Raw genomic sequence first — 57,233 nt, 5'->3', positions numbered from 1 at the left:
TTCCAGCGACGAGCCGACATTGTGCGGCAGGTCGATCGCAAAGCCCGAATTGCGGCCCGAGGCGCCCTCGCCCAGCCGGCCCGCTTCCAGCACCACGATCTTCGCATCCGGCCTGAGTTCCGCCAGCCGGCGCGCGGCGCCGAGCCCGGCGAAACCGGCCCCGATCACCACGACATCGGCGGTGACGTCGCGGTCGAGCGGCGGCTTCGGCCGGCGCGGCGGCAGGTCGGCGCTCCAGCCGTTCGTGCGGTCGTTCTGGGGCAGCAGGGTGATGGCGGTCATGCCCCGCCCCCTGCCCCACTCCCTGCGGCATCCGTATCCCGTGACCAGCCGGCCGGCTGCAGGCAGTACCAGACCAGCGCGTTCTCCGAGCTGTAGACCAGGTCGGTGCCGGCCGGCAGCCAGATCGTATCCATGGGCCCGGCCTCCAGCCGGCCATCCGCGGTTTCGACCACAAGCCGGCCGTCGAGCACCAGGATCAGTTCGTCATAGCGCAGCTGCCACGCGATCCGGGCGCCGGTGAAGCGCGCGAAGCCGCCGGCAAGCGCGCTGCCGTCTTCCGCCCCCGCCACTTCCACCACGCGGGCCATCTCGGGGAAGGCGAAGCGGGGCTCGAAGCTCAACCCGTCGAACCGCATCACCCTGGGCGGCGATTTCGCCTGCACCGTCATCTCTCTCTTCCCCCCGGTTGCCGTCTTTGCTGTGGTGTCACGTCTTCGTTGTGGTGCCACGTCTTCGCTGTGGAGACTCTGGCCAGAGAGCGCCCGACACCGTACACTTATGTCTTGAACAATACAGACCTGTATGGAGACGTCAATGACGAACCGCCGGCTGATCGAGCAGGTGAGCATGCCCGAAGACGATGCGCGCGCGCCGCGCCTGACCCGGGCGGACTGGCTCGAAAAGGCGCTGCAGGTGCTGGTGGAAAGCGGGGTCGATGCGGTGCGCATCACCCGGCTCGCCGACGGGCTGGGGGTGACCCGCGGCAGCTTTTACTGGCATTTCCAGGATCGGGCGGCGCTGCTGGATGCGATGCTGGAGGTCTGGAACCGGAAGAACACCGATGCGATCCAGCGCGCGGCCATGGCGGGGCCGACGCTGGAAGCCTGCATTCTGGCGCTGTTCGAGATCTGGCTGGATCCGGGGCAGTTCGACCCCCGGCTCGATTTCGCGGTGCGCGACTGGGCGCGCGGCATGCCGGCCATCCAGGACACCATCCGCGCCGCCGACCAGACCCGCCTCGCGGCCCTGGTCGACATGTACACCCGCCACGGCTTCGACGCCGGCCAGGCCGAGATCCGGGCGCGGAATTTCTATTTCATCCAGATGGGCTATTACGCCCTCGACGTGCGCGAGCCGATGTCGGTCCGCCTGTCGCTGCTGCCGATCTACTATCAGACCTATACCGACCGGCCGCTGACCCCCGAAGCCGAAGCGGCCTTCCGCGCCCGGGTGATCGCCCGGCCCGAGCTGTGGGGGGACGAGGTGCCGCCGGCGGGGTGAGGGCCCCGAAACAGAACACCGCCCGCACCCGGAACCCCGGCTGCGGGCGGTATCGTCTCAACCCCCGTCTCGTCTCACCCCCCGTGCAGGCGGCTCAGCCGGTGCGGCGGGCGGGTGTCGGGGCGGCGGGGCGGGCACGCTGGACCAGGAAGATGGCCGCGCCGGCGGCGAAGCCGATCGCGTCCGAGACCCAGCCGCCCGAGATCATGGCCAGGGCGGCCGCCATGGCGATGATGCGCAGCGGCCAGGCAAGCCGGCCGAACAGCCAGCCCTGCACGCCCGAGGCCAGCAGATAGATGCCGATGGTGGCGGTGACGAAGACATGCGCCACCTCGAACCAGCTGCCCTGCATCAGCATCGGCGCGTTGTAGAAGAAGATGAACGGCACGATGAAGGCGGCAAGGCCGATCTTGAAGCTTTCGACCGAGGTCTTCATCGGGTCGGACTGCGCGATCGCCGCGCCGGCATAAGAGGCGAGCGCCACCGGCGGGGTGATCGCCGACATGACCGCATAGTAGAAGATGAAGAAATGCGCGGTCAGCGGCTCGATCCCCATGCGGATCAGCCCGGGCGCGATCACCGCCGCCGCCACCGCATAGGCCGCCGTGGTCGGCATGCCCATGCCCAGGATGATCGAGATCAGCATGGCGAAGACCAGCGCCACGAACTGGCTTTCCCCCGCCAGCCCCAGCAGCATCGACGAGAAGCGGGTGCCGATGCCGGTGAGCGCGATCACGCCGACGATCACGCCGGCCGCGGCACAGACCGCCACCAGCTGCAGCGACATCCGCGCCGTCAGTTCCAGCGCATACAGCACCTCGCGCACCAGCATGCGATGGGGGGTGAACCAGCTGACCACGGCCGCCGCCGCCATGGCGACGGTGCCGGCGCGGATCACCGAATAGCCCAGGAACAGCGCCACCACCAGGATGACGATCGGCAGGAACAGGAAGGCCCGGCGGGCCAGGGCGGAAAAGCGCGGCAGCTGGTCGCGCGGCAGGCCCTGCATGCCGTTGCGCAGCGCCTCTTTGTCGACCATGAAATAGACCGACAGGAAATAGAGCAGCGCCGGGATCGCGGCGGCGATCACGATCTCGGTATAGGGGATGCCGGTGATCTCGGCCATGATGAAGGCGCCGGCGCCCATGATCGGCGGCATGATCTGGCCGCCGGAACTGGCCGCCGCCTCGACCGACGCCGCGGTCTGCGGGCGGTAGCCCACCTTCTTCATCAACGGAATGGTCAGCGACCCGGTCGAGACCACATTGCCCGCCGAGGTGCCGTTGATCATGCCCATCAGCCCCGAGGCGAAGACCGCCACCTTGGCCGGCCCGCCGCGCATGGCACCGGCGGCGGCGAAGGCGAAGTTCACGAAATACTCGCCCACCCGGCTCGCCTGCAGGAAGGCCGCAAAGGCGATGAACAGGATGATATAGGTCGACGAGATCGCGGTGGTCGGGCCCAGAATGCCGTTATCGGTGTAGATGAAGGCGAAGAACCGCCCGGGGGCATAGCCGCGATGGTTCAGCACCCCCGGCAGCCAGGGGCCGATGAAACCATAGGCCAGGAACAGGCCCACGATCACCACCAGCGCCAGCCCGGCCAGGCGGCGGGTCAGTTCCAGGATCAGCACGATGCCGGCCACCGCCGCCCACATGTCGTTGACATGGGGGAAGACCTGGGCGCGGATGCGCAGGAAATCCGCATGGCCGATGATGTAGCCGCCGACCACCACCGCCGCCAGCGCCAGCAGGGTATCGGCCGCCCCAAGCCGCCCCCGCCCGCGCGCCGGCGCCATCCAGGATGCGAGCAGCGCGAGCCCGGTGCCGGCGATCAGCGGATAGCCGAAGCTGTAGAGATGTTTCGTGGCCGGCGCCCCGGTCACCACCCGGTCATCGGCCAGGAACATGACCGCCAGCTGGCCGGCCGCCACCAGAATGCCCGCGGCGGCCGCCGCCAGCAGCAGCCGCTCGGTCAGCGCCGTGCGCGGCCCCGGCCCCTCGCGCGCGTCGAGCAACGGCCTGGAGGCGAACAGCAGAAAGCCCAGCATCAGCCCGCCCGACACATGCAGCAGGCGATAGACCCAGGTCTCGATCGGCTGCACGTTCATCGAATAGATGTGCATGCCGGTATACAGAATGCAGGCAGCGGCGATGATCAGGCCCATCCGGCCGGTGAACACGCGCTGATTGCCGGCAATCACCTCGGCATCGACCCCATCGGCGATGCTGTCGGCGCCGCCGGGCGCCATCGGTGCGGATGACGACATCGGGCTTCCCCCTTGTTTTCCCAAAGAATTGCATCGGCCTTAAGGTGCCCCGGAGGCCCGGATGCCACCGCATCCGGGCCGCTTCGGGCGCCGGCCTGCTTCGGGATCAGCCCTTCAGCTCGTCGCGGATGACGAGACCCTTTTCCTCGTAATAGCGCACCGCCCCCGGGTGGAAGGGCAGGAAGCCGTTCTTGTCGACATTCTCCAGCACCGTATCGGCGGCAGAGGCGTGGATCTGGCGCATCCGGTCGTTGTTCTCCATCACCAGCTTCACGATCTCGTAGGCCAGGCTGTCGGGCATGTCGGCATGGGCGACGGCGAAGTTCCACATCGCCACGGTGTTCTGCGGATCGTCGTGGCCCGGATAGGTGCCGGCGGGGATGGTCAGCGCGCTCACCTCGGGATGGGCCTCAAGGAGGCGGGCCAGTTCGGCATCGGTGAAGCCGAACATCTTCACATCCGCCTCGGCCGCCAGCTGGCTGAAGGCCGAAATCGGCACGCCGGCCGCGAAGACGAAGCCGTCGATCAGCCCGTCCTTCAACTGCCCCGCCGCATCGGATGCGCCGGCATAGGACACATCGGCCTTCACCCCCAGCGTTTCCAGGAAGCGCGGCCAATAGGTGCCGGGCGTGCCGCCGGCGGGGCCGACCGCAACCCGCTTGCCCCCCAGTTCGGTCACGCTGCCGATGCCCGATCCCGTCATGGCGATGCCCTGGAAGGGGGTCATGTACATCGGGAACAGGGCACGAAGGTCGCTGTGCTCAAGCCCCGGCGCCAGCTCGCTCTTGCCCGTCCAGGCCTCGCGCGCCGGGCCCATGGTCATCAACCCGATGGCATGTTCGCCGGTCTGGACCAGGGTCGCGTTCTGGACCGGGCCGCCGGTCACCTCGCCCGAGGCATTGACCTTCAGCGCCTCGCCGATGAAGGCGGCAAGCCCGTTGCCATAGACGAAATAGGTGCCGCCCTGGCTGGCGGTGCCGATGGTGATCTCCGACGGCCAGTCCTTGCGATCCTCGGCCGCGGCCGGCGCCACAAGGGCGGTGCCGGCAATCAGGGCGGCCGCGGCCATGGCGGCAAATCCGGTGAAACGCATGTGCTTTCCTCCCGTATCGTGTTTGTGCGTTCGGGAAGAACTGTTGCGGGAACGGCCGGCGGCGGACAACCGCCCTGCCCTCTTCAGCTGCATGAAATCTCAGGATTTTTCCGGCGATGGGTAGAAATCTACCCAGATCCGCCGGGCGGTGTGTAGCCGGGGTTACATGCCCTCGTCGCTGCCCACGAAACGGGTCTTGTCGATGCCGTGGCGGACCAGCTTGTCGTAGAGTGTCTTGCGCGACAGGCCCAGCGTCTCGTAGACCGGCTTCAGCACGCCGCGATGGCGGATCAGCGCATCGATCAGGATCCGGCGTTCATGCTCGGCCATCAGATCGGCGAGCGTCGGTGCCGCCCCGCCCTCTCCGCCCGCCGGCGCCGCCGCCGGATCGGCCAGGCCCAGCGCCACCCGCTCGGCGGCATTGCGCAGCTCGCGGACATTGCCCGGCCAGTCGCGCCGCGCCATTTCGGCCAGAAGATCCGGGGAAGCCGGCCGGTCGGGCAGGCGGTGGCGGGCATGGGCCTCGGCCAGCAGCCGGTCGAACAAGGCGGGCACGTCTTCGGGCCGTTCGGCCAGCGCCGGCACCCGCAGGCTGACGACATTCAGCCGGTAGAGCAGATCCGGCCGGAAGCGCCCGGCCTCCACCTCATGGTCCAGCGGCGTGCGGCTGGTGGCCATGAAGCGCACATCCAGCGGGATCGGGCTGTTGCTGCCCATCGGCGTCATCATCCGCTCTTCGATCACCCTCAGCAAACGGGCCTGAAGATCGATCGGCATCGCCCCGATATCGTCGAGCAGGATGGTGCCGCCGCGGGCATGTTCGAACCGGCCCATGCGCGCGCGGATCGCCCCCGGAAAGGCGCCGGGATCATGGCCGAACAGCTCGCTTTCGATCATCGTGGCCGGCAGGGCCGAACAGGCGATCGCAACGAAGGGCCGGTCGCGGCGCGGCGACAGGTCGTGCAGGGTGCGCGCCACCAGATCCTTGCCGGCGCCGGTCGGCCCCTCGATCAGCACATCGGCATCGGTGGGGCCGATGGTGCGGATCCGCCGGCGCAGATCGATCATCGCCGCCGACCGGCCGACCAGCCGGGTTTCCAGATCATCGGCCTGCCCGGCCACCGCCCGCAGCCGGCGGTTGTCCAGCACCAGCTGCCGGAAATCCAGCGCCCGGGCGGCAAGGCTGGCCAGATGCGCGCCGGAAAACGGCTTCTCGATGAAGTCGTGCGCGCCCTCGCGCATCGCGCGCACCGCCAGCGGCACATCGCCATGGCCGGTGATCAGGATGACCGGAATGTCGGGGTCGATCTCGCGGATCCGGGTCATCAGGCTCATCCCGTCCAGATCCGGCATGCGGATATCGGTGACGACCACGCCGTCGAACCCGCCCGAGATATGCTCCAGCGCCTCCAGCCCGCCGCCGAAGCCCTGGGCGGCAAGCCCGGCCAGCTTCATCGACTGCAGCACCGAGCCCAGCAGATCGGCATCGTCGTCCACCACCAGCACGCGGCCTGCGGTCATGTTCCCTCCCCTTCCCGATCGGCCTCGTGCAGGCGGACCACGAATTCGGCCCCGCCGCCCGGCCGATCGCACAGCTCCAGCGCGCCGCCGAAATCGCTGACGATGTTGTACGAGATGGACAGGCCCAGCCCCAGCCCCTTGCCGACCTCTTTGGTCGAAAAGAACGGATCGAAGATCCGCTCGCGCAGCTGCGCCGGCACGCCCGGGCCGCGATCGCCCAGCCGCAGCTCCACCAGCCCGCCGGCCACGCGCCGGGCCTGAAGATGCAGCCGGCGATCGGCGGCATCGGCGGTCGCGTCCAGCGCATTGGTCAGCAGGTTGACCAGCACCTGTTGCAGCCGCACCGCGCCTGCCGTCACCGTCAGATCCGGGTCGTCCAGCTCCACGATCAACCCGGCGCCGGCCTGGCGCAGCCGCCAGCCCAGCAGTTCCTGCACCGCGGCGATGGTCGGCGCCAGCGCCACCGGGCGCAGCGCCTGATCGGGCTTGCGGGCGAAATCGCGCAGATGCCGGCTGATCCGGGTGGTGCGGTCGATCATCTCCTGAATGCGGCTGAGGTTGGCCTCCACCTCGGCCAGGTCGCCGCGGGCCAGGAACAGGCCGGCATTTTCGGCATAATTGCGCGCGGCCGACAGCGGCTGGTTGAATTCATGGCTCAGCGCCGCCGACATCTGGCCCAGCGCCGCCAGCTTGCCGGCCTGGATCAGCTCGGTCTGGGTCTCGCGCAGCCGGGCCTCGGCGGCGATGCGTTCCTCCACCTCGTCTTCCAGGGCGCGGTTGGCGCGGGCGAGTTCGGCGGTGCGCGCCGTCACCCGCCGTTCCAGCTCGGCCTGGGTCGCCTGCTGCACCGCCAGCCGTTCGGCCAGCTGGCGGCGGCGCTGCCAGACCAGCATGCCGCCGGTGCCGGCGGTGCCCATCGCCAGCAGGGCCGCAATCGCAAACACCAGCGCATCCAGCCGGGCGGCGGCGGTGGCGCTCAACACCATCACCGTCCAGTCGGCCTCGGGCATCTGCGTCTGAACCGCGAGATATTCCCTCTCTCCACCACCTTCAGTCGCAACCCAGATCAGATCCGCCCCGGCGTCGCCCCGCCCGTCCAGATGCCCCCCGTCCAGACGACGCAGGTTCAGATGACGCCGGGCAACGACCGGGATCTCGCCCACCTCCTGGCCGGCATAGCGGCGGGTGGCGCGCGACCGGGCCATCTCGGCGGCGCTGCGCCGGCCGAGGCCCCGATAGAGCCAGTCCGGCCGGTTGGACATGAACACGATGCCCTCGGGGTCGGTGACGATGATCCGCGGATCATTGCCGGCCCAGGCGCGTTCGATATCGTCCAGATCGACCTTGATGACCAGCACGCCCAGCGCCTGTGGCCCGGCCGTCCGGTCATAGAGCACCACCGGCGCGCCGACATAATAGCCGCGCTTGTTGGACGTGGTGCCCAGCGCGAAGAACCGGCCCTCGCCTTGGGTCAACGCATCGCGGAAATAGGGGCGGAAGGCGAAATTGCCGCCGACGAAGGATTGCGGCTGGTCGTAATTGCTGGCGGCGATGGTCTCGCCATCCCGGGTCATCAGATAGAGATCCGATGCCCCCAGCCGGGTGGCAGTGTCCTTCAGATAGCGGTTGGCCTGGTCGGCCAGGCCCGGATCCCCGGGCCTCAGCAGCAGCGCCCGGATCGTCCGCTCATCGGCCAGCAGCCCCGGCAGCCGGTCGAAGCGCAGCAACTGCCCGCGCAGGGTCGCCTCGGTCAGCCGCAACGTGTTCAGGCTCCGCTCGCGCAGATCGTGCAGATTGCTGCGGGTGACATGGCCATGCACCAGCGCCGTCACCACCGCCGCCACCGCAACCCCCGCCAGGCCCAGGGCCTGGAGGCCCAGGTTGCGGATGCGCCGCCGGCCCTCCCCCTGCCTGCCGCCCCTCTCTCCCGTCGTCAGGAACCGGCCCTCGCTGTCTGGTGTCTGTGCCCGATCCGTTGTGCCGGGGTGGCGGCGGTGGGTCAAGGGGATCGGCGGGTGCGGGACTGGCCAACATATCGCAGCCCGCCATCGGCTTCGTAAAGCCAGACGCCCCAATATGTCGGCGGCGGCTCTGTACGACGGTCGTCGCCTGAATACGTCCGTCTGATTTCGACACAGATCAGCAGGGTCATCCCGCTGGTCTGCACCAGCTGGTCCAGCGCCTCGGTCCCGGCCGTCAGGCGCCAGCCCGAGCTGCCGGACCAGCCGGCGGAAGACCACTGCGCAAGCCACATCATCGGTTGCCCACCGGCATCCACGAAGGCCGCGGCATGGGGGTCGTGAACCAGCGGCAGCGCCGGATGGCAGGGCGCCGCGGCGATGCCGGACATGTCGCCGCAGGCCTCGTCATGCTCATCGGCGCCGGCATCGGAGCCGCCGTACCGGATCCATCCGCGGACGCGCTGCCCCAACACCTCATCCGAATGGTGATCGACACCAGGCACGATGAAGTCCACATAGCTGGTCGTCTGAAGCATCGCCTGCGCCAGACGCTCGGCCTTGCCGGCAGCCACCAGAGCGGAACGGATACCCACATGCTGGCGAAGGTCCATCCAGTGCAGGGTGATTTTGCCCGCAACCACACGCCCCCCATCGGCCGCGCAGAGTTCCCGGGTCAACACGGTGTCATGGACTGAGTGCGGCCACATGTCGTTCCCAGAGACACGATCCGCAGCCACGGCGCCGTCCGGCAACATACCCCAGAAATGCGGCTCCATGGGCGGCGGGGTGCGCAGATCGCTGAGCCAGAATGGCCCGATCGTCGGCAGATGGCCGTCGCGCCAGTCGTCGAAGGTCCCATACATGCCTGTGTCTGCAACGAGCGGCCGGGTCCCGATCAACTCGCCGAGGGCACACATCATGCCGTGCCATTCCAGATATCTGGAGAGCGGCGCTAGAAGCGGTCGCACGCCCTGGCTGTGTGACGAGGCGCCCAAAGACGCGCTGTTGCGACGCTTCGTCCGCGCCTCCCGTCCGTGATGACCGGCTTCACCATATCCCCACCGGCCGTCAATCCAGGCCTCCACCCGGTCCAGAAACGCGTCCATCTCCAGACCGAAGAAGGCCGCGGGACCTCTGTACCAATGGGGTATGGTGTCGGTGGTGTCGAAGCTGAACGCGCGCGTCTTCCCGTTGTGAGGCCGGTCGCCCGCAGCACCCCCCTGCCCCGGCCTGCGCGGCAGCGCACTCCGATTGAGACCGTCGAGCCAGCGCCGATCCGCATCGCCCAGATCGATATGGCCGCACGCGCCCAAGCCGAGCAGCAACCGCCGCCCCGCCTCGCGCACCATCAGATGGCGGGTGCCACGCAGATGCGCCAGGATCTCCGGCGCATGGGGGGCGATCACCGCGGGCGCCGTTTGCGCCCCGCGCCAGAGGGTCCATAACAGCTGTTCGCGGGCGGCATGGACATAGAAATCCCGGCTTGAGAAGACCGGTTCCGTCTCCACGGCCAGCTGCGCAATCAAGGGCGCCACCACCGGGTCGCCGTCCTCGATCAGGATCAGCGCGGCATGGGCCGCACGCCAGCGCACCCGGCCGTCCATGTCGCCCATGGCGGCAAAGATCAGGCGGGCAAGGCAGAGGGTCGGATCTTCCGGCACGTCTTGGTCAGAGAGGACGACCCGGGGTTCGCGCCCCGCACGCCCGGCGACGCGCGTGATCAGATCGCCGGCCAGGCCGTTGCGGGTTTCGGGGCGGACCCGGGCGGCCAGAACGCCGATCAGCGTGAACAGGCCGTCGGCAGAGAGATGGTCGGCATTGCGGGCGATCGCGTCCAGAAGCCCCTCGGCCTGCGCCTCCGGCGGCAGGTCCGTCGCCTGCAGCAGGTTTTCGATCCCGTGCGGGTTCTGACCGGGCCATGCGAGAAGAGCGGGCAGCGCGTCCGGCAGATGGGGGATCAGGTTCTCGCGCGCCCAGTTAGCGACCGCTGCATAGTCCCGCCACCCCTTGATGATCCGGGGCAGGGCGATCCACAGATCTCCGCGCGGCGCGGCACTGGCCACGGCGGCCTCCAGAAAACCCACCCGGAGATGACGCCCGCCGACCCGCGCGGCAAGCCGGACATAGTCGATCACCGGTTCTGCGAGGGTCGCCCTCACCGCCTCGGCTGTCGTCAGCGGCGGGTCGGCGGGCGGATCTGAAGGCGTGGAGGCCGCCCCACTCTCCCCCGACGAATCCCAGGACCGCATCCTGTCATACCAGTCCTGCGCCGCCAGCCAGGACGGGCTTGCGGCCGCGCCCGGCAGGCCGCCGATCTGCTCGAAGGTCGCCATGGCCTCCGCCGGGTCTCCCGAGATCAGGGCGTTGTGCAGTTCACGGGCGATGATGCTCTCGGGCACCGGCGTCGCGCCGGCCAGCCCGGCGAGATCCGGCCGGGCCTCACCCGCCAGACAGGCGAGCGCATATCGGCGGGTCAGGCCCAGGGCCTCGCCCGCCCGGCTGGTCAGCAGAGCCGGGATGGTGGTCTCATACGCCACCTCCCCCAGATCGTGCCAGCGGGCGGCAGCGGCCAGGCCGGCCCCGAGATCCGCCGCAGCGACGCCGATGATGACATCCGCCCAGGGAAAGCCGTCCCAGTCGAGCGCCACGGCCGTAGCCCCCGCGGCATCCCCCAGCCGCTGCGCAAGCCTCAGGCGGTCCGCCTGCGTCCCGCCCAGCCCCGCCCGGCAGACTGCCGAGGCGGCGGCCAGTTCCGCCGCCGCCTCGATATCCACCTTTTCGGTGCTTCTGATCGCTTCAGCGAAGAAATGCTGCGCCAACGCAGGATCAAGCGGCAGGGCGGCCCGGGCGCAGTCGGCCTGCGCGTCCGACAGGTGTTTCGCCGAACCCAACACCTCCGGCAGCGATGTTTCAAGGATCGAGAGCAGGGCCGCCGCCGCGTCATGACCTTGAGGTGTGAGGGTCAGCGACCGGACGAGATCGATCCGGACCTCATTTTGCAAGTTCGGCCAGTCCTGTAGAAAACTCCATATCGGGCCGAACAACGCCGTGATGTTTGCGCCAGCCAGACATTGATGCATCACATGCGCACGAAGAAGCTGGCGGACTTCACCTCGATCATATGCCCGCGCGCTAAAGTCATATCCGACGTGCATAACCGACGAGAAGGTCGCCCATGCAGCATCTGCCGACGATGTAGCTGTGACCAGCGACATCGAAGCACGAGCACCATCGAGCAATCGTATGAGAGAGTCACGTAGCCGCTCTCGGCCGTCATTCCGACGCCGCTCTATGATCGGCTCATCAACACCATCCTGTCGCCGTCGTCCGGATTGCGGACGCTGCACCTTGGATGGCGGGAGCCATTTTTCGACATCTATGAGCGTGCAATCGATAACCTCGCGCATCGCGAAGACGCGAGCGTAGCGCAATCGCTTGGCGTCGAAACGCACAAAGGCCATGGAATCGTCGAAATCCGGTTTTGGGAACGCCTTGTCCAGGATCATTCGCACAGGTTCGTGGAGATCGGGATGGGCCATTGCACGTTCGCACAGAAACAGAATGGCTTCATCCAGAGTAAGGATCGAACTCTGCGGAATGTTGACCGCCGAACTGAGAGGCCAGGTGGCATGATTTTTACCTGCCAGGCTTATCAATGCCGCCCGGAGAGTTTCGTCATCGAAACCGATCCCCGACAGCAGTGCTGCGGCAATCAGCGGCGCAAGCACTGCCGGCGGCCAATGCCGTCCCTTCATTACCTCAAGCAGGACATCCGGCTGATGACCGGCATCCTGTTCCGCGAGAAGCAGGAACACCCCCTTAAGAGCCTTGTGCGGGCGCCCGCGCCTCAGGCAGCGCAAGGCCATCTCGTGGCCCGATATGCTGCGGTTGAACCGGTACTCTGCAGCGAGCATCGACTCATCGATATGAACGCTCTCGGGCCGGTCCCGATGGTCATTGAGATATGCTTCCCACCAGCGATAGTGCCGGCGCGCCGCGGCCTGATCGGTCTCCGCCAGAGCAGCAGCCAGTTCGATGTGAAGCTGCGCCCGGCGCGGCTTGTGGTCGGGATCAGCCAGCACCAGCCGCTCCGCCGTCTCCCGCTCAAACCGACACGCCAGATCCAGATTGCCCAGGATCAGCTCGTTCAGCAGCCTCTGCCGATGCAGCCCTTCGGCCTGGGCGATCAGCAGCAGGGTCGCCTGATCGATATCGTCGCGCGCACGGCAGGCCCGGATGGCGAGGGCAAGGCGCTGCGTCTTCACATAGGCCTTGGCCCCCTCCGACATGCCGGGCGGAAAGGCCGGATCTCCCCTGACCAGATCATAGAGCGCATCGAGGCGATCCGCACCGACCAGCACCTCCCCCAGCGCCCGGGCGGCCCAGGCATTCTGCCCGGCCCGGGCCTGGATCAGATCCGCGGCGGCAGAAAGCAGCGCGGGTCCGTCGGCGGCCGTTTCGGTCTCGACGACATGTTCGAAATCCTCGTCGGTGAACGACCAGCCGCCCGCATGATGGGTCAGACCGCCGGTATCGGTGGCGATGTCCTGAATATCCGGGGCCGTCAGGCCGGTGACCGCCGCCAGGATCTCGCCCGGCACCGGCCGGGGCAGACGGGCGAGCGCGCCCAGCACCCGCCACACCAGCCGCTCGTCGGCAAACCGGATCCCTGCTTCCCTGATCCGCTTCCGAAACAGCGGATCCAGCCCCGGTTCCCGCGGCAGCAGACGCTCGACCGCCTGCCCTGCCCCGTCCTGGCCCAGGCCGTCGACCGCATAGGCCAGGCGCCGCGGGTTGCCGCCGGTCAGGTCGAACAGCCGGTCGGCGACAGCCACCGGCCATGCCGGTTGCCGTAGCGCCACGAAGCTGCGGGTCTCGGCCTCGTCGAAGGGCCCGATCGGAAAGTCTTCATAGCGCCAGGCCGGCCCCACCTCGTCCAGCCGGGCGGTCCGGCAGGTCACCACGACGCGGACATTCCCGGGCCAGCCGCTTGCCTCCTGAAGGGCATCGAGAAAGCAGACATCCGTCCAGTGCTTCGCCGCCTTGCGGGCATTGTCGACCGCATCGAACACCAGCACCAGCAGGGCCGCCGGATCCCGGTCTGCCAGAACCTGGGATGCCGCCGTCAACCGGCGATGAAAAACCTTGAACGGCTCGGCGCTGATCGTCTGGCGCCGGATGACGAAGGGGGTGCGCAGCCGCACCGCCATCTCGTTGCCGATCTGGATGAAGGCCTGCTCCGGCCGGTGGCGACCGGTATCGCTCGCCAGGAACAGCCCGCCGCCATAACAATCGTAGACGAAGACCTCCGATCCTGCAGGCAGCACCCCGTTTAGCACGGTCACCAGACTGGTCTTGCCGCAGCCGCCATCGGCATGGATCCGCAAGGGTCGTTCAGCCGGTGCGGTCAGTTTCTCCCCCAGCTTACGCGCCACCGGGCGGTGGATCAGGTTTTGCGGCGGGGTGATCTGGGCCGGTGCCGGAAAAAGATCCGCCTCGGTTCCGAGACCCAACCAGCTCAGAACGGCTTCGCGGGTAATCTCCGACGCGTTGCGGCCTTCGGGCAGCATCAGTTCGATGATCTTCTGCCGGAAATAGTCGGCATCGGCTCGCGCATCGCCATCAATGGTCGTCGCAAGCCGGGCGATAACCTCCGTCTGCAAGTGCAGGCGCGAAACCTCGCCGAAGCCCGTCAGATCCCAGGCGTTGAGAAAGTGGCGCAGCTGGTCGGTATCCAGCGTCAGTTTTTGGCAAAGCTCTTGCCGGCGTGTCTCGACCGACCCTTCGCCGCGCAAGGCCTCGACCTCGCGCGCGACCTCCTCGGCAAGCGGCTGGTTGGTGACGATAGAGAAGCACCCCTTCAGATCACCGGCCGTCATCAGCCCGGCAAGCTTGCCCAGAACGCTGCTTTCGGGCTTGTGGGTTTTTTTGGGCGTCAGCAGACGCGCCCAGCTCCAGGCCTGTTCCGGATCGCTTGCCGAGTATTTGAGCTGGAGATAGCGAAAGCTGCCGTCGGTCAGCCTCAAGGTAACGTCCACCGCCTGGCCATGCTTACCAAGGCCTTGGTGAACCGCATCCGCGGGCAGACCCTCGACGGTGATGCCGGCAACCCGACTGTCGGGGGCCAGCAGCTGCAGCACTTCCCGGGCCACCCAGCGGTGGTGGAAATCATCTCCGGCGCCCGAGGCCGATGCACCAAGCAGGCTGTCCTTCACGGCACCATCACCTCGATCACCCTGGCCGGCCACATCATCCGCCTCACCCCGTGACCCGCTGTCCGACCATCTCGCCACCGGACGTGCCGGCAAGCCGTCCTGCCATTCTCATCAACCCCGGCTCCGAATCCGAGTCCGGATATGGTCTTGAAGGAAGAGTCCTGTTCCTGGTGAGTCCTATGGGCGCCAGAGTGGTCTGGCAGGCGGGTCTGGGGCGCAGGTCGTGGCGGAGATCCGCGACGGATGGGGGGATGATGATCTGGCCGAGATCGGCCTCGGCCAGTGCCCGGCCGATGGCGGTGACGGTGATGTCGCGCAGGCCCCAGCAGGGGGCCGGGCGGCCGCTTGCGGTCACCAGCGCGTCCAGTGTGCGCCGGCGCGCGGGGTCGAGCCCGGCCAGGACCACCAGGCTTTCGGCTTCGGCCCGATAGGCGGCGGGCAGCGGCGGTGCGGGGGGCGGGGTCTGCCCATCGTCGGATCGCCCATCCCCGGATCGTCTCTCCTCGGGGGCGGCTCCGGTCTCGTACCGCGCGTCGTCGTCGCGTTGGCCGGCATCGCCGGTGGTTGCCGGTGTGGTGGCCATCGCGGCGGCGGTTGCGGTGGCGGTCCCGGCCAGCTGCGACAGGGCGACGGCGATGTCATAGGCCGGGCGTTTCGGGCCGGCACCCAGCTGATCGGCGAAATCTTCCACCGCCGCGCGGCCGGCGGCTTCGACCGCGGCGGCCACCGCGGCGGCGGCCTTCACCCGTTTCCAGCCCGGGGCCGCGGCCGCCTGCTGGATGCGGCTGACCAGCCGGATCATCGGATCGACGATCGGCGCCGGGTCTGCCGCCGGTGCCGTGGGCTTCGGCGCCGCCATGGCCGCGGGGATGGCAGCCGCCCCCCGGGCATCATGCCCCCGGCTGCCCGGAACAACGCCGGCCATGGCGAGCCGATAGAAGCGCCGCGGCTGATGGCCGCCGGTGGCCCCGGTGTCGACCAGGGTCAGCAGGCCGTCTTCGGCCAGGCGTTGCAGGCGATCGCCGGCGGTTTTGGGGCTGATGCGGGCGGTTTCGGCCAGCTCGCGCAGGCTGGCGCGCACGACATGGTCGCTGCCGGCCAGCACGCTCAGACTGGCGGCCAGCGCCAGGCCGTAAACATCCGTCTCCCGGCTGCGCTGCACGCTTTGCAGCCAGCCGAGGCGGGTCGGTTCAAAGATGTCGGACACGACAAAACACTCCCGGCCGGATCTGGTGATCCGCGGTGTCACATCCGGACGACAGGCAAAGGAGAACCGTCAACGCCTTGTCGGCGCTTGAAAACAGCAGCTATTCCGCCTAGAATCAGACTTGTCACGGTGCTGATAGGGCGGCGAAAGCCAGTCTGTCAGTCGAGGTCGGTCCCGTTTGCGGTGTCGCCCAAAGCGGCTTCGTAAACGGGACTATCTCATTTCAGGGCCATGATCGGCGGATCTCCCCTTTTGTGGTCGGCATGCGTGTTTGTGGTCAGCACGCGTGATCGGCTTTCGTGATCTGCGGCCGGCGCGGAACGCACAACGGCCTGGATGAGAAAACCGGCCCAACTCCGGTCAGAAACAAGAGAAACGCACCCCAAAGCCTGGAGTCAAGCCGAGTCCGGACGCCTTCCCGCGTCTGTCAAGCCCCCAATACATGGTTTCTGCAAATAATCATCGGGGTTTCGGCCCCCAGGGGAATCGGGGTTTCGGCCCCCGGAGTCTTCGCTGCATTTGAAACGCCCTGCTGCCGGCGGGTTCGGCCTCTGATGGCAGAGGTATGAGAGCCGCGGCGCGCTGCCCCCTGCGGGAGCCGTGGATTCCTGCCGGACTCCCGCAATCCGGGCCGTGGCGGGTCGGTCTGGCCTCTCCGCGGCGCCCGGGGGCCGAAACCCCGAATCGGCCTGTGGGAGACCGGTTTTCCACGGCGCGGCTGTTGGCTGCGGGCCGGTGTTCTCAGACTCGGGGTTTCGGCCCCCGGCAAAAAAAATGCGGCAACAGAGAGGTTTCGCCCGCCCGGTGCCCGGCCGGCGGATCGGCTGCCGGCATGGGCCCGGGGGCATGGCTGTGGCCCTCGCGCGGCCATGACACGGGGTTTTGCCCCCCGAACTGGCGGAATTGCCGGGGTTTCGGCCCCCGTGAACTGCCCTGTCCTGGCCCGGACTCTCGGGGTTTCGGCCCCCGAAAGCCGGTTCCGGCGCGCGTGCTATCGGGGTTTCGGCCCCTGGCGACCCTCATTTCGGCCGTCCGCGGCTGCGTATGGGGGTCGTCTCCTCATTCTGCCCTGCGCGCGGGGGTCGTGGCGGCCGGCGCTGCCCTATCGGGGTTTCGCCCCCCGGCGCGGGGGTAGTGCCCGGAAGCTGCCTATGGTTCAAAGGGTTGTGCCGGTTGCGCTATCCGCAGGCGTGCCGTGCCGCCGGGGTGCCGTACCGTCAGGGTGTCATGCCGTGCGGGGGCCTCGTGTCATGCCGTGCCGTCATGTCGCATCGGCGCCCGGCCTCTGCCCGCGCCATCTTGTCTTGATGATCAAGGGCTTACGCCGTCATCCCTGCCGTCATGGCGCCGGCCGGCGCATCCCCTGCCCTATCGGGGTTTCGCCCCCTTCGCGGCGGCGGTTGCGCGCGGTTTGCGCGGTGCGGCGGGTTTTTTCGGGGCTTCGGCCCCGGCGCCGGTGGTCTTGCGGCCTGTGCTGCGCGGCTTGCGGGCGGGTTTTGCCGCGGCCTGAACCGCCTGGTCGAGCAGATCGGCGGTCAGCGGCCGGTCTGTCGGGGTTTCGGCCCCTGCGGGCGGCGCATCGGCCGGTGCGGCCGTGGTCTTGCGTCGGGTTCGGGGCTTGGGCCCCTCGCCCGTCGCGGCGTTGGCGGCGTGATCTGCGGATGCGGCGGCCTTGCGCCGGGATCTGGCCGGCGGTTGCAGAATTTCGACCGTGGTTTCCATCAGCGCGTCGGTGGCGGTTTCGGGCGCCGGTGCCGGTGCCTTGCGGCGCTTGCGGCCGTTCGCCTCCACCTCTGGCGCCGGCAGGGCCGGGGCCAGGTGTTCGCGCGCCACGAAGTACAGCACCTCGCCCACGCCTTCCTGCGTGCGCAGATCCAGCCAATAGCCGGGCAGGCGCTGGCGGGCGATGGTGCGGCGCAGTTCCTTGGCGAAGTCGGCATAGCGCTGGGTTGTGCCGCTGGTCTCGTGCAGGAAGCGCAGCGGCAGCACATAGCCCTGGGTGTTGGCGGTGGAATAGCGCCGGATCAGGCGATAAAGCCAGCGTTCGATGCCGCCCGAGAGCTGGAAATACGACCGGTCGATGCTCAGCACCAGCCGGTCGGTGACGATACCCTTGTACAGCCAGTCGGCGATGGTGAATTCGATGCCGAGCGAACGGCCGTTTTCGTCCAGCGGGGCCGAATAGCTTTCCAGCCAGTGGAAGCCCTTGGGGTCGCGGCGGCGGCCGCTGCGGACATTGGTGCGGATGAAGGTTGCGTTCAGCCGTTCCAGCGCCTTCAGGATGCGGCGGTATTCGTCGCCGCCGGTCGGCCGGCCGATGCCGCGCAGCAATTCGTACAGCGAGACCCGGATGGTCGGAGAGGTCGGCTCGCCCCGGTCCAGCGCCGCGCGCAGCTGGCTGGCGGCCCAGATCAGGATGTCGGCATCCCAGATCGTGGCGACGCCGATGCTCTCGGGCGCGGTGACGTTGATATGGATCTCGGTATTGCCGTCCGTCGCCCGGTAGTCGATCGAAGACCGGCGCGAGGTCGGCGTCGGCTTGGCCAGCGAGAAGAAGGGCAGCTCCATCGTGTCCTGCTGGTCGTAGGTCGGGATGGTGCCCGGCAGTGCGACGAACAGGTCGATCTGGGTATCCGTCCGTTTGGTCGGTCGCTTCATGCGTCTCCGGGCGGCCGGGGGTGGCCGCCCCCATCTGCTGGCGGTGGTGTGTCCGCGGCCAGACTACCACGTCTCGGCAGCCGGTGCCGCCGGCGAGTTGGCCCCGGCACGCCGCTTTCGCCGCCGCCCCTTCCATTTCCTGCCAGAAAAATATTGCGCAATCAGGAAAGAGCTGACGCAGGCAACAACCATCTCCCACCTGCCGCATCTCGCCGGATCTGTCGGGATCGGGCGGGATCAGGCGGGATGCGCCAGGATCCGGATGGATCGACCGGCAGGCCGGGCGCCGGAATTACGGCAGGATCAATCTGTAAAAAGCTGGCGCAATCTCGTTCAGGCTGGTGCCTGCCCGGGCCCCGTGTCACCGTCCGGCCTGTCCGGCCTGTCCGGCCTGTCCGGCCTGTCCGGCCTGTCCGGCCTGTCCGGCCTGTCCGGCCTGCCCGGCCGCCCGCCTTCCCGTCCAATGCGGCAGTGCCGGTCTCTCACGGCGCGCCCACATGGTAGAAGAAGGCCCGATCCAGCCAGATAAACATTGCGCAATCTTGATCCGGCAAACGCCGCAGCCGGCCGCCCTGCCCCTGACTGCGGTCCACCCCTGCCGTGGATGAACGCTTTAACTACTATTTCCTGCCAGAAATAGCTGGCGCAATCATGTTCCTGCAAGAAATGGCAGACACTTGCCTCATGCTTCGGCCGCGCCGGTCGTCGCCGCCCGCCCGCGGGCGAGGCATGGCAGGGCCCGGGTGTATCCGCGCCAGAACTCCGAATAAATGCAAAAGACCTGGGTCAGGTCTGGCAATCCGATCCCCCTGCCCCACCGGCAGGTTCCCCCGCCGGCCGGAGACGCGCATGCCTGTCATGGCGTTTCCTGCCAGATCCATCTTGCGCAATCAGGAACTGGCAGAGTGATTCCCACGCGCTGCTCCTGCTCTCCGACCCGACAGGCTGAACGGACCGGCAGCCGGCGGGTCCGCGGGATCAGGTGCCAACAGCCCGCCCCGTCCGCACCGACAGGAGCCGGCCGGTATAAGGTTGTCGCCCCTGTCTCCCCCCTCCCCCTACTCCCGCGGCCATGGGGCCCGGGCATCCGCAGTGGTCCGCAGAGCGCGGGCGGTGGGTGGCTGTATGAGGCTGTTTCCAGCCAGATCTTTCTGGCGCAATCAAGATTTCAGGTGGTGGCCGCGACCTCCGCGGCCCTGGCGCGACGGTCCTGCCGATCGCCGGCGCGCAGGGAACGCCGCCCGCCCCGGTGTCGTCAGGCTGGTCCCCATGCAGCCAACAGTCACAAGACGCAAGTCCCAACGCCCATCCCGCCCCCGGCCCCCGAGCCCGGAGCCCGGCGCCCGGCCTCCAGCCGCGCCCACCCGTCCGGCGAAGACGGCAGGCGTGGCGCCTGGCTGCCCGTATGTGGATGCCGCGCTCCGCCCGTCCTTCCGACACAATCGGCCACCTGTGGGGATCGTCGCGGCCTTCCGCGCAGACCTCAAGGCCCGGCTCGTCTTCGGCGCCTGCGGGCCGAGTTGGTCACGGCATGATAGCTCTGCGCGGGCAGATACCGGCCGGAGTATGGGGGATCCCCCCGCGCCCGATCGGCCCGCCGGCCCACCAGCCCACCAGTCTGGCACCGCAGGCGTGGGACTGGCTGGGTCAGGCCATTTCCTGCCAGATCCATCTTGCGCAATCTTGAAATGGCGGCAAGGCCGACACCTTATGCGCCGGCCTGGAGAACCGACCCGCCATCGGCGCCTGCGGAGCCCAGCAGGCGGCAGCGTTGCCCGCTGTAACGGCCTTGCACCCCTGGTTGGCGGCCGGGATGTGGCCGATATCCGGGGCCCTGCCGGCCGATCCACCTGAGACGTGGCGCCGGATCTGGCTGGACCATGCCATTTCCCGCCAGATCTATCTTGCGCAATCTGGAACTGGCGAGGATAGCTGAAGCCTCCAGCTCTGGTTCGGAGAACCGGCTCGGATTGGCGCCTGCGGGGTGCAGCAGTGTCGGGCATTGCCTGCTGTAACGACTTTACGGGCGCCGGGAATGGGCACAGAGATGGCCGATCCCTCGGGGCCCCTGCCGGCCGGCCCGGCTGTGATGTGGGCACCCGGGCGGGGTGGATACCGCCATTTCCCGCCAGATCTATCTTGCGCAATCTGGAATTGTCGGGGCCGCCTGAATCCTCGGCTCTGGCCCGGCGAACCGGTCCGTCATCGGTGCCTCCGAGACGCAGCCGGGCAGGGCGTTGGCTGCGGCAGTGGTGTTGGCTGGCCAGGATCTGCCAGGACATGGCCGATCGCTCGCCGCCCTGCCAGCCGATCCACCTGCGACGGTGGCACGAGATCCAGGCGATTTACTGCCAGATCTGACTTGCGCAATCTGGAACTGAAAAGAACATCCGACATCTTCTACGCCGCTCCGGCGAGCCCAGCCGTCATCGACGCCCGCGCGGCCCGGCAGGTGCGGACGTTGTCCGCGGGAATGGCCCTGTACCGCCGGGAATCGGCCGCGATATGGCCGAAACCAGAGGGCCCCGACAGCTGATCGACTTGCGACAGGGGCGCAGGGGCTGGCTGGACCCTGCGGTATCCAGCCAGATCTATCTTGCGCAATCTGGAACTGGCAAGGATGGCAGGAGGTCTCGGGCTCTGGCCCGGAGAGCCGGTCCGTCACTGGTGCCTGCGGGGCGCAGCAGGCGGGGGCATTTCCTGCCAAGACGGCTTCGCACCGTCGTGAATTGCCCGGGATATGGCCGATCCGGCGGGCCCGTCGGCCCGTCCGGCTGCGACGGGGGCGCAAACCGGTTGGATATCGCCATTTCCTGCCAGATCCATCTTGCGCAATCATGAATGATCAAGACCGGGCCGGATGCCGCCGCGGCCGGCCAATACCCGATCCGATGGGCCGCGATCTGATCGCCCCACATCTGAAGGTCCCCAACCTGGCCCGTGTCCCGCTCTGGACGGCCGCTCTCATCGGCTGTAAAAGGCCCCGCGATGCATCTGGCATGGCTGCGAAAACGCGGCATCAAGGTCGATAACCGGAGCCGGGCAGCGGGTTGATGCCCGGTACCAGTGATCGGTCCCGACCATCAACCGTCCTCGTCACCCACCTCAGTCGTCTGCGCGGAGCCGAGGCCTGGCGCCGCAGCCTGTGGGGAGGGAAGGGGAGGGTGGAGGGAAAACAACTTAGTGACGCTGTGTAATCAGGTCGATGAACAGCGATTTTTCGTTTTGAACTTCACCCCCCTTGTCTAGGATGGTGTCGCGTCCGCCCGGCCCGGAAGAGGCCGGCCGGGTGTGAGTGACCATTGCCGGAGACAATAGCACGCCATGGGCGGGATGGGTTTTGACGAGGCGGCGGCGGCCGTGATCCATGCGGGTCGTGCGGCGGCCGCGCGCGGTTGGGTGCCTGCGACCTCGGGCAATTTCTCGGTGCGGCTGGATGGGGGCCGGATGCTGGTCACCCGGTCGGGCCGCGACAAGGGCCGGTTGACGCCCGCGGATCTGGCCGAGGTCGCGATCGACGGCCCCGCGCCGGCCGGCACCTCCGCCGAGACGCCGCTGCACCAGGCGCTCTATCGCGACGATCCGGCGATCGGCGCCATCTTCCATGTCCACAGCCCGGCCTCGATGCTGATCTCGCATCTGCGCGCGGCCGATGGCGTGCTGGAGCTGGCGGGTTGGGAGCTGCAGAAGGCCTTTGCCGGCATCCTCACCCACGACGTCACCGTCACCGTGCCGGTCTTCCCCAATGATCAGGACACCACCGCCCTGGCCGGGCGGGTGTCGGCGCATCTGGCCGCCTTGCGCGGGGCAGGGCAGGTCGCGGCGCCGGGCTATCTGCTCGCCGGCCACGGCATCTATGCCTGGGGCGCGATGCCGGCCGATGCCGAACGCCATCTCGATGCCTTCGATGCCCTGTTTTCCCTGTCTCTCGACTTGCGGAGGATTGCCGGATGAGCCGTCTGGTCGTTCATGCCGAAACCGATCCCGCACAGGTGATCGCCGATACCGATGATGCGGCGGCGATCGCCCGCCTGCTGGCCGAGGTCGGCGTGCGTTTCGAAAGGTGGGACGCGCGCCATGCCCTCGGCATCGAAAGCGATGCGGCCGAGATCCTGGGCGCCTATGCGCCCGAGATTGCGCGGCTGAAGGCCGAGGGCGGCTATGTCACCGCCGACGTCATCCGGCTGACCCCCGACAACCCCGACCATCCGGTGCTGCGCCGCAAGTTTCTGGACGAGCACACCCATGCCGAAGACGAGGTGCGCTTCTTCGTCGAAGGCGAGGGCACCTTCTATCTGCATCTGGGCGGCCGGGTCTTCCGCACGCTCTGCTGCCGCGACGACCTGATTTCGGTGCCCGCCGGCACGCCGCACTGGTTCGACATGGGCCCCGCGCCGCGCTTTGCCGCGATCCGCCTGTTCACCAACCCGGAAGGCTGGGTGGCGCGCTTCACCGGCAGCCCGATCGCAGAGGGCTTCCCGCGTCATGGTGAGTGATCCGACCGCAGCCGGCCGGCCTGAAACCGGTTCGCATGGCGGACCGGTGGTGCTGACCGATATCGAGGGCACCACCACCGACATCGCCTTCGTGTCCGAGGTGCTGTTTCCCTTCGCCCGCGCGCGGCTGCGTGATTTCCTGCACGCCAACGCCCATCTGCCCGAGGTCGCGGCCGCCCTCGACGACGTCCGCGCCCGCATCCGCGCCGAGGGCGGGGTGCTGCCCGCGGCTCCGGGGGCGGCGGGGGAAATCGATGCCCTGGCCGACCGGCTGATCGCCTGGATCGATGCCGACGCCAAGATCACCCCGCTCAAAACCCTGCAGGGGCTGATCTGGGCCGACGGCTATGCCGACGGCACGCTCAGCGCCCATCTCTACCCCGAGGTCGCGGCGGCGCTTCGCCGCTGGCATGCGGCGGGGGTTACGCTCGCGGTCTATTCCTCGGGCTCGGTCGCAGCCCAGCTGCTGCTGTTCGGCCATACCGAGGCGGGCGACCTCAACCCCTTGTTCTCGCACAATTTCGACACCACCACCGGGCTGAAGGTGGAGGCGGGCTCCTATACGAAGATCGCAGCAGCGCTGGGCCGGCCCCCGCGCGACATCCTGTTCCTGTCCGACCACCCGGGCGAAATCGCCGCCGCCCGCGGCGCCGGCATGGCGGTCATCCGCCTGGACCGCAGCCGCGCCCCCGGCAGCCCGATCACGCCCGACGACACCGGCGTGCCGGTGGCGGCCGATTTCGATGCGATCGATCCCTTTACGGCCCGCACCCGTCGGCTCCCGGCATGATGCCGCAGGTGAAGGCTGGCTGATGGCTCAATCGTCCAGCCTGTCACCCGCGACCGGCGGATTGTCCCGGCCTGCACGCTTCAGGATGTCGAGGGCCTTCGGGATGTCGGCGCGGGCGGCACGTTCCTCGAAATAGCGGGCCGTCCGCAGGGCGGAGAGCTTTTCCGCAACCGCGACGTTGATGAACTGATTGAGAGCCACGCCCTCACTTTCCGCCACCTTGCGGGCCTCTTCGAGAAGCGAGGGCTGTAGCCTGAGCGCGAAGTTGCTTTTCCTCATCCGCCTGCCTCCAGTCGTCTCAGTGCCGCGCCGGGCAACAGAACCTCAATGCCGAACCGCGACGCTTCCTGTCCGAAGTCGCGGAGGTTGAAGGTGACGATCGCATTTGCCCCTCCATTGACGGCGGCTTCGAGAACCATGTCGTCATCCGGGTCCCGAAGGGTCGGCCGCCACAGACAGGCGAGCCGCACCGGCTCTACGATCGCCGCCATAGCATCGAGAAGGATGTCGACGTCATCCGCTGTCAGACCTGACGTCGCCAGATGCTCCGGCCGGGTCATCACTGCCTGATACTCGAACATCAGCGGCACGGACGCCAGCAGCGTCACCCGCCGGGTCAGACTCGCCTCCAACAGTCTCATAAGCCCATTTCGGTCGGCGCTTCCGATAGTGCAAGCGATATCAAACCGGTCGTGAAAGGCGCGGTCCGATGGCCGCAGGCGCGAGGCGCTGGAACGTCGCGCGCCCCGCTCGCGAGGCATTCGGTGATCAGAGTGGATCGCGTCAACCGGGGCGCCGGTCGCGGCAGATTTCGATGCGATCGATCCTTTTGCGATCTGCGGTATGGCGTCGGTCTGAGTCTGTCGACCGGGGGCATCGGTGGCGCTATGATCAACGCGCAGTGCCGCGTTCACGGAGGCTCACCGATGCCCATGCGCACAGTCACGGCAGATCTGCCGGCCGATCTGGTGGCCCGTCTTGATGTCCTGGCCGGACGTCAGGGAAGGTCGCGCGACGATGTGCTGGAGGAGGCCATTGAAATCCTGATCTCATCGGAAGAGCAGGCATATCAGGAGACCCTTGAGGCTCTTGCAGAGGTCGACGCCGGTGAGCTGGTGCCCCATGACGAGATGAAGGAGTGGGCACGCCGCCTGGGCACGGCGGCGGCCATTCCCCTGCCTCGCCCGCGTGGCCGCGACTGACATCATATCGGCGGCCGCATGGCGGCCATTCTCTGGACAGCACGAGCAGCAAGTGATCTTGAGAGGCTGTCGGAGATCCTTGTCATCCGGAATCCGACCGCAGCGCAAACCATCGCATTGGCGATGATTGAAGCGACGGAACGTCTCGGCCAGTTTCCGCACATCGGAGCACGCCTTGCCGGCTTCGGTCAGCGTGACGTGCGGCGTATCATTGTCAGATGGTGGGAAGTCCGCTACGAGGTCGTCGTCGGCATGGTCGTGATCCTGCGCGTTCGACATGTGCGGGAAGGCAGATAGAGCCCATACGCGTCTATTTTCTGCCAGAAAAAACCAGATCAATCAGGAAACATCTTGCGGAAGCTGGTTCCCGCTTGTTCCAGCCGCCCGGCGCGCTATGATGCGGCAACGGGATCGGCCGGGCTGGCGCCGGCCAATCTCCGGCGGCCGGTCTTTTGTGGCCGGTCTTTTGCGGCGGATCTTTTGCGGCTGGAACAGGCGGCCCCGGCGGGCCGGAGGGGAGTTTCCCATGGCGATCATCGCATTCGCGAACCCGAAGGGCGGGGCGGGCAAGACCACCTCGGCGCTGATCCTGGGCACGGAGCTTGCGGCGCGCACCAAAGTGGCGGTGATCGATGCCGATCCGAACCACCCGATCACCGACTGGGCGGCCCTGCCGGGCAAGCCCGACAACCTGACCGTGCTGGGCGATATCGGCGAGCACAACATCGTCGAGACCATCGATGCCGCGGCCGAAACCCATGCCTTCGTGCTGGTCGATCTGGAAGGCACCGCCTCGACCGTGGTCGCCTATGCGATCGGCCGGGCGGATCTTGTGCTGATCCCCTTGCAGGCCAAGCAGCTGGACGGCAAGCAGGCGGTGCGCGCGATCCAGCTGGTGAAACGCCAGGAAAAGGCCTTCCGCCGGCGCATCCCGCACAGCGTGCTGTTGACCCGCACCAGCGCCGCCATCCGCTCCCGCGGGTTGCGGGCGATCGTCGAGGATCTGGAGGCGGCGGGCGTCAACATCCTGCCGGTGGAGTTGATCGAGCGCGGCGCCTTCGACGCCTTCCTCGCCTATGGCGGCACGCTGGCCGAGCTTGACCGCAAGGAAGTGTCGGGCGTCGACAAGGCGATCGAGAATGCCCGCGCCTATGCTGCCGCGGTCATCCAGCTGCTGCGCGAAAACGAGGCCGCCGAACAGTCTGCGGCCGTTGCAGGAGGGCAGGGGGCATGAGCGAGCGCAAGCGTCAGAGCCTGTTCGGGGCCGAGGAGCCCGAGGCCGCCGCGGCCGATCCGCTGGGCGATCTGAGCGATTTCCGCCCCGGCCGCCGCCATGCCGACGATCCGCGGCTGACCCGTGAGGTGGTGCGGCCGCTGGCCGAGCAGTCCGGCTTCCGCAGCCGCGACCCGCGCGACGGTTACGAGCAGCGCAACGCCGCCGACGACTACGCCCCGCGCCCGCGCGGCCGCCCGCCCGGGCCGCCGACGGTGGCGGTCAGCCTGCGCGTCAATGCCCGCACCGCGGCCCTGCTCGACCAGATCGCCGCCGAGCGGGAATGGACCAAGACCCGCACCTTCGAACGCGCGGTCGCAGCCCTGGAACTGCTGCTGAAGGAAGGCAAGGTGGACCCCAAGAGCCTGGCTTGAGGTCGAGAGCCTGGCTTGAAGCCGGACGTCTCGCCTGGGGCCACCCGCCTGCGCCTCCCGTGCCGTCAGAGCCCGAGCATCTGCTTGGCGATGATGTTGCGCTGGATCTCGTTGCTGCCACCATAGATCGACATGCAGCGCCGCCACAGATAGGCATTGGCGGCCGGCCCCGCATGCGCCGGCCCGATCGGTTCCTCGTTGGCGCTGCCGTCCAGCACCTCGGGCTGCCAGGGCAGGGCATACCAGCCGACCGCTTCCGAACCCAGCTCGCTGATCCGCTGGGCAATCTCGGTGCCGCGGATCTTGAGCAGCGACGAGGCGGGGCCGGGTGAGCCGCCGGATGCCACGGCCGACAGCGTGCGCAGCGCCGCCAGTTCCAGCGACATCAGCTGCGCCTCGACGGCGGTCAGCCGGGCGTGGAACAGGGGATCCTCGATCAGCGGCCGGCCGCCCGCGCCGGGCTCGGCGGCGGCGATCTCTTTCACCCGCCGCAGCGCCGCCTTGGTGACGCCGATCGCGGCATTGTCGACCCGTTCATGCTCCAGCAGGAATTTGGCATAGGTCCAGCCCTTGCCCTCGACGCCGATCAGGTTCTCTTTCGGCACCTTCACGTCTTCGAAGAACACGGTGTTGAAGGAATGGGTGCCCTCCAGCATCGGGATCGGCTGCACCGTGATGCCGGGGGTGGTCATGTCGATCAGCAGGAAGGAAATGCCCTTCTGCGGCCGGTCTTCTTTCGAGGTGCGGACCAGGCAGAACATCCAGTCGGCATAATGGGCATAGGTGGTCCAGATCTTCTGGCCGTTGACCAGATAGTGATCGCCCCGATCCTCGGCCCGCGTCGCCAGCGAGGCGAGATCCGAACCCGATTGGGGTTCGGAATAGCCCTGGCACCACCAGACCGTGCTGTCGCGGATGCCGGGCAGGAAGCGGGCGCGCTGGTCGTCATTGCCGAAGGTGAAGATCACCGGCCCGGCCATGCGGGGCCCGAAGGGCTGGATCAGCGGGCAGTCCATCTCGGCCGAGATCACCTCGAACAGATAGCGCTGGGTGATGGTCCAGCCCGGCCCGCCATGGGCCTCGGGCCAGGTCATCACATGCCAGCCCCGGGCGCCCAGGATCTGCTGCCAGCGCATGTAATCGTCTTTGGAGAGATGAATGTCGCGGCGCACCTTGTCGGCGATATCCGCCGGCAGATTGTCGCGGATGAAGCGGCGCACCTCGTCGGCGAAGGCCTGATCTTCGGGCGAAAGCTTGATGTCCATGGGGGGCGTCTCCGTTCAGGCGGCCGATCGGGCGGCGGCATCGATGCGGGCGATGCGCCGGATATGCCAGTCGGCATCGCCGAAACTGGCGGCGATCGCGGTCAGGCGCTTGAAATAATGGCCGATCGCCAGTTCCGCGGTCACGCCCATGGCGCCGTGCAGCTGCACCGCCTCCTGGCCCACTTTCGTTGCCGTGCGGCCGATTTCGATCTTGGTGAGCGACAGCGCCCGTGCCCGGGCCGCCGGGTCGGGATCTTCCGCCATCAGCGCGCCATGAAGGGCGGCCGAGCGCGCCTCTTCGGTCGCGATCACCATGTCGACCATGCGGTGCTGCAGAACCTGGTTGTCGCCCAGCGGCCGGCCGAACTGTCTGCGGGTCTTGAGGTAGTCGAGCGTCTGCTCGCAGAGCGCCGTCATCGCACCCACCGCCTCGGCTGCGACCGCCGCGATGGCGAAATCGACCGTGGCCTCGATCGGGCCGGCGGCCGCACCCGCCGGGCCCAACAGGGCATCTGCGGGAAGGGCCGCCCCGGTCAGCACCAGATCGGCCGCGCCGGTGGCGTCGTTGGTGCGATAGGCGATCACCTCCACGCCCGGCGCATCGGCTGCCACCAGGAACAGCGACAGCCCGTCCGCGTCGGTGCGGTCCCCGGCGGTGCGGGCCACCACCACGAAGCCGTCAGCGGCATGGCCGCCGATCACCACCGCCTTGCGCCCGTCCAGAACCCAGCCGCCATCCGCCTGCCGGGCGGCGGTGGCGCAATCGGTCAGGTCATAGCGGGCCTGGCGCTCAGCGAAGGCGAAGGCCAGGCGCCGCCGGCCGTCGAGCGCCGGGGCGAGCCAGGCGGATTTCTGCGCCGGATCGGCCAGCGCCGCCACCAGCCGTGCCGCCAGCACGGTGGGCAGCAAGGGCTCGATCGCCAGCGCCTGACCCATCCCTTCCATCACGATGCCGAAATCGACCGCACCGCCGCCGATGCCGCCATCGGCCTCGGCAAAGGGCACCGCCAGCCAGCCCAGATCGGCGAAGCGCTGCCAGAAGGGCCCTGCCTGGGCGGCGCGGGCCTCGGCGGCTCCGGCACCCGCCTGCCAGGCCAGGGCGACCCGTTTCTGACGATCGGCGAAAGAACCAGCGTCGCGCATCACGCGCGCCACGCTGTCACGGAGCATGTCCTGCTCGGCGGTGTAGGTCAGATCCATGGGTGATTTTCCAGGATGGGGGGCAGGTAGAAGGGGAGGGCAGGGCAGGGGGGCCTCAGCCCCCGATATGAAACCGCACGCCGCCGATCACGACGTGATCATCGGCGACCGGCAGGAAGCGGGCGGCTGCCCGCCGGCGCAGGCCCTCGGCATCGGCGACCGCCAGATCCACCCCGCCCAGCCCCTCGCCGCGGCCGTCACGGTCGGGCTCGAAGCGGATCCGGGCATTGTCGAGGTCGAGCGCCCATCCGTCGCTGTGGGGTCCGTCGCTGTGGGGCCTGAGATCGCGGCGCAGAATCTCCGCCCAGCGCCGGCCCAGCCGTTCGGGATCGGCGGCCTGCAACCGGGCGCCGGTGATGCCGGTCACGGTGCCGGTCCGCAGATGCGCCCGCCAGTCGGGCCCTGCCGGGCCATAGGGGTCGTCGATCGCCGCACCGTCGGGGCCCGTATTGCCGCGGGTGGTGTTGATCTCCAGCAGCGCGCCGCCGGTGTCGCGCGGATGCAGCTGCAAGCCGCGATAGGCGCCCATTTCCAGCGGCGCCGCGATGCGCACGCCCGTCGCCGCCAGATGCGGTTCCCAGCGCGCCAGGTCGTCGGTATCGGTGATGACCATATAGCCGCCATCGCCGCCGCGCCGCGCCAGATGCCGCTCGGCCGCCGCGGCCCTGCCGGGCGCCAGCGGTGCCACGACCTCAAGGAAGTCGTGGCCCAGCGGCATCAGCGCGTTGTGCAGCCCGAACATCCCGACCTCGGGATCCCTGTGGCAGACCGCAACATCGAAGACGTCGCAAAGCTCCGCCACCACCGGATCCAGATCCTGCGCCACCAGGCAGATCTGCCGCAATCGGTGAAACATTGTTCGAAATCCTCCCTGGGGACGTTCTCATCTTGCGACCAGCGGTCGGGCGACATCCCTCGACTGACGATCATCCATGGTTTCGGGCCGCGAGCCAAGACGGGAGGTGAGGGGATCTTCGCCCGGCGGTTTGATACGGGGATCTGGTGTCACAGAATTTTACCCGGGTAATATTGACAGCGCCGCCGCCCCCGGCTAGACATCCGCCGGTGCAGAACATGCGTCACGGCGGAGCAGGATCATGGCCGACCACGACCGGAGAGGGGCAATCACGCGGATCGGCGCGGTCGATATCGCCTGGGAAAGCTTCGGCGATCCGGACCATCCGGCGATCCTGCTGATCGCCGGGCTGGGCACGCAGATGATCCGCTGGACAGGGGCCTTCTGCCGGGCGCTGGCGGCGCGCGGCTGGCGGGTGATCCGCTTCGACAACCGCGATACCGGCTGTTCTTCTCATCTCGACCACTGCCCGCCGCCGGACATGGGCGCGGTGATCGGGGCGCTCGGGGCCGGGCTGCGGCCGGATCTGCCCTATACCCTGAACGATATGGTGGGGGATGCGCTGGGGCTGCTCGATGCGCTGGGCATCGGGCGGGCGCATGTCGTCGGCCGGTCGATGGGCGGCATGATCGCGCAGATCCTGGCCAGCGACCACGGGCATCGGGTGTGCTCGCTCACCTCGATCATGTCGGGCACAGGCAATCCGGCCGTGGCCGGGCCGGCGCCGGATGTTCTGGCCCTGCTGCTCGGCCCGGCGCCGGATCCCGCCATCGATCCCGAGGGTTTCCTGGCCCATGGCCTGGCCTTCGCCCGCCGCATCGCGGGGACCGGCCGGCCCTTCGACGCCGCCGCCTGTCGGGCGCTGCTGCTGGACGAGCTTCGCCGCGGCCGCGCCCCCGGCGGCACCGCGCGTCAGCTGGCCGCGATGCTCGCCGCCGGCGACCGCCGCAGCCGGCTTGCCGGGATCACCGCGCCCGGCCTTGTCATTCACGGCACCGACGACCCGTTGATCCCGCCCGCCGCCGGTCGCGACACCGCGGCCGCGATCCCGGGGGCCACCCTGCTCGAAATCGAGGGGCTGGGCCATGACCTGCCGCCCTGGGTATATGGCCGCGTGGTGGCGGCGATCCACCAGATAGCGATGATGGGCGAGGGCTGATCAGATGGTCTGACCGCCCGAAACCTCGATGCGCTGGGCGGTGACCCAGCGGTTGTCGGGGCTAAGCAGGCTCGCCACCGCCGGGCCGATATCGTCGGGCACACCCACGCGGCCGAGCGCGGTCATCCCGGCGAAGGTCTCGTTATAGGCCGGGGTGTCGCGCACCGCGCCGCCCAGGAAGTCGGTCTCGATGGCGCCGGGGGCGATGGTGTTGGCGGTGATGCCGCGATGGCCCAGTTCCTTCGCCAGATAGACGGTCAGGATTTCCACCGCGCCCTTGGCCGCCGAATAGGCGGCGAAGCCCGGAAAGGAGACCCGCGTCAGGCCGGATGAAAAATTCACGATCCGGCCGCCATCGGCGATCAGCGGCAGCAGGGCCTGGGTCAGGAAGAAAACGCCCTTCACATGGACGTCGAAGATCCGGTCGAACTGCGCCTCGGTGGTTTCGGCGAAAGCGACCATTTCGCCATGGCCGGCATTGTTGACCAGATGATCGACCCGGTCGCGGCCCCAGCCGGCCAGGATGGCGCGGATCTGGTCGACGAAACCCGGGAAGCCGGCGATGTCGGCGGTGTCCAGTTGAACCGCCGCCGCCCGGCGCCCCAGCGCCCGGATATCCGCCAGCACGGCCTCGGCGTCGGCAAGCTGGCTGCGATAGGTGAGGATGACGTCGCCGCCGCGCCGGGCGATGCTGAGGGCGGTGTTGCGGCCAAGGCCGCGGCTGCCGCCGGTGACGATCGAGATGGTGGGCATGGCCCGGGTCGTGGTCATGTTGTGCCTCCGGATGTCGGGTCATGCCCGACAGGCAGGTATGTGGGTCTCTGTGTTCCCTTCATACCTGCTGGTTTGCGGGCGGAGAACGACCTGTTATATGTGAAAGCCATAGCTTTCAGGCATGGGATGACATGGAACTGCGTCACCTCCGATATTTCGTCGCCGTGGCCGAAGAGGGCAGCCTGACGGTGGCCGCCGAGCGGCGCCTGCACACCGCCCAGCCGTCATTGAGCCGCCAGCTGCGCGATCTGGAGCAGGAGGTCGGCGCCACCCTGTTCATCCGCAGCGCCCGCGGCGTGGCACTGACCCCCGCCGGCCAGGCCTTTCTTGAGCATGCGCGGCGCGCCCTGCAGGCGGCAGCGGATGCGGTGGCGGCCGCAAGGCGCGCGGCACGCCCGCCCAAGCCGGGTTTCGCGGTCGGCTTCCTGACCGGGCAGGAGGTCGACTGGCTGTCGCATGTGACCCATCTGCTGCGCGGGCAGCTGAAGGACATCGATTTCCGGGTGATGAGCGATTTCTCGCCCGAGATCGGAGCCGCCATCCAGCGCGGCGAGATCGATCTCGGCTTCTGCCGGGTGGAGCCGCAGCCCGACGTCACTTACAAGGTCATCGCGCACGAGCCGATCCTGGTCATCCTGCCGCGTGATCATCCGCTGGCAGCGGCGCCGGAGGTCGATATCCGCGACATCGATCCGGCCTCGTTCATCGGCTATGCCGACACGCCCCATGTGCTGCGCGACATCGTGACCCGCTATCTGCGCGACCGCGGGGTGGTGGTCAGGCCCAGGCATCTGCCGGACGGTATCGCCACCGGCATTTCGCTGGTGGCGTCCACCGGCGGCGTCACCCTGCTGCCGGCCTATGTCGAGCCCCTGCTGCCGCGATCGCTGGTCAGCCGGCCGCTTGCCGGCAACCCGCCGGTGATCGAGATCGCGGCCGGCTATCGGGCGGACAATCCCTCGCCGGTGCTGCACGCCTTCCTTGAAAACATCGACCAGCTCATCGCCGCACGCGCCGCCTCCGGCGGCCGGCCCGGCCAGCCGGGTTGACGCTTGCGCCCGCCATCGTCCGGTCAGGTGTTCTGCCGGAAGCGGGGCGCGCGCCCCATGACGTGGCCGGCGCCGGCCCGGGCAGATCCGCCGTTCAGCCGGCCGGACGATCGCAAAGGCCATCCGGGCCGATCCCGGATCTGCCCCACCACCTCGCCCGCGAACCCCAAGCTCCCGTAAAAACCCCGGGAGGTTCGCGGGAAAAATTTTCTCGGCATTTCAGGTGATTAAATTCAACAAAGTATGCATGTGCATTCCTGGGCATGATCTCTGGATGAGGTTCGCGCGGATCGGCTTTTTCCGGAGCCGGATTCAGGATATTAAGAGGGGGTAGGTCGCACCCTTGCGGGTGCGTGGATTGAAACTGCATGAATTGATCCATTGGACCGGCGCCGCCGGGTCGCACCCTTGCGGGTGCGTGGATTGAAACGTCCGCTGCTGGCTCTGCATGTCGTCCGCGGGCGTCGCACCCTTGCGGGTGCGTGGATTGAAACCGCGGCCGGGTGCAGGCTGCGGAGGGTGACCGTGTCGCACCCTTGCGGGTGCGTGGATTGAAACTTGTACATGCCGCGAACCGCGTCGACGATGACCGTCGCACCCTTGCGGGTGCGTGGATTGAAACAAGAAGAGGGCATTCATGGTGCCCTTGAGCCCGAGTCGCACCCTTGCGGGTGCGTGGATTGAAACGGATCATCTACAACGCAAACGTGCGCACGGCCCGTCGCACCCTTGCGGGTGCGTGGATTGAAACAGGGGTATCGAGGGGTGCCCGGTAGGGCCGTGCGGGTCGCACCCTTGCGGGTGCGTGGATTGAAACTCCGCGCGTATACGTCTCAGTAATCGCGGAACCGTCGCACCCTTGCGGGTGCGTGGATTGAAACGCGCGCGCCGCGGAGCACTCAAAGAAAAGATCAAGTCGCACCCTTGCGGGTGCGTGGATTGAAACCGCACCGACGTCAAACAAAAAGCCCCCGATCTTGGTCGCACCCTTGCGGGTGCGTGGATTGAAACAAGTACTCCAGTCGGAGATGTTGCCGTTGCGCCTGTCGCACCCTTGCGGGTGCGTGGATTGAAGCTGCACCCCCGGCAATGGGAGTGCCTTCGCTTCTCTCGCCCCGTCGTCTGATGCACAATCAGGCCCAACCCATTGTCTCTGAAAGAAAATGCCGTCATCCCCGCGAAGGCGGGGATCCAGGTCCGTCCCCCCACAAAGAACGCCGCACACCCGGGTCCGCCGTCGATGGCCGACATGACCGTCCACACCTCCGGCCGCCCGTCCATTCCCGTGGACGCCAACCTGGATCCCCGCCTGTTGGACGAAGCCGTGCATAATGAAAGCGGGCCCGGGGGGTGGCCACCCCCCGGGCCCGTCGATCGGGAGGCCGAGATCCCCGCAGTGCAGAACACGCGCGAAAGGATGGCCCCGATCGCCCTTCCACAAGCCCGCACAGTTGCATGGGCCAAGAGCCCGCCAACAAGCTTGGGAAAGGGAGAAATCATGCCACAGGATCGTCCGATTGTCGGCATCGACGTGTCGAAAGACCGGCTGGATGTCCACATCGTTCCAGGTGACAGGCGTTGCAGCCGACCGAACACTGTTGAAGGGCGCCGCGCGTTGATCGCGGATCTGCGCCGTCTCGCGCCGGCACAGATCGCCTTCGAGGCGACGGGCGGCTATGAACAGCCGCTTTGCGACGCGTTGCTGGCGGCCGGCCTGCCGATGCGCCGGTGCAATGCCCTGCAGGTGCGCCGTTTCGGTCAGGCCTGCGGCACGCTGGCCAAGGATGATCCGATCGACGCGGCACTCATCGCGCGCTTTGCCGGCACCGTGTCGGCGGAGATCGTGCCGCCGCGTCCGGAAGACCGGCGGCTTGCCGAACTCGAAAGCTACCGCCGCGACATCGTGCGGTGCTTGACCAGGCTCAAGGCCCAGCGCGACCGGGTCTCCGGGGCGGTGCGCGACCTGCATCAGCGCCGTCTGAAACAGGCCGAGGCCGATCTGCGGGAGATCGACGCCCGCATCCGGCAGGTGGTGCGCGCTGACGCCCGGCTTGCCCGCCGCCATGACCTCATCTCGTCCATCCCGGGCATCGGAACAACACTGACCACCACGCTGCTCGCCTGCGTGCCCGAATGGGGCGCCATCTCCAGCCGCAAGATCACGGCATTGATCGGTGTTGCGCCTTATCTTGACCGCTCCGGGCGAACGGACAATCGACGCCATATCAAGGCTGGAAGACGACATGCACGCTCGGCTCTCTACATGGCTGCACTTTGCGCCCTGCGCTACAACCCCACCTGGAAGGCCTTTTACGACGGCCTCGTCCGCAACGGAAAGCCTGGCAAGGTGGCGCTCACCGCCCTTATGCGCAAGATCGCGATCACGATTAACATCATGATTGCAAAAGAGATTCCATGGGCCCCGCCCATCCGTCCGGCGTGAGGGCTGACAGTTGCCTTTCGCGGGGATGACAATGTAGAGGCGGGGATGACGGTACAGGGGGTGTGCAGAGGTCGGCCGAGGGAGGGTCGGACAGGGGTGCCGCATGCTTTGGCGTGTGGGTGGTGCGGCGGGCGGGGGTGGCCGGTTCAGATGATCTGATCGAACAGATCACGCCAGTCGGGGTTGGCCTCCTCGATCAGGCGGATTTTCCACGCCCGTCGCCAGCGCTTCAGGTGTTTCTCGCGCCGGATGGCGTCGTCGATCCGGTCGTGATGTTCGGCATAGACCAGCCGCCGGGCATCGTACCGGCCGACGAAGCTCTCGCGCCCGGCGTCGCGATGCTCGCTCATCCGTCGGGCAAGATCGGTGGTCACGCCGATATAGAGGTCCCCCGGTAGCCGCTGGCCAGGATGTAGACGCACGGCCGGCGGGGCATCGCGCCTACGCCCCACCCACGATCAGCACATAAGGGGTCAGCGTCGAGACCCGCCCGCCATGGGGGAGAAGGGCGGTGCGCAGGGCGGCTTCCGGGTTGCGCAGGTCGTAGACGCCGGTGACGCGGCGGGTCATCAGCGCGTCGTCGCGCACGATGATCAGGCCGGGATAGCGGCGGCGGATTTCGGCGACCACATGGGCGAGGCTCTGGTTTTCGACCACCAGAAGGCCGTCGCGCCAGAGGGCGATCTGGCCGGGTTGAACCTGATCCTGGTTGAACCGGCCGGTGGCGCGGTCGATCCGCAGGCGGCCGCCCGGGTCGAGGCGGGTGTCGTGGGGGGCGCCTTCGGGCACGGGGCCGCCATAGGCGACATGGACCGCGCCGCTTTCAACGCCGATATCCAGCGCCTCGGGATCGATGCCCACCGCGAAGGCGGTGCCGATATCGACCACGCGCAGATCCTCGCCCGTCACCGCGAAGGGCCGGCGATGGTCTTCGGCGACGGTGAAAAAGGCATCGCCGCCGATCAGCTCCACCCGGCGCTCGGACGGGCCATAGGCGACGCGGATGGCGCTGTCGGCCGCGAGGATCACCAGGGTGCCGTCTTCCAGCGTGATCCGGCGCTGCTCGCCGCGGGCGGTGACGTAATCGGCCCGGAGATGCAGCTCTATGGTCGGCAGCAGGGCGACGACGACCGAGGCCGCAAGCGCCACGGCGGCGGTGACCGCGACCATCCGCCCCAGGCCGCGGCGACGGCGCAGCGGCACCACGCGGGGGGACGTATCCGCCGTGGCGGCCGGGCGGCCGGGCAGCGCGCCGGTCAGCTTCCAGACCCGCTCGGCCCGGCGCCAGGCCTGTTCATGGGCGGGATGTGCCGCACGCCAGACGATGGCAGCCGAATGCAGCCGCTCGTCATGCGGGCACGCCCTGGTCTTCAACAGCCAGTCGACGGCCGTCTCCAGGATCGGATCGACCGGTGCGTCTTGATCTTCCTCGGCGTGGCCCGTCATGGTCCTGCGGCGTCCGGAGCGTTCAGCCTGCTGGGGCGACCGGGTGATCTCCCCTCCCTCCGTTCAGACGGGCCGGCCGCGGGTTTTTTCAGCCATATAATGCGCGGACGCAAGTTCAATCGCACGCATCGAGGCGTTGTGCACAATGAACCAGCGCCTTCCTGACCATCTGATGCACCAGGGTGACCGAAACGCCCAGATGATCTGCAACCTCCTGCAGGGACTGGCCGGCCATGCGGTGCATTTCAAAGGCGATGCGGGTGCGTTCGGGCAGCTCGTCCAGCGCCTCGGCCACCACGCGCAGCTCGTCGCGGTCGATCGCTTCCTGCTCGGGCGTGGGGGTGGCGGCCGGCAGGGCCTGAAGCGCGTCGTCGTCGACATCGGTGATGCGGGCCAGCGCGCGGTGGCGATCCCAGTCCATGGCGATATTGCGCACGATGCGGTAAAGATAGGCGACGGGATGCAGGATCGGGTTGCGGCCCCTGCCCTCACCCTCTCCCGCGCCCACGAAGCGCAGCCAGGCTTCCTGAACGGCATCTTCCGCCCAGGCGCGGTTGCCGAGCAGGGGGGCGGCATAGTCCACCAGGGCCGCACGATGGGCCAGGTAGACCTCGAGCTTCCGATCGGCATTGGTGGTCGGCGGGGTTACCATGCGGCCGCTCGCTCATCGTCGGTTCCGGACGCCGGCCGCGCTGTTTCGTCGCAGCCTGTGCAATTGCAACTTACTCGCATCTTTTGCAGAGGGCAACGGCAGAAGCGATCAACCTGGGGCGGACCGGGTGGACCGTCGGTTACGGCCAGATCAGGTTGAGGCTGCGATCGGCCACGCGCAGCAGCGCCGGGGCCGGCGGCAGCGGGTCGCCATCGGCCTGGATGGCGAGGCCGGCCGGCCCCTCGACCACCAGTTCGCGGGCGGGCAGGATGCGCACATCGGCAAGACGGTCCAGCCGCCCCGCCGCCAGCGCCGCCCCCTGGCGCAACAGGGCCGCCACCCCCTGCCCGCCCAGCAGCACCACATGCATGCCGGGCCGGGTGATGTCGCCCTCCGGCACCGCGCGGAAGGCGCCGCCATAGAGCCGGCCGTTCACCGCGACCACGCCATGGGCGCGATGGGGCGCGCCGTCGATGCGCACCGAAATCTCGGGCCAGTCATAATGGCGGATCCGGTCCAGCACCGGCGGCAGATAGGCGAGCTTGCCCCAGCGCCATTTGAGCGCCGGCCGCGCCGCCAGCGCCGCCACCACCGCACCGTCGAAACCGGCGCCGACCATCAGCAGGGCATGGCCTGACGGGGTTTCGATCGGCGTCACCGGCCGCAGCCGGCCATTGAGGAAGGGGGCGGCCAGCGCCCGGGGCGCGCGCTTCAGCCCCATTTCCAGCGCCATGACATTGGCCGTGCCCACCGCCAGCACGCCCAGCGGCAGCGGGAAATCCCGCTGCATCAAACCATTGGCGGCGGCGTTGATGGTGCCGTCACCGCCGGCCGCAACCACCGCATCGGCATCTTCGGGCCCGGTGCCGCCGGCCAGCGCGGCGATCTCTTCGGGCGTGCGGGCCTCGGCGATCAGCAGGCGGCAGCCCTCGGCGCGCAGCACATCCAGCGTCCGCTGCAACAGCCGCCGCCCTGCCCCGGTGCCGGCCAGCGGATTGGCGATCACCAGCAGCCGCGGCGCATGCGGCAGGGCACCGCCGCCCTGGCCCTGGTCCAGAACGGCGAGGTCATGGGTGGATCTCATCCTGCGGCACATCTCCGGGCGCACGACACCGCCCCCACCGGGCCGGCCGCCGCCGAGTGTCGCAGAGCGGCGGGGAAGTTGCCAGTGACGGTGGTGCTACAGTGGGGAGGATGAGATGGTGGGCAATGGCTGCTTATGGGCCACGCTCGGGGTGCCGTCCACTTGATGGCCAATCGAGCGTCGTGAGGTCGCGCGCGCCGTCGAGCAGGCGCACGATCTGCACATCGGCACCATCGATCCGGTAAAAAGCGACCCAGCGCTCGATCACCAGGCCACGTGCATCTTCCGCGATCTCTTTTCGGGCGGGGCCGAGTTCCGGCCAGGTTCCGAGACGCCTGCACGCCGTCTCAATACGTTGAGAGATACGGTCAGCCACCTCCACGCCAGCCTGGCCGGCCAGATGCGACCAGATATCGAGGAGGTCAGTTTCGGCCCGGCTGGTAAAGCGGACGCGCCCGCTCACGCGCCGGCATCTCCCTGATCGGCTCTGCGGGCAGCCAGGAACCGGGCGCGAGCCTTCTGCCGCAGGACATCGAAATCGATCTCGCCGGCATCACCGCTGTCGATCCCCTCCTGCCAGGCCGCACGTAGAGCCGCCAGTTTTTCCGCCTCCTGGCGCTCAACCCTCTCCATCAGGCGGAGGGCATCACGGATCACGTCGCTGGACGACTTGTAGCGCCCGTCAGCGACTTTCGTTTCGACAAAATGCGCCAGATCATCGGTAAGGGATACGTTCATCTTCATGGGCCAGCCTCCCATTCCGGGGTCAGCGGATTATGCCAATCTCCGGCGTGTCGCACCATCCCCCGGTCGGCAACGACCATATGGGGTGAGCAGAAACTATATGGTGCAGGGGGGTGGGCGACACCAGGGATGCCGCAGATCCGGCCCGACGCTCACCGCCCCTTGAACCTCACCGACCTTGGCCCCTCACCGCCCCTTGAATTCCGGCGCGCGCTTGTCGAGGAAGGCGCTGACCGCTTCGTGCTGGTCTTCGGTGCTCTGGACCAGGGCCTGCATGCAGGAGGCCATTTCGAGGGCGGTGGGCAGCGGCACGCCCTGGCTGTCGCGGAGCAGGCGCTTGTTCAGGCGCAGGCTGTGCGGCGGGTTGGCGGCGATGCGGCGGGCGAGTTTGCGGGCCTCGTCCATCAGCTGGTCGTCGGGGACGATGCGGGAGACCAGGCCGATGCGCTCGGCCTCTTCCGCCTTCACGAAATCGCCGGTGAAGGTCATCTCGGCGGCGCGGGAATAGCCCACGACGCGCGGCAGGAACCAGGCCCCGCCATCGCCCGAAACCAGGCCCACACGCATGAAGCTTTCGGCGAAGACCGCCTTCGTGTTGGCAAGGCGGATGTCGCACATCAGGCTGAGATCGCAGCCGGCGCCGACCGCCGCACCGTTGACCGCCGCGATGGCCGGGACTTCCAGCGAATACATCGCCATCGGGATGCGCTGGATGCCGTACCAGTAGCCGCGGCGGATCTGCACCGGCTCGTTGCCGAACATGCCCTCGCGGTCGCGCATCTGCTTGACGTTGCCGCCCGAGGAGAAACCGTCGCCGGCGCCGGTCACGATCACGCAGCGCACCGACATGTCGGTGTTGATCCGCTCGACATGGCCGACCAGCGCATCGACGATCGCCGGCGAAATGGCGTTGCGGGTCTCGGGCTCGTTGAGGGTAAGGGTGACGACGCCGTCGACTTCGTCGTAGAGCACGGCTTCGGACATCTGGGCGTTTCCTTCCGGTTATTTGGGGAGGCGGTGTGGGGAGACTCAGCCGATATGAAGCGCGATCCCCTCGCGCAGCAGGGCGACGAAACGGTCGAGATTGGCGTCGAGCACGCTGGTCAGGCCGGCAAGGCCGATGACCAGCGGCTTGTCGCCGGGAAGCGTGGGCAGCAGCATGGCGATCAGCCCGCCATTGGCGGTGACCTGGTTGGCCGAGAAGGCATAGCCTTTGGTCCGGACGTCGGCAATCACCTCCATCAGCTCGGCGATGTCGACGCGCCGGCCCGGCAGAGACAGGGCGCCGGTTTCAGGCGAGGCCACGGGGGCCACATCGGCATTGTGGCGCTGGGCGAGCTTGCGGATGGTGTCGTCGTCGAGCGTGGAGAGCAGCATCCAGCCCGAGCCCGACCAGCAGAGCGGCCGGACGGTGCCGAGGCGCACCGACATGCGCATGGTGTTGGTGGCCTGGATCACCTGGATGTAGTGGACACCCAGGCCGTTGCGCGCGGCGAGCACCACGGTCTCGCCGGTCTTCTCGCTCAACCACTCCATCAGATGCATCAACTGGCCGTCCTTGAACAGGTTGGCCTGGATCCAGTTGCCGAGCAGGGCGACGCGGGTGGTGGGCATGTAGGTGCGGGTGCCCGCCTCGTAATCGAGATAGCCGAGCGTGACCAGCGAGCGCATCAGCACCGAGGTGCTGGAGATCGGCCAGTCGTGATGCTCGGCGATTTCCGACACCGACGCCGCCCGGCGGACGTCGTCGAAATACTCCAGCACGTGAATGACACGTGCCGCCGACTTGACCACGTCGCGGCTCATCAGATGGCCCCCAAGGATCTTGTTCTCTCGCACCCTAGCGGTGACGTGCCGCGTTGTCAAAACTCATATATGAAATCGCACTGCACAAACGAATTTTTACCTACACAGACACCGGCGTTTCGGGCTGTCATTGCCGGGCAGAACAAGCACGAGAGCCCATTGGCCAGACCCTTGATGCCGCGCGGTTTCCCCCGGGCGGCATGAAGGCGGAGGTATGCCTGCCAGCCGGCGGCGCCTCCCGGCCGCGCGCTTTCGCCGTGCGCATCCCCCGGAGAGAGCCGAGATGCAGGAATTCACCTTCGCGCCGACGGCCATGCCGCCGGCCGCCGAAGCCATCAGGACCGAGGTCCGCGCCTTCCTGAAGGAGGCACGCGACACCGGCCTCTACACGCCCAGACGCCATTCCTGGTCGAGCTTCGACCCGGCCTTCAGCGCCGAATGCGGCCGCCGCGGCTTCATCGGCATGACCTGGCCCGAGAGCTATGGCGGGCGGGGCCGGTCGGCCCTGGAACGCTATGTGATGACGGAAGAAATGCTGGCCGGCGGCGCGCCGGTGGGCGCCCATTGGGTGGCCGACCGCCAGAGCGGCCACCAGATCCTCCACCACGGCAGCGACCGCGCGAAACGCGAGATCCTGCCGAAGATCTGCGCCGGCACCTGCTTCTTCGGCATCGGCATGTCCGAGCCGGATTCGGGGTCGGACCTGGCCGCCGCCCGCACGCGGGCGGTGCAGGTCGATGGCGGCTGGCGGATCACCGGCCGCAAGATCTGGACCAGCAACGCCCACCGCGCCCATTACCTGATCGTGCTGGCCCGCACCGCGGCGCGCAGCGACAGCAACCGCCACGCGGGTCTCAGCCAGTTCATCGTACCTTTGGATGCAGAGGGCATCGAGGTGCGGCCGATCTACAACCTTTATGGCGGGCACGATTTCAACGAGGTGGTGTTCGACGGCGTCTTCGCCCCCGACGACATGATGATCGGCGAGGAAGGCAGCGGCTGGACCATGGTGACCGGCGAGCTGGCCTTCGAACGCTCGGGCCCCGACCGGTTTCTCAGCACCGTGCAGCTGCTGCTGGAGATCATCGACGGGTCGGGCCCGCAGCCCGACCGCATGGCCGCGGTCGAAATCGGCCGCAAGGTTGCGGAACTGGCGACGCTGCGCCGGATGTCCACCTCCATCGCCGGCATGCTGGATCGCGATCTGCGCCCGGCGACCGAGGCGGCGCTGGTCAAGGATCTGGGCACCGCCTTCGAACAGTCGATCCCCGAGGTCGCGCGGCGGCTGCTGGCGCTGGAACCCCGGATCGACCGCGAGGATGCCGACCTGGCCGCCCTGCTGGGCCATACCGTCGTGGCCGCACCGGCCTTCACCATCCGCGGCGGCACCCGCGAGATCCTGAGAGGCATGATCGCAAGGGGGCTAGGCCTCAGATGAGCGACGATATCCTGGACATGATGCTGCGCACCGTCGACCGGCTGGTCGCGGTGGAGGCGACCCGCGATATGCGCGAGGGTGCCGATGGCGGCAATTTCCCCGAACGGTTGTGGCAGGCGATGGAAACCGCCGGCATCACCGATGCCGACACCATCGACGACGACATGACCGGCCCGGCCGAGATGCAGGCCCTGGTGCGCCATGTCGCCCGCCACGCCCTGCCGGTGCCGCTGGCCGAGGTGATGGCCGCACGCCGGCTGCTGAAAGCGGCAGGGCTGGCCGAGGCCGCGGAAGGGTTGACGGGGATCGGCGTCGCCGATGCCGGGGGCGTGTCTCTGGAGGGCGGGCAGCTGACCGGCACGCTCCGCCGGGTGCCCTTTGGCCGCCATCTGTCGCAGGTGGTGTTTGCCGCCCGCGACGGGCGCGGCGCGGAACATATCGTCGTGGCGGCCCGGCCGGCGGCGGTCTCTGCCGACATCAACCTGGCGGGCGAGGCGCGCGACGACCTCAGCTTCGCAGGCGAGGCACCGGTCGCCTCGGCGGCGGTCGAGGATGCGGCGGTCGAAGATGCGGCCGGCCAGGTCCTGGCGATGGGGGCGGCCTTCCGCGCCGTCCAGATCGCCGGCGCCCTTTCGGGCGCGCTCGCCCAGGTGCTGACCTATGCGGGCGAGCGCGAGCAGTTCGGGCGCCCGATCGGCAAGTTCCAGGCGGTGCAGCACATGCTGGCGGTGCTGGCGGCCGAAACCGCGGCGGCGAGTGCCGCAGCCGAAATCGGCTTTGCCGAAGACGGCAGCAGCTCGCCCTTGCGTGCGGCGCTCGCCAAATCGCGCACCGGCCAGGCGGCGACCGAGGGTGCCGCCCTCGCCCACCAGATCATGGGCGCGATGGGCTTCACCCGCGAACACCCGCTGCACTATCAGACCCGCCGGCTGTGGAGCTGGCGCGACGAGTTCGGCAACGAGGCGATCTGGCAGGAACGGCTGGGCCGCGACATCGCAGGCCGGGGCGGGGATGCGCTTTGGCCGATGTTGACGAGTCTGTAAGTCCCTCGCCGGGCGGGCGCTCCGCGCCCTTGGCCGCCGCCGCAATGGCGGCTTGCAGCCGCGCAAGGTGCGCGGCTGCGGCTGGCCGGTGAAGCCGGTGGGTGCGATCCCGGCCGTTCGTTCTAAGCCTCCCTCCCCCAAGATGGTGATCCGTCCGATATGACCACCACAACTTCCCAAAGCGCCGATATCGCCCGCCTGCTCTCCCCGGGGCGGATTGCGGTGGTTGGTGCCTCCGACGATATCGTGCGCATTCGTGGCCGGGTGATGCACCTGCTGTTGAAGCGGGGCTATACCGGCGAGGTGTTTCCCGTGACCCCCAGCCGGGCCGAGGTTCAGGGCCTGAAGGCCTATCCGCGGGTGGGTGACGTGCCGGGCGGGGTCGATCTGGCGCTGGTCGCCGTGCCGGCCAATCTGGTTCTGGGCGTGCTGGAGGATTGCGCCGCGGCCCGGGTGGGGGCGGCGGTGATCTTCTCGTCGGGCTTCGCCGAAGAGGGCGGCGAGATGGCCGAGGTTCAGGCGCAGATGGTGGCGCTGTCGCGCCGCACGGGCCTGCGCATCATCGGCCCCAATGCCATGGGCTTCTACAACATCCTGGACCGCACCGCCGCCACCTTCAGCCCGGCCGCCGAAATCGCGCCGGTCGATGCGCCGGTGCCCGATCAGGGCGTCGCCGTGGTCGCCCAGAGCGGCGGGCTGGGCTTCGCGCTCTATAATCGCGGCGTGCGCCGCAGCCTGCCCTTCACCCATGTCGTCGCCACCGGCAACGAAGCCGATCTGGAGGCGCTGGATTTCGCCGATGCCCTGCTCGACGACCCCCGGGTCGCGCAGCTGATGATGTTCATCGAAGGGGTGAAGAACGGCGACAAACTCATTCCGGTTGCGAAGAAAGCCGCCCGGCTGGGCAAGCCGGTGATCATGGCCAAGGTGGGGCGGTCGCCGGCGGCCCAGCGTGCCGCCGCATCGCATACCGCAAGCCTCACCGGATCGGATGCCGCCTATGATGCGATCTTCGATCGCTATGGCGTGATCCGCGCCGACGACCAGGACGAGATGATCGACATCGCCGCCGCCTTTTCGGTGGGCAGCCTGCCCCGCGGCCGGCGGGTGGCGATCGTCACCTCGTCGGGCGGGTCGGGCTCGTGGATGGCCGATGCGATCGAACAGGCCGGCCTCTCCGTGCCGCTGCTGTCGGACGAGCTGCAGGCGCGGATCCGGCCGCTGATCCCCAGCTATGGCGCAACCCAGAACCCGGTCGACATCACCGCCCAGGGGCTTTCCGCCTTCGACACGGTGATCGAGGCGCTGGCGGACAGCACCGAGGCCGATGCGGTGGTGATCGTGGCACCGCTGGGCAGCGTGGGCGCGGTGGCCGCCTTCTCGCCCGAGGCGCTGAAAGCGGCGATCGCGAAAGCCGGCAAGCCGGTGGTGTTCTATTCCTACACGCCCCCCAGCCCCGAGGTGGCCGCACTGATGGCCGGGCTCGGCACCACCATCTTCACCACGCTGACCGGCTGTGCCGCCGCCCTGGCCCATCTGGTGCGCTATCGCGAGGCGGTGGAGCGGCAGGGCCAGGCCGACGCCGGCCCCGCCGCCGCCCCCGACGGCAGGGCGGCACTGGCCGGGCTGCCGGCGGGCGCCTGCGTGCTGACCGAGGTTCAGGCCAAGCGCCTGCTCGCCACCGCCGGGATTCCGGTAACGGACGAAGAGCTGGTGACCGGCGCCGATGCCGCCGTGGCCGCGGCCGCCCGGCTTGGCGGCAGGGTGGCGCTGAAGCTGATGTCGCCGCAGCTGCCGCACAAGACCGATGCCGGCGCCGTGCTGCTGAATGTCGAGGGCGAGGCAGCGATAAGGGATGGTTATGCCCGGCTGACCGGCCCGGTCGCGGCCGCCCTGCCCGGGATCGACATCCACGGCGTGCTGGTCCAGCGCATGGCCGCACCGGGGATCGAGATGATCGCCGGCGTGACCGTCGACCCCGATTTCGGGCCGCTGGTGATGGTGGGGGCCGGCGGCATCTTCGTCGAGATCCTGAAGGATGTCGCGGTCTCCCCCGCCCCGGTCGACCGGGCGGAGGCGCTGCGCATGATCGGCCGGCTGAAATCCATGGCCCTGCTGAACGGCGCCCGCGGCCGGCCCCGCGCCGATATCGAGGCGCTGGCCGATCTGGTGGTGCGGCTGTCGGATCTGGCGCTCGCCACCGCCGACCGGGTGCAGGAAATCGACGTGAACCCGATTTTCGTGCGCCCGGACGGGGTGGTGGCGGTGGATGCCCTGGCGCGCCTCGCCCCCGCCGCCGCAGAAACACCCCAACCACTTGCCGCCGCCGGGGAGTGACCCCGGCAGCCGCACACCCCACCACGCCAACGACAACGCCGGGCAGGCCTCCACAAAGAAGAGGTCCGCCGGCACTGGGAGGAAGAAAACCCATGTCATCCTGGACCCGCCGGCTTGCCGGCGCCGCCACCTTCGTCGCCGCGGCCGTCGCCCTGACCACCGGCCCTGCTGCCGCAGAGGATCCGATCACGCTGCGCGTCGCCCATTCCTACCCGACCCGCCACACCGGCGCGATCGCGATGGAATACTGGGGCAAGCTGGTCGACGAACAGTCGAACGGCCGTCTGAAGTTCGAGATCTATCCCGCTGAACAGCTTGCGAAATCATCCGATCTTCTGGATGCCGCGATCAACGGCATCTCGGACATCTCTTATGCGGCGCCGCTCTATATCTCCGACCGCCTGCCGCTGTCGACGGTCTCGGCCATTCCGCTGGTCGGCAACAAGTCGGACCCGCGCGAACAGGGTGCCGCCTATTCCGAACTCGCCCTCGGCACGCTGAACGAGGTGGAATACGTGCCCCAGGGCGTGCGGGTGATCCAGGCCTCCGTCACCCATGCCTATCAGCTGATGACCACCAAGACCAAGATCCTGACGCCCGACCAGTTGAAGGGCGTGAAGCTGCGCTCGTCGGGCGGCATTCAGGAACGCAGTGTCGAGGCGCTGGGCGCCATCGCGGTCGCCATTCCGGCGCCGGACCTGTATCCCGCACTTCAGCGCGGCACGGTCGACGGCTCGCTGTTCAACATCCCGACCGCCGGCGGCTACAAGCTGGAAGAACAGCTGCGCTATTCGACCAGCAACCTGAATTTCGGCCTGTTTCCGACGCTCTATGTGATCAACGACAACGTCTGGCAGAAGCTGCCCAAGGATCTCCAGGACCTGCTGATCAAGACCGGCAAGGAGATGGATGACTACATCCAGAAGCTTTATGTCGAGCGCGCCGAAACCTTTGCCGCCGACCTGAAAAAGCGGGGTGGCGAGGTCTATGCCATCCCGGCCTCGGGCGTGCCGGTCTGGGCCGGCAAGCTGAAGCCGGTTCAGGCCGCCTGGGTGAAGGATTATGACGGCCGCGGCCTGCCCGCAACCCGCGTCTTCCACGAATGGGAAGAGCTGATGACCAGCCGCTGAGGGCCGGCACCGGCCCTTTCGCCGCACCGGCAGGCCCCCCTTCGGGACCTGCCGGCATTGCTGCATTCCCCCTTCGCAACCGGCCCGCCCCGGGAAGGAGACGCGCCCCATGAGACTGATCGACCGCGCGGTCAGCCATCTGGAAACCCTGCTCGACGGCGCCGCGATGGCGGCGCTTATCCTGATGATGGTGCTGACGGTGGCAGATGCCGGCGGCCGCTATCTGTTCGCCTCGCCGGTGACGGCGGCTTACGAGATCACCGAATTCTATCTGATGATGGCCGTGGTGTTTTTCGGCCTGGCCGGCACCGAACGGGTCGACGGCCATGTCCGGGTCGACATCCTGCTGAACCTGATGCCGGTGCGGCTGCGGCTCGGCCTGGACGTGATCTACATGATCGCGGCCGCCCTGCTGTTCGGCGCCATCGCCTGGAAGGCCGGCGACACCGCCTGGATGAATTTCAAGGCCAATCGCTGGACGGGCGGCGCCATGCCGCTGCCGACGGCACCCAGCTGGGCGCTGGTCGCCATCGGCTCGGCGGTGCTGGCGCTGCGCCTGGCCCTGCGCGGGGCGATGCTGGTGCCGCATGTGGTGGATGGGCGTATGCCGGTGCTGCCCCATGACGCGCCGGCCGACGAGGCGATGCCCCAGGCACCGGCAGATGCCGGACCGACAATGCCTGCGGGCGACCACCTGCCCCGGACGAATTGAGGAGACGCCCCGATGGAAGTCGCCCTCCCCATGATGGCGCTGGTGGTGCTGATCTGTATCGGCATGCCCATCGCCTATGCGCTGGGTGTGACCGGCGCGGTCGGTGCCGCGATGGCGATCGGCTGGATCCCGACCCTCGGCGTGCTCCAGACCACGCCCTATCGCACCGCCGCCAATTTCCTGCTCTCGACCATCCCGCTGTTCATCCTGATGGCGGAGCTGCTGGCCCGGTCGTCGATCGTGGCCAATCTCTACCGGATGTGCTTCCTGTGGATCGGCCATGTCCGCGGCGGGCTGGCGCTGGCGGCCGTGGTCGCCTCCACCGGTTTTGCGGCGCTGGCCGGCTCCAGCACCGCGGCCGCGGCGGCGATGGCGCGGATCTCGGTGCCCGAAATGCGCAAATACGGCTATGACGACCGGCTGGCGGTCGGCACGGTCGCGGTGGCGGGCACGCTGTCGATCATGATCCCGCCCTCGATGGGGCTGATCATGTATGGCGTGCTGACCGAAACCTCGATCGGCAGCCTGTTCATGGCCGGCGTCATCCCGGGCTGCCTCACCGCCATCGCCTATGCCACCGTCATCCTGGTCTGGGTGAAGCGCCGACCCGAGATTGCGCCGGCGGCGCCCAAGGCCAGCCGGCAGGAGCGCATGGCCTCCATCCTGCCGGTCTGGCCGGCGGCGATCCTGGTCTGCCTGGTGCTGGGCGGGATCTATTCGGGCGCCATCACCGCAACCGAGGCGGCCGCCGTGGGGGCAGCCGGGGCGCTGGTCATCGGCCTCGGCTGGGGCGGTCTGGGGCGGAAGGAATTCGGCGTGGCGCTGCGCCACACGCTGCGCTCCACCGCCATGATCTTCGCGATCATCATCGGCGCGATGATCTTCGGCTATTTCCTGGCCGCCACCCGCGCCCCCCAGAACCTGATCGACTGGGTCGGCACCCTGCCGCTGCCGCCCTGGGGCATTCTGCTGGTGATCATCGGCATCTATCTGCTGCTCGGCTTCTTCATCGACCAGCTGGCGATCATCATCCTGACCCTGCCGCTGACCTTCCCGCTGGTGATGTCGCTGGGCTACGACCCGATCTGGTTCGGCATCATCGTGACCAAGACCGCCGAAATCGGGCTGGTGACGCCACCGCTGGGCATGAACGTCTTCGTGGCCTCGGGCGCCGCCAATACCAAAGTGGAGGTGGGCTTCAAAGGGGTGATGCCCTTCCTGGTGGGCGAGGTGATCGTGCTGGCGCTGCTGATCGCGCTGCCGGAGCTGAGCCTCTACCTGCCGGGCCTTGTGTCTTACTAAGGCATTCTAAACACTCAAGGAAGTGATCCATGTTCACATCCGGGCTTCTTCAGGGCCGTCGGGCGCTGATCACCGGTGGCGGGTCCGGGTTGGGGCTCGCCATTGCGCGGCGCTATGCCGAACTCGGCGCCGATCTGGTGCTGGTGGGGCGGCGGGCCGCCGTGCTGGAGGCGGCGGCAGAGGGCATCCGCGCCGATCACGGCGTGGCGGTCGACTGTTTTCCGTGCGATGTCCGCAATGCCGATGCGGTCGAGGCGATGATGGACCAGGCCTTCCGCAGCCGGCCGGTCGACATCCTGGTCAATTCGGCCGCCGGCAATTTCCTCGCCCGGTCCGAGACGCTGTCGCCGCGGGCGATCGATGCGGTGGTCGATATCGTGCTCAAGGGCGGGGCCAATGTGACGCTCGCCGCCGGCCGGCGCTGGATCGCGGCCGGGATGCCGGCCGCGGTGCTGTGCATCCTGACCCAGTCGGCCCTGACCGGTGCGCCCTATAAGCTGCCCTCGGCCATGGCCAAGGCAGGGGTGCTGGCGATGATCCGCTCGCTGGCGGTGGAATGGGGGCCGGCGGGGATCAGGCTGAACGGCATCGCCCCCGGCCCCTTCCCGACCGAGGGCGCCTTCGGCCGATTGCGGCCCGCGGGCACCGATCTGCCGCCGGCCGAGGCGGGGGTGGCGCTGGGCCGCACCGGCCGGCCGCAGGAACTGGCGGATCTGGCCGCCTTCCTGGTTTCGGACGGGGCCGGCTATATTACCGGCGAGGTGCTGGCGATCGATGGCGGCCGACGCCTGGAAGGCGCCGCCGGCCCGGAACTTCCCGCCCTGCGCAGCTGGACGCCCGACACCTGGGCGGCGCTGCGCAATCTTGGACGACAGCCCGCCGCAGCGGCCGGCGGAAAGGAGACGGCATGATGTCCCGCGCGCTTCCGAACGTCCCCCTGGGCCGGGGTGGGCCGGCCGTGCCGGTGCTGGGCCTGGGCTGCATGGCGATGACCGGCAGCTATGGCGCGCGCGACGCCGGCGAGGCCCTGCGCACCATTCACCATGCCGTCGATCGGGGCGTGACCCTGATCGACACGGCCGACATGTATGGCTGGGGCGCGAATGAGGAGCTGGTGGGCCGGGCGCTGGCCGCCCGCCCCGGCCTGCGGCAGCGGGTGCAGATCGCCACCAAATTCGGCTTCGTGAAGCCCGAGGGCGGCGGCGATATCCGCGGCATCGACGGCCGGCCGGAACGGGTGCCGCTGGCGCTGGAGGCGAGCCTCCGCCGGCTGGGCACCGATGTCGTCGACCTGTGGTATCTGCACCGGCTGGACCCGGATGTGCCGGTGGAAGAGACGGTCGGCGCCATGGCCGACGAGGTCCGGAAGGGGCGGGTGAAACAGATCGGGTTGAGCGAAGTTTCACCCGCAACCCTTAGAAAAGCCGCAGGAATTCACCCGATCGCCGCGGTGCAGAGCGAATTTTCCTTAGTCTCTCGCGAGCCCGAAAACGGCCTGCTCGCCGCCTGCGCCGAGACCGGGACCAGCTTCGTCGCCTATGGCGCGCTGGGCCGCGGCCTGCTTGCCGGATCGGTCGGCGGCGGCGGGCTTGCGGCCGATGACGGACGGAAGATCTACCCCCGCTTCGCGCCCGAAAACCTTGCCCGCAATGCCGACCTCGCGGGCCGGCTGGCGGCACTGGCCGCGGAACGCAACACCACCCCCGCCGCCCTGGCGCTGGCCTGGGTGCTGGCGGCAGGAACGGATGCCGCGCCGGTGATCGCCCTCTTCGGCGCCTCGCGGCCGTCGCGGGTGGACGACAATCTGGCGGCATTGGCCCTGCAGCTGACGGCGGAGGATCGCGCCACCATCGGCGCCGCCCTGCCGGCCGAGGCGGTGGCGGGGGATCGCTATGCGCCGGACCGGATGGCTGCCATCGATCGGTGACATGGCCGGGCGGATGACATCGGGCGGTCGGATCGCTACATATTCCCGGTTCCGCAACCGGCGAGATGAAGGAGACGCGATCGCATGACCGCCATCGACCGCCTGCCTGCCACCGACCCCCGCGCTGCGCTGAAGCTGTTGTCGGCGGCGTTGATCAAGGTTCACAAGGCGATGCTCGATACCGAGCTGGAGCGGTTCGGTGCGGCCGCGGATCCGTATCAGCGGTTGTCGCTGGTGACGGGGCATCCGGATTTCGCCTGGCTGAAGGCGATTTCGGATCTGATCGTCGCAATCGACGAGACCCGCAGCCCGCGGCGCCTGCCGCCGCCGGGGCCCGGGGATGTGGCGCGGCATGCAGGCGAGGTTGCCGCCCTGGTGCGGCCGGGGCCCGACAGCCTTGCGACCGCAGAGGCCGGCGAGGCCGCGGGCGCGCAGGCGCGCTATCATGCCCTGGTCGGCGAGGTCACCGAGGTGGCCGTGGCCCATGGCGTGCTGCGCAAGGTGCTGGACCAGCTGCACCCGCCGGCACAGGCGCATTGATCGGGCCCGACGACCGAAAGACCGGACAATGAAGACCGCCGGGTGCGATATCGCCCCCGGCGGTTTTTCATGGGGGGGCGGGCAAGGCTCAGACGAAGGGCGGGTTGCAGTCTTCCTTGCGGGTCTGCTCGGGGCTGTCGGCGCGACGGTCGGGTTCCAGGTTCCATTCGGCCTTGTGGCGGGCGATTTCGATATGGCAGCTCAGCTGCGCCGCCATGCCGGCCGGGTTGTGCCACTGGGGCGTGGCGCCGAACTTGGCCTGAACCTCGGCGAAGACGGCGCCTGCCGCCGAAACCGCGACATTGCGGGCGCAATCGGTCGGCACCAGGCTGAGGCTCAGATGCGGTGAGCCGGGATGGGTGGTCCAGCTGCCGCGTTCGATATATTGCGGGCAGGCCGCCGCCGCCGCCGGCTTGATGGCCTGGTCGGCATCGACATAGTGGAAGGTGGCGTTCTTGTTCGCCGTGGGCAGCGTCATGCGGATCACCGGCACGAACCGGCCGGTGGTGCGGTAATAGTCGGCCTGGTCGCCGCGCGCATCCAGCAGGGCCTGATCGCCGGCATTGGCCAGGTAGAAGAAGGATTCGATCGGCAGCTTGTCGCCGATGCCCTGCGCCCAGGTGGCGGCGCGCATCTCGTTCTGCTGGCCCAGAGAGACCGGGCCCAGCTGGTTCATCGCCCGGATGACCTGCTGGAAGGCGTAGGCCGTGCCCTGGGGCGGGTTGGTGTGGTCGGCGACGGTGAAGCCGCAGGCCCGGAACCCGGTGCTGGAATTATGCGGCTGATAGGTGCTCAGCCACTGCTCGGCGGTCAGAACGCCGATCGACTGGCAGGGGGCGCTGCGATTGGTGGTGTCGTCGGTCCGCCTGCCGCACCCCTGATCGGTGCGCGCATCGGTGGCGCCGTCCAGCGGGAAGGCACAGACGAAATTGAAGTCCATCGCCCAGGACGGCGCACCGAAGATCGGATAGACGGTGTAGCCGTTATGATAGTTGAAGGCGAGGTTTTCGAACCGCGCATCGGCGCGCAGATACGAGAAGGACACACCGCCCGTCCGCACCGATGTGGGGCTCGGATCCCAGGAATGATAGGCGGTGGAATAGCGCGTGCCGCGGAAGATGACGCCCGAGCACAGGAAGGCCGGGCGCGAGGGCCCGCCGCAATCGGCGGCGGTGTTGTAATAGCGGTCGGTCAGATCGGATGCGGTATGGGTACTTTGCGCACCCGCCGGCAGGGCGGCGGCGACGGCCAGCACAAGCGCCAGCCCCAACCCCTGACCCAGACGGCCGATATGTTGCCAGAAACGACTCACGGAAAACCTCCCGGTCGGCGGCACAGCTTCGCGTCGCCGCCCGGGGCGACCGGCGCCGGGCATGCAGAGAGCCGAGCGCAGCTGCTGGCAAAAGCAGATGCGGCGGGCGGGCGACGGAGGTCTGCGCGTGGTTACGTGACCAGGGGATTGTCCCGATTCGGCTGGGTGTTCTCAATCATTAATTGTTAAATATCCGCAAAATAAATAGTTAGGGTTCTAATGCTGAACCCGGTTCCACTCGATCGCCCGACGGCGCCAGTGCTCGCCGATCGCCTGGGTGAAATCGGCGCGGACCAGCTTGGCGCGGGCGATGAGGTGGGTGTCGTCCTCGCGCCGGATCACGATGCCTTCGGGCGGGCCGTCGCGATAGCGGCTGCGGGCGCCGGTCAGGATGCGCAGAAGCCCGTCGACGCCGTCGGTCACCCGGCCGGTGAACAGGGCCGGCACGGTTTCGATGCCGATCTGCTGCGCCAGGCCGTTGCGGGCCCTGGTGCTGCGGAAGCGCCCGGTCTCGCGCTCGTAGACATCGAAGGCCAGGAACAGGTCGGGCAGCGCGTCATAGCCCAGGGAATGCCGGGCGGCCAGCCATTCGCCGAACAGGATCAGCCGGTCGATGGCCAGCGCATCGAACAGCCGGTCTTCATGCAGCGCCAGCCAGTCGCCCAGCCGCTCGAACTGGCCGGTGAAGGGGGCGTGAAGATACTGGCCACGGTTCTGCGCGCGCACCAGCCCGGTCTCGGGATCGACCGACAGGCCCAGATTGGCGCCGTCGACCTTTTCTTCGATCACCACCGGGCCATCCAGCAGGTGATCGATCTCGTCGGGCGAGAGCAGCTTGTCGTCGCGCGGCGCGCCCGCACCCAGCCAGGCGACATGGGCGGTCTGGGGAAAGCGGAAGAAACCGGTCATCGGCCGAACTTGTTCTGGTGGAAACGCTGCGCCTCACCCTTGCAGATGAAGCGGACCTCCACCCCGTGATGCGCCAGATCGGGCGCCCAGTCGAGCCATTTCGAATCCGCCGCCTGCAGGATCGGCGGATGGGCGGGGTGGGCTGAGGCCACGGCGACGAATTTCCGGTCGGGCGGATCGAAATTGCCCAGCGCCGGATCGTCGGGGAATTCGGCCCAGCCGCGGGCCTCGTCGGGGGTGATGGTGACCTGTTCGCAGCGCGCCGGATTGCCGGCCTGGCGCAGCAGCCATTTCAGGAACACATCCCCCGGCCCCTTGCCGCGATTGGGGCGCAGCTTGTGGCCGTATTCTTCCAGGATCGCCCAGCCGTCATCGATCACCACCCGGCCGGATTGCAGTATCTCCTGCAGGGTGAGCGCACAGGCTGCGACGCAGTCGGGGCCGACATCGTCATGGGCGCCGTTGGCGATGAGGAGGACATTGGTGTCGATGATCCGCCGCGGGCGTTCGGCCGATCCGGTCATGCCCCGCCCTCCCCCCCGCCCTCGCCCGCCCGGCGGGCCTTGCGGCGGGCGGCCGCCGCCACCGCGCGGGCGGTGACATCGGCCATCTCGTCGCCGAACACGTCGTCGGGCCAGTTCAGGATCTCGCCGGTCTCGTCCATCTCCAGCCGCTCGATGGTGGCGGGCACCGTGCCCGGGCACCAGTGCACCGCCACGCGGTCGGCCGCCAGCCGCGCCTCGGCGATGCGACGCTGAATGCGGTTCAGCAGCGGCTCGGAATGGGTCTCGACCAGGATCTGGAGATGGCGGGCGCGGCCGGACTCGCGGGCCTCCAGCGCGTCGATCAGCAGATCGCCCAGCGCTGCCTGGGCGGCCGCATGCAGATGCAGCTCGGGCTGTTCCAGCCACAGTGTCGATCCGGCCGGCACCAGAAAGGCCGCCACCGCCGCCGGCAGCACCTGCGACAGGCCGAACCCGGCCTCGGCAAAGGGGGCCTGGCCGCCGCGCCGGCCGCGGGCGATCAGCGCCACGCCGCCCGGGGCATCGACCAGATCCACCCCCGCGACCAGGCCGAGGGTCGCCAGACGGTCGGAAATCATGTCGGCAAAGCCGCGCGCGGCGCCATCGCCGATCGAAAGCCGGCGGCCGGCGCGGTCGGCCGCGGCCATGGCCGGCACGGCCCCCTGCCCGCGCGGCCCCACATCGGCCGGCACCCGCGCCGGCACGGCATAGCTGCGCCGCGGCCGGGCACGCAGAGGGCCCAGCATCACGAAACCGCCGACCGCGGCGGCGGTGGCGGCGGCCAGAACATCGATGGCGGCCGCATCCTTGTCCACGGGGTGGCCGTCATGCACCGCCACCACCCGCAGCGGGCGGTCGGCCCTGTCGGTCACGGTCCAGTGAAGCCCGTGCAGCCGCGGCCGGCCGGCCGGATCGAGGCCCAGTTCGACCGACACTGCCAGCCGGCGCGCGCCCTGCACCAGGGCGGCCTGCATCGACGCATCCGGCTGCCAGGCCAGATCGATGCCGATCAGCCGCGTGGGATCGCGGTCGCGGATCATGTCGCGCACGGCATCGGCCGGCAGGGCGGCGACCAGGGCCGCGGGGTCGGTGAAACCGCGATCGGCGATGCGGCCGAGCGCGTCCAGCGCCTGGGCGATGCTGCTTTTGCCGGCGCCATTGGCACCGTAGAACAGGGTGAGCGGGGCCAGCGCGATATCGCCGCTATCGGCCCAGGCCCTGACATTGCGCAGACGGATGGTGGTGTACATGGGGGGCAGACCTCCGGCCGGGTCCGCGTGATGCGGAACGGGCCGACCCTATCAAGGCCGCCCGCCCATGACCAGAGGACCCGGGGTCGCAGCCCGAAGGCGGCCGCTCAGGCGCCGGCCGACAGTTTTTCCAGCGCCCCGCCCGGGAACCACGAGGTGTCGATGCGGTAATAGCGGTCCTGAAAATCCGCCATGTCGCGCAGGCCCTGCTCGTCGGCAATGCGGATCGACCGGTCGATGCGTTCGATCAGCCCGGCGCGTTCCATCAGCGACAGGGTGCGGCTGACATAGACATTGGTCAGCCCCAGCGTGTCGCCGACCAGTTCCTGACTGAGCGGCAGTTCGAAGCGGTCGCCGACATCGGGGTTGGTGATGCGCAGCCGGCTGAGGATTTCGAGCAGGAAATGCGCCACGCGCTCGTCGGCATTCATCCGGCCGATGGTGCGGATCCGGTCGAGCAGAACCACATGATCGATCATGCCGAGCGTCATGATCAGCGCCGTCAACCGCGGGCTGTCGGTGAAGATCGTGTCCAGCCGGCTTTTGGGAAAGGGGCAGAGACAGAGGTCGGTCGCGGCCTGCAGGCCGGTGACCGCGTGTTCATAGGCGATGTCGGGAATGCCGATCACATCGCCCGGATGATGGATCTGAAGCACCTGCCGGCGGCCATCGGCCATGATGGTGTAGGAAAAACACCAGCCGGTCTTGACGACATAGAACATTTCCGTGGGCGCGCCCATTTCGCGCACCACATCCCGGACCCGCCATGTCTGTTCCTGTCGCTGCAGATCGGTGAGATGTTCTATGTCCTGTCGGGACAGTTCCAGGTAATACCCCATTTTATCGATGAGGCAGTCACCGGATCGCGGCGATTTTCTGGTATAGATGTCTCTCATGCGAGGATACGCCCGTGCCACAGTTCGTAGAGACCTTTCTTATGAAAGTAGCATGCCCCCGCGCGGGTTCCGATGTTTCCGGAGCGGGCAAAAGTTGACATGATTCAATAGTTCAAGCTAGCTGAAAATTATTGGTGGAGTTTAAACCAGTTTAAAGCCGGGAACAAAGGATCCGGTCAAGCGTTGAGCCGTCCGTACCCGCCGGCCGGCGGGCATGGACAGCAAGAGGAAGGACGCTCAGATGGCCACCCCTGCCACGACCGAAACCTCGAACCTCATTTCCGCCGACCGGGTGGAAGGCACCTCGGTCTACGGCGCCGACGGCGAGAAGATCGGCTCGGTCTCTGGTGTGATGCTCAACAAGCTGAACGGTCGCGTGGCCTATGCCGTGCTCTCGTTCGGCGGCTTCCTGGGCATCGGCGAGAAATACCATCCGGTTCCCTGGGACGTGCTGAAATACGATACCTCGAAAGAGGGCTATGTGGTCAATCTGACCCGTGACCAGCTGGAAAACGCCCCCACTTACGACCGCGGCGACGAGCGGCGGCTGTATGACCGGACTTACGAGGAATCGGTCCACCGCCATTACGGCGTGCCGCCCTACTGGATCTGATCTCCGCACCCGACATCGGCACGGCCAAAGCGCAGCCCCGCCCTCGCCGTGCCGATCGGTGGAGGAAGGCCCGGATACCCTTGGGGGTGCCGGGCCTTTTTTTCGGGTAGGGCCTCCTCGCAGAGGCCGCGACCGTGTTATACCAATGAGCGCTGACCCCGACTCACGATAGGGGATTCCCAAGACCCGCGGATTGTGAGTCACTCTGGCAAACAGCCGGAGCGATCCCCATGGCAGCACCGATCCCCCTTCGCCCCGAT

49 protein-coding genes and 1 CRISPR repeat array (1 of these 50 running past the window's edge) are annotated in these 57,233 nt (G+C 68.3%); of the genes, 21 read left to right on the top strand and 28 right to left on the bottom strand.

Going from position 1 to position 57,233, the window contains the following annotated elements:
• Together WI697_RS03210 and WI697_RS03205 are read right to left on the bottom strand one after the other, a co-directional pair.
• A protein-coding gene (locus tag WI697_RS03210) for an NAD(P)/FAD-dependent oxidoreductase (RefSeq protein WP_345957331.1) crosses the window boundary here: on the bottom strand, positions 1-282 show its 5' end (the start). Its footprint begins 1,038 nt before the window's first position; the window shows 282 of its 1,320 coding nt (coding positions 1-282); it begins with the start codon at positions 280-282; the stop codon falls past the left edge of the window.
• On the bottom strand, positions 279-671 hold the full coding sequence (locus tag WI697_RS03205; RefSeq protein ID WP_345957330.1) for an ethanolamine utilization protein EutQ: 393 nt from the start codon (positions 669-671) through the stop codon (positions 279-281). Before WI697_RS03205 ends, WI697_RS03210 begins: the two co-directional genes overlap by 4 nt.
• Before the next feature lie 145 nt (positions 672-816).
• Between WI697_RS03205 and WI697_RS03200 the strand changes: the two genes are divergently transcribed.
• Positions 817-1,503, top strand: a complete 687-nt coding sequence (locus WI697_RS03200; protein ID WP_345957329.1) for a TetR/AcrR family transcriptional regulator — start codon at positions 817-819, stop codon at positions 1,501-1,503.
• A gap of 94 nt (positions 1,504-1,597) precedes the next feature.
• On the opposite strand, the gene WI697_RS03195 is transcribed toward WI697_RS03200, so the two are convergent.
• The 7 genes from WI697_RS03195 to WI697_RS03165 all read right to left on the bottom strand — a co-directional run bounded on the left by WI697_RS03195 (position 1,598) and on the right by WI697_RS03165 (position 18,427).
• Complete coding sequence (locus WI697_RS03195) at positions 1,598-3,772, bottom strand: TRAP transporter permease (protein WP_345957328.1); 2,175 nt, start codon at positions 3,770-3,772, stop codon at positions 1,598-1,600.
• A gap of 106 nt (positions 3,773-3,878) precedes the next feature.
• Positions 3,879-4,865 (bottom strand): TAXI family TRAP transporter solute-binding subunit, encoded by a 987-nt coding sequence (locus WI697_RS03190; protein WP_345957327.1) that lies wholly within the window; start codon positions 4,863-4,865, stop codon positions 3,879-3,881.
• Between the two features lie 162 nt (positions 4,866-5,027).
• Positions 5,028-6,386, bottom strand: coding sequence for a sigma-54-dependent transcriptional regulator (locus WI697_RS03185; protein ID WP_296711292.1), 1,359 nt, complete (start codon positions 6,384-6,386; stop codon positions 5,028-5,030).
• A complete protein-coding gene (locus WI697_RS03180) occupies positions 6,383-8,389 on the bottom strand; it encodes a sensor histidine kinase (protein ID WP_345957326.1) in 2,007 nt (668 codons plus the stop codon). The genes WI697_RS03185 and WI697_RS03180 overlap by 4 nt, the downstream gene beginning before the upstream one ends.
• Complete coding sequence (locus WI697_RS03175) at positions 8,386-14,562, bottom strand: hypothetical protein (protein WP_345957325.1); 6,177 nt, start codon at positions 14,560-14,562, stop codon at positions 8,386-8,388. The genes WI697_RS03180 and WI697_RS03175 overlap by 4 nt, the downstream gene beginning before the upstream one ends.
• 43 nt (positions 14,563-14,605) lie before the next feature.
• Entirely contained in the window at positions 14,606-15,769 is a 1,164-nt protein-coding gene (locus WI697_RS03170) for a hypothetical protein (RefSeq protein ID WP_345957324.1), read from the bottom strand.
• 1,368 nt (positions 15,770-17,137) lie between these two features.
• Positions 17,138-18,427, bottom strand: a complete 1,290-nt coding sequence (locus WI697_RS03165; protein ID WP_345957323.1) for a replication initiator protein A — start codon at positions 18,425-18,427, stop codon at positions 17,138-17,140.
• 3,324 nt (positions 18,428-21,751) lie between these two features.
• Between WI697_RS03165 and mtnB the strand changes: the two genes are divergently transcribed.
• From mtnB to mtnC, 3 genes are read left to right on the top strand one after another with little or no spacing between them, the layout of a single operon-like run.
• The gene (gene mtnB, locus WI697_RS03160) at positions 21,752-22,381 is read left to right on the top strand and encodes a methylthioribulose 1-phosphate dehydratase (RefSeq protein ID WP_345957322.1); all 630 of its coding nucleotides are present in this window, start codon (positions 21,752-21,754) and stop codon (positions 22,379-22,381) included.
• Positions 22,378-22,923, top strand: coding sequence for a 1,2-dihydroxy-3-keto-5-methylthiopentene dioxygenase (locus tag WI697_RS03155; protein ID WP_014747226.1), 546 nt, complete (start codon positions 22,378-22,380; stop codon positions 22,921-22,923). Before mtnB ends, WI697_RS03155 begins: the two co-directional genes overlap by 4 nt.
• Positions 22,913-23,713: an acireductone synthase gene (mtnC, locus tag WI697_RS03150; protein ID WP_345957321.1), complete on the top strand. Its 801-nt coding sequence runs from the start codon at positions 22,913-22,915 to the stop codon at positions 23,711-23,713. Before WI697_RS03155 ends, mtnC begins: the two co-directional genes overlap by 11 nt.
• Positions 23,714-23,740: 27 nt before the next feature.
• On the opposite strand, the gene WI697_RS03145 is transcribed toward mtnC, so the two are convergent.
• Complete coding sequence (locus WI697_RS03145; RefSeq protein ID WP_062762635.1) at positions 23,741-23,992, bottom strand: toxin-antitoxin system HicB family antitoxin; 252 nt, start codon at positions 23,990-23,992, stop codon at positions 23,741-23,743.
• Positions 23,989-24,627, bottom strand: a complete 639-nt coding sequence (locus tag WI697_RS03140; RefSeq protein ID WP_345957320.1) for a PIN domain-containing protein — start codon at positions 24,625-24,627, stop codon at positions 23,989-23,991. Before WI697_RS03140 ends, WI697_RS03145 begins: the two co-directional genes overlap by 4 nt.
• 12 nt (positions 24,628-24,639) lie before the next feature.
• Here WI697_RS03140 and WI697_RS03135 point away from each other — a divergent pair, with 12 nt between their 5' ends.
• From WI697_RS03135 to WI697_RS03120, 4 genes are all read left to right on the top strand, one after another.
• On the top strand, positions 24,640-24,915 hold the full coding sequence (locus WI697_RS03135) for a CopG family ribbon-helix-helix protein (RefSeq protein ID WP_345957319.1): 276 nt from the start codon (positions 24,640-24,642) through the stop codon (positions 24,913-24,915).
• A gap of 18 nt (positions 24,916-24,933) precedes the next feature.
• Positions 24,934-25,212, top strand: coding sequence for a type II toxin-antitoxin system RelE/ParE family toxin (locus WI697_RS03130; RefSeq protein ID WP_345957318.1), 279 nt, complete (start codon positions 24,934-24,936; stop codon positions 25,210-25,212).
• 229 nt (positions 25,213-25,441) lie between these two features.
• Positions 25,442-26,149, top strand: coding sequence for a ParA family protein (locus WI697_RS03125; RefSeq protein ID WP_062762632.1), 708 nt, complete (start codon positions 25,442-25,444; stop codon positions 26,147-26,149).
• The gene (locus tag WI697_RS03120) at positions 26,146-26,562 is read left to right on the top strand and encodes a hypothetical protein (protein ID WP_345957317.1); all 417 of its coding nucleotides are present in this window, start codon (positions 26,146-26,148) and stop codon (positions 26,560-26,562) included. Before WI697_RS03125 ends, WI697_RS03120 begins: the two co-directional genes overlap by 4 nt.
• 65 nt (positions 26,563-26,627) lie before the next feature.
• Here WI697_RS03120 and WI697_RS03115 read toward each other — a convergent pair whose 3' ends face one another.
• The 3 genes from WI697_RS03115 to WI697_RS03105 are packed head-to-tail and all read right to left on the bottom strand — an operon-like array spanning position 26,628 to position 29,883.
• Complete coding sequence (locus tag WI697_RS03115; protein ID WP_062763846.1) at positions 26,628-27,827, bottom strand: acyl-CoA dehydrogenase family protein; 1,200 nt, start codon at positions 27,825-27,827, stop codon at positions 26,628-26,630.
• 15 nt (positions 27,828-27,842) lie between these two features.
• Positions 27,843-29,027 (bottom strand): acyl-CoA dehydrogenase family protein, encoded by a 1,185-nt coding sequence (locus WI697_RS03110; RefSeq protein ID WP_345957316.1) that lies wholly within the window; start codon positions 29,025-29,027, stop codon positions 27,843-27,845.
• Between the two features lie 55 nt (positions 29,028-29,082).
• Positions 29,083-29,883, bottom strand: coding sequence for a VOC family protein (locus WI697_RS03105; RefSeq protein ID WP_345957315.1), 801 nt, complete (start codon positions 29,881-29,883; stop codon positions 29,083-29,085).
• A gap of 241 nt (positions 29,884-30,124) precedes the next feature.
• On the opposite strand from WI697_RS03105, the gene WI697_RS03100 reads away from it, so the two are divergent.
• Positions 30,125-31,042, top strand: coding sequence for an alpha/beta fold hydrolase (locus tag WI697_RS03100; protein ID WP_345957314.1), 918 nt, complete (start codon positions 30,125-30,127; stop codon positions 31,040-31,042).
• On the opposite strand, the gene WI697_RS03095 is transcribed toward WI697_RS03100, so the two are convergent.
• Positions 31,043-31,795 carry an SDR family NAD(P)-dependent oxidoreductase gene (locus WI697_RS03095; protein ID WP_345957645.1) on the bottom strand — a complete coding sequence of 251 codons (753 nt, stop codon included), beginning with the start codon at positions 31,793-31,795 and terminating at the stop codon, positions 31,043-31,045. It abuts the gene before it with no gap.
• Between the two features lie 152 nt (positions 31,796-31,947).
• On the opposite strand from WI697_RS03095, the gene WI697_RS03090 reads away from it, so the two are divergent.
• Positions 31,948-32,865, top strand: coding sequence for a LysR substrate-binding domain-containing protein (locus WI697_RS03090; RefSeq protein ID WP_345957313.1), 918 nt, complete (start codon positions 31,948-31,950; stop codon positions 32,863-32,865).
• A 334-nt stretch (positions 32,866-33,199) separates the two neighbouring features.
• Positions 33,200-33,941: a CRISPR direct-repeat array (repeat unit 31 nt; unit sequence GTCGCACCCTTGCGGGTGCGTGGATTGAAAC).
• A gap of 422 nt (positions 33,942-34,363) precedes the next feature.
• Entirely contained in the window at positions 34,364-35,308 is a 945-nt protein-coding gene (locus tag WI697_RS03085; RefSeq protein WP_345957312.1) for an IS110 family RNA-guided transposase, read from the top strand.
• Positions 35,309-35,454: 146 nt separating this feature from the next.
• Here WI697_RS03085 and WI697_RS03080 read toward each other — a convergent pair whose 3' ends face one another.
• From WI697_RS03080 to WI697_RS03045, 8 genes are all read right to left on the bottom strand, one after another.
• Positions 35,455-35,682 (bottom strand): GIY-YIG nuclease family protein, encoded by a 228-nt coding sequence (locus WI697_RS03080; protein WP_345957311.1) that lies wholly within the window; start codon positions 35,680-35,682, stop codon positions 35,455-35,457.
• Positions 35,683-35,749: 67 nt separating this feature from the next.
• Positions 35,750-36,754, bottom strand: a complete 1,005-nt coding sequence (locus WI697_RS03075; RefSeq protein WP_345957310.1) for a FecR family protein — start codon at positions 36,752-36,754, stop codon at positions 35,750-35,752.
• Positions 36,755-36,869: 115 nt separating this feature from the next.
• A complete protein-coding gene (locus WI697_RS03070; RefSeq protein WP_062763913.1) occupies positions 36,870-37,406 on the bottom strand; it encodes a sigma-70 family RNA polymerase sigma factor in 537 nt (178 codons plus the stop codon).
• A 139-nt stretch (positions 37,407-37,545) separates the two neighbouring features.
• The gene (locus WI697_RS03065; RefSeq protein WP_345957309.1) at positions 37,546-38,490 is read right to left on the bottom strand and encodes a diacylglycerol/lipid kinase family protein; all 945 of its coding nucleotides are present in this window, start codon (positions 38,488-38,490) and stop codon (positions 37,546-37,548) included.
• 133 nt (positions 38,491-38,623) lie between these two features.
• Positions 38,624-38,953: a type II toxin-antitoxin system RelE/ParE family toxin gene (locus WI697_RS03060; RefSeq protein WP_345957308.1), complete on the bottom strand. Its 330-nt coding sequence runs from the start codon at positions 38,951-38,953 to the stop codon at positions 38,624-38,626.
• Positions 38,950-39,234 (bottom strand): type II toxin-antitoxin system ParD family antitoxin, encoded by a 285-nt coding sequence (locus WI697_RS03055; protein WP_345957307.1) that lies wholly within the window; start codon positions 39,232-39,234, stop codon positions 38,950-38,952. Before WI697_RS03055 ends, WI697_RS03060 begins: the two co-directional genes overlap by 4 nt.
• 186 nt (positions 39,235-39,420) lie before the next feature.
• Positions 39,421-40,218 carry a crotonase/enoyl-CoA hydratase family protein gene (locus WI697_RS03050; RefSeq protein ID WP_062770074.1) on the bottom strand — a complete coding sequence of 266 codons (798 nt, stop codon included), beginning with the start codon at positions 40,216-40,218 and terminating at the stop codon, positions 39,421-39,423.
• A 45-nt stretch (positions 40,219-40,263) separates the two neighbouring features.
• Positions 40,264-41,040, bottom strand: a complete 777-nt coding sequence (locus WI697_RS03045) for an IclR family transcriptional regulator (protein ID WP_345957306.1) — start codon at positions 41,038-41,040, stop codon at positions 40,264-40,266.
• A gap of 283 nt (positions 41,041-41,323) precedes the next feature.
• On the opposite strand from WI697_RS03045, the gene WI697_RS03040 reads away from it, so the two are divergent.
• From WI697_RS03040 to WI697_RS03000, 9 genes are all read left to right on the top strand, one after another.
• Positions 41,324-42,478: an acyl-CoA dehydrogenase family protein gene (locus tag WI697_RS03040; protein WP_345957305.1), complete on the top strand. Its 1,155-nt coding sequence runs from the start codon at positions 41,324-41,326 to the stop codon at positions 42,476-42,478.
• Positions 42,475-43,521 (top strand): acyl-CoA dehydrogenase family protein, encoded by a 1,047-nt coding sequence (locus tag WI697_RS03035; RefSeq protein ID WP_345957304.1) that lies wholly within the window; start codon positions 42,475-42,477, stop codon positions 43,519-43,521. Before WI697_RS03040 ends, WI697_RS03035 begins: the two co-directional genes overlap by 4 nt.
• Before the next feature lie 159 nt (positions 43,522-43,680).
• The gene (locus tag WI697_RS03030; protein ID WP_345957303.1) at positions 43,681-45,858 is read left to right on the top strand and encodes an acetate--CoA ligase family protein; all 2,178 of its coding nucleotides are present in this window, start codon (positions 43,681-43,683) and stop codon (positions 45,856-45,858) included.
• 92 nt (positions 45,859-45,950) lie between these two features.
• A complete protein-coding gene (gene dctP / locus WI697_RS03025; RefSeq protein WP_345957302.1) occupies positions 45,951-46,988 on the top strand; it encodes a TRAP transporter substrate-binding protein DctP in 1,038 nt (345 codons plus the stop codon).
• Between the two features lie 109 nt (positions 46,989-47,097).
• A complete protein-coding gene (locus WI697_RS03020) occupies positions 47,098-47,700 on the top strand; it encodes a TRAP transporter small permease subunit (RefSeq protein WP_345957301.1) in 603 nt (200 codons plus the stop codon).
• A 12-nt stretch (positions 47,701-47,712) separates the two neighbouring features.
• Entirely contained in the window at positions 47,713-49,002 is a 1,290-nt protein-coding gene (locus tag WI697_RS03015) for a TRAP transporter large permease (protein ID WP_345957300.1), read from the top strand.
• A 29-nt stretch (positions 49,003-49,031) separates the two neighbouring features.
• On the top strand, positions 49,032-49,913 hold the full coding sequence (locus WI697_RS03010; RefSeq protein ID WP_062770054.1) for an SDR family oxidoreductase: 882 nt from the start codon (positions 49,032-49,034) through the stop codon (positions 49,911-49,913).
• Entirely contained in the window at positions 49,913-50,929 is a 1,017-nt protein-coding gene (locus WI697_RS03005) for an aldo/keto reductase (protein WP_385999908.1), read from the top strand. Before WI697_RS03010 ends, WI697_RS03005 begins: the two co-directional genes overlap by 1 nt.
• Positions 50,930-51,013: 84 nt before the next feature.
• Complete coding sequence (locus tag WI697_RS03000; RefSeq protein ID WP_062770049.1) at positions 51,014-51,469, top strand: hypothetical protein; 456 nt, start codon at positions 51,014-51,016, stop codon at positions 51,467-51,469.
• Between the two features lie 88 nt (positions 51,470-51,557).
• Here WI697_RS03000 and WI697_RS02995 read toward each other — a convergent pair whose 3' ends face one another.
• The 5 genes from WI697_RS02995 to WI697_RS02975 form a co-directional block, all read right to left on the bottom strand.
• Positions 51,558-52,781, bottom strand: coding sequence for a DUF2599 domain-containing protein (locus WI697_RS02995; RefSeq protein ID WP_345957298.1), 1,224 nt, complete (start codon positions 52,779-52,781; stop codon positions 51,558-51,560).
• A 216-nt stretch (positions 52,782-52,997) separates the two neighbouring features.
• Complete coding sequence (locus tag WI697_RS02990) at positions 52,998-53,690, bottom strand: RNA ligase family protein (RefSeq protein ID WP_298641535.1); 693 nt, start codon at positions 53,688-53,690, stop codon at positions 52,998-53,000.
• Entirely contained in the window at positions 53,687-54,214 is a 528-nt protein-coding gene (locus tag WI697_RS02985; RefSeq protein ID WP_345957297.1) for a hypothetical protein, read from the bottom strand. The genes WI697_RS02990 and WI697_RS02985 overlap by 4 nt, the downstream gene beginning before the upstream one ends.
• Positions 54,211-55,464, bottom strand: a complete 1,254-nt coding sequence (locus WI697_RS02980; RefSeq protein WP_345957296.1) for an AAA family ATPase — start codon at positions 55,462-55,464, stop codon at positions 54,211-54,213. The genes WI697_RS02985 and WI697_RS02980 overlap by 4 nt, the downstream gene beginning before the upstream one ends.
• Positions 55,465-55,571: 107 nt before the next feature.
• Positions 55,572-56,303 (bottom strand): Crp/Fnr family transcriptional regulator, encoded by a 732-nt coding sequence (locus WI697_RS02975; protein WP_345957295.1) that lies wholly within the window; start codon positions 56,301-56,303, stop codon positions 55,572-55,574.
• Positions 56,304-56,601: 298 nt separating this feature from the next.
• Here WI697_RS02975 and WI697_RS02970 point away from each other — a divergent pair, with 298 nt between their 5' ends.
• Entirely contained in the window at positions 56,602-56,973 is a 372-nt protein-coding gene (locus WI697_RS02970; RefSeq protein WP_345957294.1) for a PRC-barrel domain-containing protein, read from the top strand.
• The last annotated feature ends 260 nt before the right edge of the window (positions 56,974-57,233 follow it).

Source organism: Tistrella mobilis (genome assembly GCF_039634785.1).
Taxonomy (GTDB): Bacteria; Pseudomonadota; Alphaproteobacteria; order Tistrellales; family Tistrellaceae; genus Tistrella; species Tistrella mobilis.
This window is presented reverse-complemented; position numbering and strand designations above follow the sequence as displayed.

What these genes read in the sequence shown, in the direction of transcription:
- WI697_RS03205 (WP_345957330.1), bottom strand. Translation starts at nt 671, where the DNA reads ATGACGGTGCAGGCGAAATCGCCGCCCAGGGTGATGCGGTTCGACGGG.
- WI697_RS03200 (WP_345957329.1), top strand. Translation starts at nt 817, where the DNA reads ATGACGAACCGCCGGCTGATCGAGCAGGTGAGCATGCCCGAAGACGAT.
- WI697_RS03195 (WP_345957328.1), bottom strand. Translation starts at nt 3,772, where the DNA reads ATGTCGTCATCCGCACCGATGGCGCCCGGCGGCGCCGACAGCATCGCC.
- WI697_RS03190 (WP_345957327.1), bottom strand. Translation starts at nt 4,865, where the DNA reads ATGCGTTTCACCGGATTTGCCGCCATGGCCGCGGCCGCCCTGATTGCC.
- WI697_RS03185 (WP_296711292.1), bottom strand. Translation starts at nt 6,386, where the DNA reads ATGACCGCAGGCCGCGTGCTGGTGGTGGACGACGATGCCGATCTGCTG.
- WI697_RS03165 (WP_345957323.1), bottom strand. Translation starts at nt 18,427, where the DNA reads ATGAAGCGACCGACCAAACGGACGGATACCCAGATCGACCTGTTCGTC.
- mtnB (WP_345957322.1), top strand. Translation starts at nt 21,752, where the DNA reads ATGGGCGGGATGGGTTTTGACGAGGCGGCGGCGGCCGTGATCCATGCG.
- WI697_RS03155 (WP_014747226.1), top strand. Translation starts at nt 22,378, where the DNA reads ATGAGCCGTCTGGTCGTTCATGCCGAAACCGATCCCGCACAGGTGATC.
- mtnC (WP_345957321.1), top strand. Translation starts at nt 22,913, where the DNA reads ATGGTGAGTGATCCGACCGCAGCCGGCCGGCCTGAAACCGGTTCGCAT.
- WI697_RS03145 (WP_062762635.1), bottom strand. Translation starts at nt 23,992, where the DNA reads ATGAGGAAAAGCAACTTCGCGCTCAGGCTACAGCCCTCGCTTCTCGAA.
- WI697_RS03135 (WP_345957319.1), top strand. Translation starts at nt 24,640, where the DNA reads ATGCCCATGCGCACAGTCACGGCAGATCTGCCGGCCGATCTGGTGGCC.
- WI697_RS03130 (WP_345957318.1), top strand. Translation starts at nt 24,934, where the DNA reads ATGGCGGCCATTCTCTGGACAGCACGAGCAGCAAGTGATCTTGAGAGG.
- WI697_RS03125 (WP_062762632.1), top strand. Translation starts at nt 25,442, where the DNA reads ATGGCGATCATCGCATTCGCGAACCCGAAGGGCGGGGCGGGCAAGACC.
- WI697_RS03120 (WP_345957317.1), top strand. Translation starts at nt 26,146, where the DNA reads ATGAGCGAGCGCAAGCGTCAGAGCCTGTTCGGGGCCGAGGAGCCCGAG.
- WI697_RS03115 (WP_062763846.1), bottom strand. Translation starts at nt 27,827, where the DNA reads ATGGACATCAAGCTTTCGCCCGAAGATCAGGCCTTCGCCGACGAGGTG.
- WI697_RS03110 (WP_345957316.1), bottom strand. Translation starts at nt 29,027, where the DNA reads ATGGATCTGACCTACACCGCCGAGCAGGACATGCTCCGTGACAGCGTG.
- WI697_RS03105 (WP_345957315.1), bottom strand. Translation starts at nt 29,883, where the DNA reads ATGTTTCACCGATTGCGGCAGATCTGCCTGGTGGCGCAGGATCTGGAT.
- WI697_RS03100 (WP_345957314.1), top strand. Translation starts at nt 30,125, where the DNA reads ATGGCCGACCACGACCGGAGAGGGGCAATCACGCGGATCGGCGCGGTC.
- WI697_RS03095 (WP_345957645.1), bottom strand. Translation starts at nt 31,795, where the DNA reads ATGCCCACCATCTCGATCGTCACCGGCGGCAGCCGCGGCCTTGGCCGC.
- WI697_RS03090 (WP_345957313.1), top strand. Translation starts at nt 31,948, where the DNA reads ATGGAACTGCGTCACCTCCGATATTTCGTCGCCGTGGCCGAAGAGGGC.
- WI697_RS03085 (WP_345957312.1), top strand. Translation starts at nt 34,364, where the DNA reads ATGCCACAGGATCGTCCGATTGTCGGCATCGACGTGTCGAAAGACCGG.
- WI697_RS03075 (WP_345957310.1), bottom strand. Translation starts at nt 36,754, where the DNA reads ATGACGGGCCACGCCGAGGAAGATCAAGACGCACCGGTCGATCCGATC.
- WI697_RS03070 (WP_062763913.1), bottom strand. Translation starts at nt 37,406, where the DNA reads ATGGTAACCCCGCCGACCACCAATGCCGATCGGAAGCTCGAGGTCTAC.
- WI697_RS03065 (WP_345957309.1), bottom strand. Translation starts at nt 38,490, where the DNA reads ATGAGATCCACCCATGACCTCGCCGTTCTGGACCAGGGCCAGGGCGGC.
- WI697_RS03055 (WP_345957307.1), bottom strand. Translation starts at nt 39,234, where the DNA reads ATGAAGATGAACGTATCCCTTACCGATGATCTGGCGCATTTTGTCGAA.
- WI697_RS03050 (WP_062770074.1), bottom strand. Translation starts at nt 40,218, where the DNA reads ATGTCCGAAGCCGTGCTCTACGACGAAGTCGACGGCGTCGTCACCCTT.
- WI697_RS03045 (WP_345957306.1), bottom strand. Translation starts at nt 41,040, where the DNA reads ATGAGCCGCGACGTGGTCAAGTCGGCGGCACGTGTCATTCACGTGCTG.
- WI697_RS03040 (WP_345957305.1), top strand. Translation starts at nt 41,324, where the DNA reads ATGCAGGAATTCACCTTCGCGCCGACGGCCATGCCGCCGGCCGCCGAA.
- WI697_RS03035 (WP_345957304.1), top strand. Translation starts at nt 42,475, where the DNA reads ATGAGCGACGATATCCTGGACATGATGCTGCGCACCGTCGACCGGCTG.
- WI697_RS03030 (WP_345957303.1), top strand. Translation starts at nt 43,681, where the DNA reads ATGACCACCACAACTTCCCAAAGCGCCGATATCGCCCGCCTGCTCTCC.
- dctP (WP_345957302.1), top strand. Translation starts at nt 45,951, where the DNA reads ATGTCATCCTGGACCCGCCGGCTTGCCGGCGCCGCCACCTTCGTCGCC.
- WI697_RS03020 (WP_345957301.1), top strand. Translation starts at nt 47,098, where the DNA reads ATGAGACTGATCGACCGCGCGGTCAGCCATCTGGAAACCCTGCTCGAC.
- WI697_RS03015 (WP_345957300.1), top strand. Translation starts at nt 47,713, where the DNA reads ATGGAAGTCGCCCTCCCCATGATGGCGCTGGTGGTGCTGATCTGTATC.
- WI697_RS03010 (WP_062770054.1), top strand. Translation starts at nt 49,032, where the DNA reads ATGTTCACATCCGGGCTTCTTCAGGGCCGTCGGGCGCTGATCACCGGT.
- WI697_RS03005 (WP_385999908.1), top strand. Translation starts at nt 49,913, where the DNA reads ATGTCCCGCGCGCTTCCGAACGTCCCCCTGGGCCGGGGTGGGCCGGCC.
- WI697_RS03000 (WP_062770049.1), top strand. Translation starts at nt 51,014, where the DNA reads ATGACCGCCATCGACCGCCTGCCTGCCACCGACCCCCGCGCTGCGCTG.
- WI697_RS02990 (WP_298641535.1), bottom strand. Translation starts at nt 53,690, where the DNA reads ATGACCGGTTTCTTCCGCTTTCCCCAGACCGCCCATGTCGCCTGGCTG.
- WI697_RS02985 (WP_345957297.1), bottom strand. Translation starts at nt 54,214, where the DNA reads ATGACCGGATCGGCCGAACGCCCGCGGCGGATCATCGACACCAATGTC.
- WI697_RS02980 (WP_345957296.1), bottom strand. Translation starts at nt 55,464, where the DNA reads ATGTACACCACCATCCGTCTGCGCAATGTCAGGGCCTGGGCCGATAGC.
- WI697_RS02975 (WP_345957295.1), bottom strand. Translation starts at nt 56,303, where the DNA reads ATGGGGTATTACCTGGAACTGTCCCGACAGGACATAGAACATCTCACC.
- WI697_RS02970 (WP_345957294.1), top strand. Translation starts at nt 56,602, where the DNA reads ATGGCCACCCCTGCCACGACCGAAACCTCGAACCTCATTTCCGCCGAC.